We start from the raw sequence: 57,097 nt of genomic DNA, 5'->3' as shown, positions 1-57,097 counted from the left end.
GAGGGCTTGCCGTCGCAGCGCGTGTAGTCCTTCTCCGAGACGGTGATCTCGGTCGGGTCGTTGAAGCTCTGGGCGGGGCTCATCCCCTTCTCCAGGGCCGCCGCGGCGGTGATCGGCTTGAAGGTCGAGCCGACCTGGAAGCCGTACGTCGTGCCGCCCATCTTGCTGCCGACGGCGAGGTTCAGCGTCGTCTGGTGCTGCTTCTGGTCGAGGCCGTACGGGCGGGACTGGCCCATCGACACGATCTTGCCGGTGCCGGGCTGGATCTGCACGACCGACGCGGCGACCGGGTCGTCCTTGTTGATCTTGGCGACCGCGGCCTCGTTCGCCGCCGCCTGCGCCTTCGGGTCCAGCGTGGTGCGGACGGTCAGACCGCCCAGGTTCCACAGCTTCTGGCGCTCCTCGGCGGTCTTGCCGAAGACCGGGTCGTTGAGGATCGTCTTGCGGACGTAGTCGCAGAAGAAGCCGGCGCCGTCGACGGCGGTGATGCAGCCGTTCTTCGGCGACTTCACCTTCAGCTTGATCGGCTCCGCCTTGGCCTTCTCGAACTCGGCCTGGCTGATGTCGCCGACGTCCGCCATCCGCTGGAGGACGATGTTCCGCCGCTTGGTGGCTTCCTGGAGGTCGTTGATCGGGTCGAAGCGGCTCGGCGACTGCACCAGGCCGGCCATCATCGCGGCCTCGCCCAGGTTCAGCTTGGCCGCGGGCTTGGAGAAGTAGCGCTGCGAGGCGGCCTCGATGCCGTACGCCTGCTGCCCGAAGAACGTGATGTTGAGGTAGTTCTCCAGGATCTTCTTCTTGCCCAGCTCCTCCTCGACCTGGATCGCGTACTTCAGCTCGCGGACCTTGCGGCCGATCGTCTGCTGGGTGGCCTGGGCGACCTTCTCCGGGTCGTCACCGGCCTCCTCGACGAAGACGTTCTTCACGTACTGCTGGGTGAGCGTGGACGCGCCCTCGGAGACGCCGCCCGACTGCGCGTTCTTGTTGATCGCGCGGAGCACGCCCTTGAGGTCGATGGCCCCGTGCTCGTAGAAGCGCGAGTCCTCGATCGCGACGATCGCCTTCTGCATGTACGGGGAGATCTTCTCCAGCGGCACCACCTTGCGGTCCCGCGAGTAGACCGTGGCGATGAGCCCGCCCTCGGAGTCCAGGATGGTGGTGCGCTGACTGAGGGGCGGGGTCTTCAGATTCGAGGGGATCTCGTCGAATCCCTCGACCGTGCCCTTGGCCGCCAGACCCAGTGCGCCGGCCGCGGGCAGGGCGATGCCCGCCAGCACGGCTCCGGAGAGCACACTGACACCGAGGAACTTGGCGGCCTGCTGGGTCCCGGTCAGACCACCGCCCGAGCGCTTCTTTGCCATGGGGGCAGCCTACGTTCTCAATCGCCGGACACGCGTATATGCCTTGGCCTAAGCTGCTCCCAACTGTCACAGGAGTGCGGTCCCGTATCAACCCCCGTGCGTGACATTCGCCTGATTTCCGGCATGAGTTCCCGCGTCCCCGAATCCGCGGGAAGGCCGTGTCCGATTCCGGTGCGTGTGTCGCGGGGTGTCCCATAACACACGCATGTCCTGCGGTCACTCCCCTGGGTGATCTGACGCGCACGCATAGTCCGTTCGGACCATTCAAGATTGGGCCCGAAGGGGGTGTTGCGCTGTCCCCGCCTTCCGTAACGTCCCAACTGGCAGCGGTGAATATGCCGCTGCCGCCGTGGGGGAGCCTCGATTCGGGAGAGGACGGCGCCGGTATGGGCTGGGTAGCTGACTGGAGTGCGCAGGCGGCCTGCCGCACTACCGATCCGGATGAACTTTTCGTGCAGGGAGCGGCACAGAACCGGGCGAAGGCGGTGTGTACCGGCTGCCCGGTGCGCACCGAGTGCCTGGCCGACGCCCTGGACAACCGCGTGGAGTTCGGCGTGTGGGGCGGCATGACGGAGCGCGAGCGCCGTGCCCTGCTGCGCCGGCGGCCCACGGTCACCTCGTGGCGGCGGCTCCTGGAGACCGCCCGCACCGAGTACGAGCGCGGCGCGGGCCTGCTGCCCGTGGCCATGGAGGACGACGCGACGTACGAGGAGTACGCCGCGGTCGGCTAGTCCCGCTCGCCCCGTGAGGTCCCGTCAGGACCGGTCGCGCGGGGAGGAGAGGCGCTCACCGATGGCCCGCAGCCCGGCGAGGTCGTGCACATCGCCGGGCAGGGCGGCCACCTCGGTCACCGGCACCTCCGGGTGGAGGGCCGTGAAGCGGTCCCGCGTGCGCTGTTCGCGCGCGAGCACCCGCATCCGCTCGGCGTGCAGCCGGAGCAGACCCGCGGTGAGCCGCGCGATGTCCGGATCGGTGTCCTTGCTGCTGCTGGGTTCCTCGCTGCTGTGTTCCTCGGACACGTCGGCTGTGGGGGCAGCCTCGGGTGCGGCGGGGGGACGTGCGGGGGAGTCGGCGGCGGTGGCGGGGTGCGACGGCTCCGACGACGGGGCCGGGACGCCACGCAGTCCAGCATTCCCGGCGGCCTGATCCACAATGCGGCCCTGGTCAAGATTTTCCGCGGCCGCCCGCGCCCGCTCGGCCGAGAGCCGCCCGGCACCGGTGCCGTGCACCCGGTTGAGGACGAGACCGACCAGCGGCATGCCCTCGGCGGCCAGCCGCTCCACGAAGTACGCGGCCTCCCGCAGCGCGTCCCGCTCGGGCGCCGCGACCACGAGGAAGGCCGTCCCCGGCGCCTGGAGCAGCCGGTACGTGGCGTCCGCCCGCGTCCGGAAGCCGCCGAACATGGTGTCCATCGCGGCGACGAAGGTCTGGACGTCCCCCAGGAACTGACCCCCCAGCAGCTTTCCCAGGGTCCCCGTCATCATCGACATGCCGACGTTGAGGAACTTCATCCCGGCCCGGCCGCCGACCTTCGCCGGCGCCATCAGCAGCTTGATGAACTTCCCGTCCAGGAAGGACCCGAGGCGCTTCGGCGCGTCCAGGAAGTCCAGCGCCGAGCGGGACGGCGGGGTGTCGACGACGATCAGGTCCCACTCGTCCCGGGCCCGCAGCTGGCCCAGCTTCTCCATCGCCATGTACTCCTGCGTACCGGCGAAACCGGCCGACAGGGACTGGTAGAAGGGGTTCTCCAGGATCGCCCTGGCCCGCGCCGGCTCCGCGTGCGCCTCGACGATCTCGTCGAAGGTCCGCTTCATGTCCAGCATCATGGCGTGCAGTTCGCCGCCGTCGGGCCCCTTGACGCCGTCCACCTTGCGGGGCGTGTTGTCCAGTGCGTCGATGCCCATCGACTGGGCCAGCCGGCGGGCCGGGTCGATGGTGAGGACGACCACCCGCCGGCCCCGCTCCGCCGCCCGCACGCCCAGCGCCGCCGCCGTCGTCGTCTTGCCGACCCCGCCGGAACCGCAGCAGACGATGATCCTCGTCCCCCGGTCGTCCAGGATCGGGTCGATCTCCAGGACGGGCACGGCGTCCAGCCCGCCCGCGAGGACGGGCACGGCGTCGGGCCCGCCCGTGGCGGTGTCCGGGTTCTTCTCCGTCACGCCGCACCCACCCCTTGCCTCCGCAGTTCCTTCGCCAGCCGGTAGAGGCCCGCGATGTCCGCCCCGTCGCCCAGGTACGGCAGCTCGTACGCGGGCACGCCGACGCCGTCCAGGACCGCCCGCTGGGCCCGCTCCAGCTCCACCCGGCGCGCGTGCTCGGCCGCCTGGTCCAGCAGCGGCTCCACGAGCCCGGCGCCGCCCGCGACACCGGCCGAGGCCAGCGTCCGCGCGATCGCCTCGCGGCGGTCGCCGGAGGCGGCCCGTACCGCCGCCTCGTCCAGCACCTGCGGGCGGAGCATGTTCACCACCACCCGGCCCACCGGCAGCCCCGCCGCGCGCAGTTCGGCGACGCCGTCCGCCGTCTCCTGGACCGGCATCTCCTCCAGGAGCGTCACCAGGTGCACCGCCGTCTCGGGGGACTTGAGGACCCCCATCACCGCCTGCGCCTGGTTGTGTATCGGGCCGATCCTCGCCAGCCCGGCCACCTCGTCGTTCACGTTGAGGAAGCGGGTGACGCGGCCCGTCGGCGGCGCGTCCATCACCACGTGGTCGTAGACCGGACGGCCGTCCCGGTCCCGCCGGCGGACCGCCTCGCACGCCTTCCCGGTGAGCAGGACGTCCCGCACCCCCGGGGCTATCGTCGTCGCGAAGTCGATCGCGCCGAGCTTCTTCAGCGCGCGGCCCGCGCCGCCCAGTTTGTAGAACATCTGGAGGTAGTCGAGGAGCGCGCGCTCGGCGTCGATCGCCAGCGCGTACACCTCGCCGCCGCCCGGAGCCACGGCGATCTTGCGCTCCTCGTAGGGAAGCGCCTCCGTCTCGAAGAGCTGTGCGATGCCCTGTCTGCCTTCGACCTCGACGAGGAGCGTGCGCTTCCCCTCCGTCGCGAGGGCGAGGGCGAGGGCGGCGGCGACCGTCGTCTTACCGGTACCGCCCTTGCCGCTGACGACCTGGAGCCTGCTCACGCTGTCGAGCCTAACCACTGGCGGGCCCGCCCAATCAGCCGACCGCCCCGGAGAGCCCCCGGAGTCCGGACCCTAGGGGGAGCCTCGGCGGAGCACTCCGCCGCAGCGGCTACAGTCGGGCCCATGACCAAGTGGGAGTACGTCACGGTGCCGCTTCTGGTGCACGCGACCAAGCAGATTCTCGACAACTGGGGCCAGGACGGCTGGGAGCTCGTCCAGGTCGTGCCCGGGCCCAACCCGGAGCAGCTGGTGGCCTACATGAAGCGGCCGCAGTCGTGAGCGGGGCCGTCGAGGCGCGGATCGCCGAGCTGGGCCTGAAGCTGCCCGAGGTCGTCCCGCCGCTCGCCGCCTACCAGCCGGCCGTGCAGTCCGGCGTCTACGTCTACACCTCGGGCCAGCTCCCGATGGTGGAGGGCAAGCTTCCGGTGACCGGCAAGGTCGGCGCCGAGGTGACCGCCGAGGAGGCCAAGGCGCTCGCCGCCACCTGCGCGCTGAACGCGCTCGCGGCCGTGAAGTCCGTCGCCGGTGACCTCGACCGCATCAAGCGCGTCGTGAAGGTCGTCGGCTTCGTCGCCTCCGCCGCCGACTTCACCGGCCAGCCGGGCGTGATCAACGGCGCCAGCGAGCTGCTCGGCGAGATCCTCGGCGACAAGGGCGTGCACGCCCGCAGCGCCGTCGGCGTCACCGTCCTCCCGCTCGACGCCCCCGTCGAGGTCGAGGTCCAGGTCGAGCTGACCGAGGCCTGACGGAAGCCTTCCTCGCGAGAGCCGGCCGCCCCCGCCCCGGGGTGGCCGGCTCTCGTGCATTCCGTTCGTTGCGCATAGCATCCGCCCATGTCGAATGGTCAGTGGTACCCGCCGGAATGGCCCGACCGCATCCGCGCCCTCGCCGCCGGCGAGCTGGTGCCGGTGACGCCCCGGCGCGCCGCCACCGTGCTCCTGCTGCGCGACGCGGCCGACGGACCCGAGGTCCACATGCTGCGCCGCCGCGCCTCCATGGCCTTCGCGGGCGGCGCGTACGCCTACCCCGGCGGCGGCGTCGACCCGCGCGACGAGCAGCCCGTGCGCTGGGCCGGGCCGCCGCTGGAGGAGTGGGCGGACCGACTGGGGCTCGACGACCCCGCGCAGGCGCAGGCCGTGGTGTGCGCGGCCGTCCGGGAGACCTTCGAGGAGGCGGGCGTGCTGCTCGCCGGCGAGACCCCGGACAGCGTCGTCGGCGACACCACCGGCGAGGACTGGGAGCGCGACCGGGCGGCGCTGGTCGCCCGCGAGCTGGCCTTCGCCGACTTCCTCGACCGGCGCGGGCTCGCGCTCCGCTCGGACCTGCTCGGCGCGTGGGCGCGCTGGATCACCCCCGAGTTCGAGCAGCGCCGGTACGACACCTGGTTCTTCGTGGCCGTCCTCCCGGAGGGGCAGCGGACCCGGGACGTCTCCGGGGAGGCCGACCGCACGGTCTGGATCCGCCCGGCCGACGCCGCGGCCGGCTACGACCGGGGCGAGCTGACGATGATGCCGCCGACGATCGCGACCCTGCGGTCCGTCCAGCCGTGCTCCACGGCCGCGGAGGCGCTGGCGGCGGCCGGGAAGCAGTCCCTGACGCCGGTGCTGGCGCAGGCGCGCGTGGAGGGCGACCAGGTGGTGCTGACCTGGCCCGGCCACGACGAGTTCACCAAGCGGGTCGAGGGAGGCACCCCGTGACCGACGCCGCCGCCCTGCCGGGACAGCCGCGCGGGCTCGTCACCTCCGGCCCGGCGACCGAGCGGGCCGTGAACGTGCTCGCGCCCAACCCGTCCGCGATGACCCTCGACGGCACCAACACCTGGCTGCTCTCCGAGCCCGGCTCCGACCTGGCCGTCGCCGTCGACCCCGGCCCGCTCGACGAGGGCCACCTCCGGCACGTGATCGACACCGCCGAGAAGCTGGGCAAGCGGATCGCGCTGACCCTGCTGACGCACGGTCACCCGGACCACGCCGAGGGCGCGGGCCGCTTCGCCGAGCTGACCGGCACGGCCGTCCGCGCGCTCGACCCGGCGCTCCGCCTCGGCGACGAGGGCCTGGGCGAGGGCGACGTGGTCACGGTCGGCGGCCTGGAGCTGCGGGTGGTGCCGACGCCCGGCCACACCTCCGACTCGCTCTCCTTCCACCTCCCGGCCGACCGCGCGGTGCTCACCGGCGACACGATCCTGGGGCGGGGGACGACGATGGTCGCGCACCCGGACGGGCGGCTGGGCGACTACCTGGACTCGCTGCGGCGGCTGCGCTCGCTGACCGTCGACGACGGAGTCCACACCGTCCTGCCGGGCCACGGGCCGGTCCTGGAGGACGCCCAGGGGGCCGTGGACCACTACCTGGCCCACCGGGCGGCCCGGCTCGCGCAGGTGGAGTCGGCGGTCGAGGCGGGCCACCGCACGGCGCCGGAGGTCGTGGCGCACGTCTACGCGGACGTGCACCGCTCTCTGTGGCCGGCGGCGGAGCTCTCCGTACGGGCGCAGCTGGAGTATCTCCGGGAGCGCGGCCTGATCTGACCCCCCCGGGAACCCGACGGCCTCCCGGAGTGTCTTACGCTCCGCTTACATCAGGCCGCAGCTCTCGGGGGAATGCCCATGTTCGTCATAGCCATCCTGCTGGTGATCGCCGCGGTGGTGCTCTGGTTCGTCGGCCGGTCGCAGGACTCGACCGGCTGGAAGCTGGGCGCCGCCGGCGCGCTGGTCGCCGGCGTCTTCTCGGTGATCGTGAGCATGACGTACGTGATCAGCGCGTACGAGGTCGGCGTGCCGGTCGCCTTCGGCAAGGTCGGGTCGCCGATGACCTCCGGCATGCACGTGAAGTCGCCGTTCACCGACGTCACCACCTTCTCCACCCGCCCGGTCGACCTCAACCTCTCCGACAAGGACGTGGTCGAGGTCCGCTCCTCGCAGGGCGGCGTCATGTACGCCGAGGTCACGGTGAAGTGGGCCGTCGTCCCGTCGAAGGCCGTCGAGCTCTACAAGCTCGCGGGCAGCGAGGACGCCATCCAGCAGCGGCTGGTCTACCCGGACAGCCGTGAGATCGTCCGGAACGTCTTCGCCCGCTACACCAGCGAGCAGGGGTACGCCTCCGACCGCGAGAAGATCAACGCCGAGATCGCGAAGCTCATCACCGAGCGCCTGGAGCCGCGCGGCATCGTCGTCACCACGGTCAACCTGCGCAACGTGCGGCCCTCGGACGCCCTCCAGGGCCAGATCGACCGCAAGATCCAGCAGCAGCAGGCCACCGAGCGCGCCCTGGAGGCGGCCCGTACCGCCAAGGCCGAGTCGGACCGGCGCCGGATCGAGGCGGAGGGCATCGCCCGCGCCAACAAGATCCTCAACGACTCGCTGACCGACAAGGTCCTGGCGAACCAGTGCATCGACGCCTTCAAGGAGGCGGCGGCGAAGAACCCGGTCTACGCGGTGCCGTGCGGCTCCGGCGGCTCCGCCCCGGTGATCGTGGACGGCAGCAAGCGCTGACGCGCACACGGAAGGGGGCCGCCCGGTCGAACCGGGCGGCCCCCTTCGCGTACGTACGCGCGCGTACGGCCTCCGTGAGGCCTACGTGCGACTGCGTACCGCTTCGCCTACCGCGAGCGCTTCGCGAGGCGCTCCACGTCCAGCAGGATCACGGCGCGGGCCTCCAGGCGGAGCCAGCCGCGCTGGGCGAAGTCGGCGAGCGCCTTGTTCACGGTCTCGCGGGAGGCGCCGACCAGCTGGGCCAGCTCCTCCTGGGTGAGGTCGTGGACGACGTGGATGCCCTCCTCCGACTGCACGCCGAAGCGGCGCGACAGGTCGAGGAGCGCGCGGGCGACGCGGCCCGGCACGTCGGAGAAGACCAGGTCGGACATCTGGTCGTTGGTCTTGCGCAGCCGGCGGGCGACGGCCCGCAGCAGCGCGCCGGCCACCTCGGGACGGGCGTTCAGCCAGGGCTGGAGGTCGCCGTGGCCCAGGCCGAGCAGCTTGACCTCGGTCAGCGCCGTCGCGGTCGCGGTGCGCGGGCCCGGGTCGAAGAGGGACAGCTCGCCGATGAGCTCGCCGGGGCCGAGGACGGCGAGCATGTTCTCCCGCCCGTCGGGGGAGGTGCGGTGCAGCTTCACCTTGCCCTCGGTGACCACGTACAGGCGGTCGCCGGGGTCGCCCTCGTGGAAGAGCGCGTCGCCACGGGCGAGCGTCACCTCACTCATCGAGGCGCGCAGCTCGGCGGCCTGCTCGTCATCGAGCGCCGCGAAGAGCGGGGCGCGCCGCAGAACGTCGTCCACGAGTTCACTCCTACTGTCGACCTGCTCACGGGACCTGAGCTCCCATGATGCCGGACGTGCCAAACAGTGCGATCAATCACAACAAGTTTGACGCACCGGACGCCATTGCCGAACGTCAGGGGCCCGATCGGGGGCCGATCGGCGGCGAGCGGGGCGGATGTCGGCCGTGGCCCCTAGGCTGGCCGGGTGTCCAACTCGCCGGTGAGAACGCAGGCCAAGGGGGCTGAAAGAGTGTCGGCCGAAGGGAATTCCGCTGTGGGCGAACGCGGCGTGTCGAAGCGGTCGAAAGGTACGGATCGGGAGGATTCGCCCCTACGGGCGACGGCCAAGAGGACGCCGTCGGCGAACCCCGCCGAGAGCGCGGCCAAGGCCCCCGCCGAGGTCCCCGCCAAGGTCCCCGCCAAGGCGACCGGCAAGGCCGCGGGCAAGACTCCCGCCAAGGCCACGAAGGCCGCCCGGGCCGCCGAGAGCGCGGGCAGAACCCCCGCCAAGGTCCCCGCCAAGGCGACCGGCAAGGCCGGGGGCAAGGCTCCCGCCAAGGCCACGAAGGCCGCCCAGTCCGCCGAGAGCGCTGTCGCCAAGGCTCCCGCCGCCGCTAAGAGAGCCGCCGCGAAGAAGGCACCCGCGAAGAAGGCCACCGCGAAGGCCCCCGCCAAGACGGTCGCGCCCGCGAAGCCCGCCGCCTCCGCCCGGGGCTTCGCGTCCGAGTCTCGGCTCGGGATGGTGCGGCGGGCGCGGAAGATCAACCGGGAGCTCGCGGAGGTGTTCCCGTACGCCCATCCGGAGCTCGACTTCCGCAACCCCTTCGAGCTGCTGGTCGCCACCGTCCTCTCCGCGCAGACCACCGACCTGCGGGTCAACCAGACGACCCCCGCGCTCTTCGCGCAGTACCCGACCCCCGAGGACCTGGCCGCCGCCGTCCCCGAGGAGGTCGAGGAGCTCATCCGCCCCACCGGCTTCTTCCGCGCCAAGACCAAGTCGATCATGGGCCTGGCCGCGGCCCTCAGGGACGACTTCGGCGGCGAGGTCCCCGGCCGCCTGGAGGACCTGGTCAAGCTCCCCGGCGTCGGCCGCAAGACCGCCTTCGTCGTCCTCGGCAACGCCTTCGGCGTCCCCGGGATCACCGTCGACACCCACTTCATGCGGCTCGCCCGCCGCTGGCGGTGGACCGCCTCCGACGACCCGGTCAAGATCGAGGCCGAGGTCGCCGAGATCTTCCCGAAGAGCGACTGGACGATGCTCTCGCACCGGGTGATCTTCCACGGCCGCCGCATCTGCCACGCCCGCAAGCCCGCCTGCGGCGCCTGCCCCATCACCCACCTCTGCCCCGCCTACGGAGAGGGCGAGACCGACCCCGAGAAGGCCGCCAAGCTGCTCAAGTACGAGAAGGGCGGCTACCCCGGCCAGCGGCTCAACCCGCCTGCCGACTACCCCGGCCGCCCCGCCCCGCCCGCGCCCGGCGTGGCCCCGGGCGCCGTCCAGACCCCCTCCGGGGCCGAGTGAGCCGGACGGGGCCGGAACGGGCCCGCGGGAACGAAGGGACACGGCGACGGCGTTGGACGACTCGGGGGTGCCCATGACGCGCACGGACGAAGAGATCTACGGCCCCGGCACCGGCGGCCTGCTGGACCGGGACGGACTGCCCGACTGGCTGGCGCCGGTCGACCGGGCCGCGCGCTCGGTCGCGCCCGAGCAGCTGAGCCGCTTCCTGCCGCCCCCGGACGGCGCCGGCCGCCAGTCCGCCGTCCTGGTCCTCTTCGGCGAGGGCGAGCGCGGCCCCGAGCTGCTCCTCATGGAGCGGGCCGGCAGCCTCCGCTCGCACGCCGGGCAGCCCTCCTTCCCCGGCGGCGCCCTCGACCCCGAGGACGGCGACCCGGCCGACGGCGGGCTGCTGCGGGCCGCCCTGCGCGAGGCCCGGGAGGAGACCGGCCTCGACCCGGCCGGCGTCCAGCTCTTCGGCGTCCTGCCCCGGCTCTACATCCCGGTCAGCGGCTTCGTCGTCACCCCGGTCCTCGGCTGGTGGCGCGAGCCCAGCCCGGTCGGGGTCGTCGACCCCGCCGAGACCGCCCGGGTCTTCACGGTCCCCGTGGCGGATCTCACGGACCCCGCCAACCGCGCCACCGCCGTCCACCCGGCCGGCCACGCGGGCCCCGCCTTCCTCGTCTCGTCCGCTCTGGTCTGGGGTTTCACCGCCGGAGTGATCGACCGGCTGCTGCACTTCGCCGGCTGGGAGCGCCCCTGGGACACCGCCCGGAAGGTCCCGCTCGACTGGCGGTCATGACAGGCTGGGCCCCCGGGCGACCGGAGAAGAAGCGGCGACCGGAAACGACACTGCGAGGCTGACGACCGTGAACGTGCTGGACATCCTGCTGCTGCTCGCGGCCGTGTGGTTCGCGATCATCGGCTATCGCCAGGGCTTCGTGGTCGGCGTCCTCTCGGTGATCGGCTTCCTCGGCGGCGGGCTGGTCGCCATGTGGCTGCTGCCGATCCTGTGGGACCGGCTCACCGACGAGAGCGAGGTCACCACCACCGTCACGGTGATCTTCGTGATGGCGGTCATCGTCTCCGCCTCCGTCGGCCAGGCGCTCACCACCCACCTCGGCAACAAGCTCCGCCGCCACATCACCTGGTCCCCGGCCCGCGCCCTCGACGCCACCGGCGGCGCGCTGGTCAACGTGGTCGCCATGCTCCTGGTGGCCTGGCTGATCGGCTCGGCGCTGGCCGGCACCTCGCTGCCCACCCTGGGCAAGGAGGTCCGCGGCTCCAAGGTGCTCCAGGGCGTCACCCGGGTGATGCCCGACCAGGTCGGCGTCTGGTTCGCCGACTTCAGCTCCACCCTCGCCCGCAGCGGCTTCCCGCAGGTCTTCAGCCCCTTCGCCAACGAGCCCATCACCGAGGTCCTGCCCCCGGACCCGGCGCTCGCCGGCAGCCCCGTCGCGACCCTCGCCCAGCGCTCCATCGTCAAGGTCGTCGGCACCGCCCCGAGCTGCGGCAAGGTCCTGGAGGGCACCGGCTTCGTCTTCTCCGAGCGCCGGGTCATGACCAACGCGCACGTGGTCGGCGGCGTCGACGAGCCCACCGTGCAGATCGGCGGCGAGGGCCGGCTCTACGACGCCAAGGTCGTCCTCTACGACTGGGAGCGCGACATCGCCGTCCTCGACGTGCCGGACCTCCGGGCCACCCCGCTGCGCTTCACCGAGGAGGTGGCGCGCAGCGGCGACGACGCCATCGTCGCCGGCTTCCCCGAGAACGGCTCGTACGACGTCCGCTCGGCCCGCGTCCGCGGCCGGATCACCGCCGACGGCCCCGACATCTACCACCGGGGCGAGGTGCGCAGGGAGGTCTACTCGCTGTACACCACGGTCCGCCAGGGCAACTCCGGCGGACCGCTCCTCACCGAGGACGGCACCGTCTCGGGCGTGATCTTCGCCCGCTCCCGCGACGACGCCGACACGGGGTACGCGCTGACGGTCGAGGAGATCCGCGAGGACATCGAGCGCGGCCGTATCGCGAACCAGCAGGTGGACACCGACGGCTGCGCGCTCTGAGACCGCTACGCGGTGTCGCGGGGATGGCGGAGCCGGGCCGAGACCCAGCGGGCCCGCCGCCTGAGGATGCGTGAGATCCCGACCTGCCCGCCGGGAGCGCGGCCCTCGCCGGGCGGGCCTCCCCGCTCGCGGGAGCCCGGCCCGGAGGCGGAGCGGCGGTCGCGTGCCGTGTCACCGTAGTCGTGCGTCCAGCCCATACCGGGACGTCTGCCCGGGGGCCGGGCTCGGTAACCGCTCAGGGGCCCGCCAATCGGAGTATGCGTCGGGCACATGGCCGTTCGACGCACGCCCGTGCGGCACGGGGTCCGTACCCGACTCAGCGGTCGGGCTCGGGGTCCCTCAGCCAGTTCACCAGCTCCGTGGTGAAGGCGACGGGGTCCTCCTCGTGCGGGAAGTGCCCGAGGCCGTCGAAGAGCCGCCAGCGGTACGGGGCCTCCACGTACTCGCCCGAACCGGCCGCGCTGCGGGTCCGCATCACCGGGTCCAGCGAGCCGTGCAGGTGCAGCGTCGGCACCCGGACCGGCCGCTTCATGCGCCGGTTGAACTGGATGCCGTCCGGGCGGGCCAGCGAGCGGACCAGCCAGCGGTACGGCTCGATCGAGCAGTGCGCGGTCGAGGGGACGAGCATCGCCCGCCGGTACGCCTCGACCGCCTCCTCGTCGGCCGGGCGCGGGCCCGACCACTCCCGGATCAGACGCCCCACCAGCTCGGCGTCGTCGGCGACCAGCTGACGCTCCGGCAGCCACGGCCGCTGAAAGCCCCAGATGTGCGAACCGGCCCGGGACTGGGCGAAGTCGGAGAGCATCGCCGACCGCCAGCGGCGCGGGTGCGGCATCGAGGAGACCACCAGCCGGCGGACCAGCTTGGGCCGCATCACGGCGGCCGTCCAGGCGAGGTAGCCGCCCAGGTCGTGGCCGACGAGCGCGGCGTCCGGCTCGCCGAGCGAGCGGACCACCCCGGTGATGTCGAGGGCCAGGTTGGCGGGGTCGTAACCGCGCGGGGTGCGGTCGCTGCCGCCGACCCCGCGCAGGTCCATCGCGACCGCCCGGAAGCCGGCCTCGGCGAGCGCCGGCAGCTGGTGGCGCCAGGTCCACCAGAACTGCGGGAAGCCGTGCAGCAGCAGCACCAGGGGGCCGTCGCCCATCTCGGCGATGTGGAAGCGGGCGCCGTTGGCCGCGACGTCACGGTGGGTCCACGGACCGTCGAGGCGAACGGGCCCGCCGCCGGGGGTGCTGCTCTCGGGGAGGGTCATACGGACGAGCGTGCCACAGACTGCGCCTTGGCCATCGTCACCTCGGCGGCCGGGACACCCGCCGGACGGGGGTGCGGCTTCACGTTCTGCATGATCGCGGCGGTCTGCTTGGCGGAGGCGATGGACTTCTCCGGCGGCTTGACCTTCTTGAACTTCGAGACCGCGATCAGGCCGAGGAGGCCCGCGACGATCACGTTGAAGGCGAAGGACAGCAGGAAGCACCAGACGAGGTTCCAGCCGCCGTTGCCGTTGTGCCCGCCGGTCCAGGTGTTGATGGCGTACGCGAGCGCGAAGCTCAGCATCGGCAGCGAGAACAGCAGCACCACGGCGGCGGCGATGGCCGCGCCGCTGCCGATCGCGCCGCGCTTCACGTCCTGCCGGAGCTCGGCCTTGGCCAGGGCGATCTCGTCGTGCACCAGTGCGGACATCTCGGCGGTCGCCGAGGCGACCAGCTGGCCGAGGCTGCGCTCGGTTCCGTCGAACGGGTCGCTCATCGCTCTCCCTCTCCTCTTGTACGGTCCGAGACTCTTTGTACGGTCCGCCTCAGATCATGCCGGACGGTCGGCCCCGTCGCGCGGTGCCCCCGCCAGTCGGGCGCGCTCGCGGTGCTCCGCGGCCTTCCGCTCGTGGATCTCGGCCATCCGGAGGTGGTACGCCTCGGTGCCCTCCTCGTACACGTCCGGGATGCCGTCCTCGTCCTCGTCGCGCTCCTCCTCGGCCACCAGCAGCTGGTACTTCCGCACGCGCAGCTTGAGCAGGACCGAGGCGCACGCCGCGGCGATCAGCGAGCCCATGAGGACCGCCGCCTTCACCTCGTCGGTGAGGGCCGCGTCTCCCTCGAAGGCGAGTTCGCCGATGAGGAGGGAGACGGTGAAGCCGATCCCGGCGAGGGTGGCGACGGCGAAGACGTCCGGCCAGGACAGCTGGGGGTTGAGCTCCGCCCTGGTGAAGCGGGCGGCCAGCCAGGTGCCGCCGAAGATGCCGAGGGCCTTGCCGACGACCAGGCCGAGGACCACGCCGAGGGTGACGGGCTGGGTGAAGACGTCCCGGAGCGCCTCGCTGGACATGGTGACGCCGGCCGAGAAGAGCGCGAAGAGCGGGACGGCGAGGCCCGCGGAGAGGGGCCGGACCAGGTGCTCGACGTGCTCGCCGGGGGAGTGCTCCTCGCCGTCACGGGTGGTGCAGCGGAGCATCAGACCCATCGCCACGCCCGCGATGGTGGCGTGGACGCCGCTGTTGTACATCAGGGCCCAGATCACCAGCGCCAGCGGGACGTACACGTACCAGCCGCGGACCTCCTTGCGGAGCAGGAACCAGAAGAGGGCGAGGCCGGCGAAGGCGCCGCCGAGGGCGGCGAAGTTCAGGTCGCTGGTGAAGAAGACCGCGATGATCAGGATGGCGAAGAGGTCGTCGACGACGGCGAGGGTGAGGAGGAAGGCGCGCAGCGCGGAGGGGAGCGAGGTGCCGATGACGGCGAGGACCGCGAGCGCGAAGGCGATGTCGGTGGCCGTGGGCACGGCCCAGCCGTCCATGGAGCCGCTGCCGACGGCGTTGACCAGCACGTAGACGAGGGCCGGGGTGGCCATGCCGCAGATCGCCGCGACGACGGGGAGGGCGGCGGCCTTGGGGTCGCGCAGTTCGCCGGCGACCAGTTCGCGCTTGAGCTCGATGCCGGCGACGAAGAAGAAGATCGCGAGGAGGCCGTCGGCGGCCCAGTGCTCGATCGAGAGGTCGAGGCCGAGCGAGGCGGGGCCGATGTGGAAGCCGGAGACCGTCTCGTAGCCGGCGGGGAAGGTGTTGGCCCAGACGAGCGCGCTGACGGCGGCGACGAGCAGCAGGACACCGCCGACCGTCTCCGTGCGCAGGGCATCGGTGAGGTGACGGCGCTCCGGGAGGGAGAGCCGGCCGAGGAACGTGCGGTCGGTGGACACGGGGAGCCTCCGGTCGGGTGGGCAGCACACAGCACATGCCGACCAGACTTCCCGGCGCACCTAGGTCTTCCTGTCGCGTCCCTGACGCTTTCTTTACTTTACCTAACGAGCCCGAGACGTGTCCGGCGAGGATCACTTTAGGAAGGTACGCGGCTTTCTGCGCGGCGGCGGGGAGACGCGGAAAGGCCCGCCCCGGGGTGGCGGGGCGGGCCTTTCCGTGCCGTCGTGGTGCCGTCAGTCCTCGCTGGGCGCGGCCGGCAGCTTGGTCTGGATGAGCGACATCACGGACGAGTCGGTGAGCGTGGTGACATCGCCCAGCTCGCGGTTCTCGGCCACGTCGCGCAGCAGCCGTCGCATGATCTTGCCGGAGCGGGTCTTCGGCAGCTCGGCCACCGGGAGGATCCGCTTGGGCTTGGCGATCGGGCCGAGGGTGGCGCCGACGTGGTTGCGCAGCTCGGCGACGAGGGCCTCGTCCTCGCTGGCGGTGCCGCGCAGGATCACGAAGGCGACGATCGCCTGGCCGGTGGTCTCGTCGGCGGCGCCGACGACGGCCGCCTCGGCCACCGACGGGTGGGAGACGAGCGCCGACTCGACCTCGGTGGTCGAGATGTTGTGGCCGGAGACCAGCATGACGTCGTCGACGCGGCCGAGCAGCCAGATGTCGCCGTCGTCGTCCTTCTTGGCGCCGTCGCCGGCGAAGTACTTGCCTTCGAAGCGGGACCAGTAGGTGTCGATGAAGCGCTGGTCGTCGCCCCAGATGGTGCGGAGCATCGACGGCCACGGCTCGGTGAGCACCAGGTAGCCGCCGCCGCCGTTCGGCACCTCGTTGGCCTCGTCGTCCACGACGGTGGCGGAGATGCCGGGCAGCGGGCGCTGGGCGGAGCCCGGCTTGGCCTCGGTGACGCCGGGCAGCGGGCTGATCATCATCGCGCCCGTCTCGGTCTGCCACCAGGTGTCCACGATCGGGCAGCGGTCGGCGCCGATGTGCTTGCGGTACCAGATCCACGCCTCGGGGTTGATCGGCTCGCCGACCGAACCCAGCACCCGGAGGCTGGAGAGGTCGAACTTCGCGGGGATGTCGTCGCCCCACTTCATGAACGTGCGGATCGCGGTCGGCGCCGTGTAGAGGATGGTGACGCCGTACTTCTGCACGATCTCCCAGAACCTGCCCTGGTGCGGGGTGTCCGGGGTGCCCTCGTACATGACCTGCGTGGCGCCGTTGGCCAGCGGGCCGTAGACGATGTACGAGTGGCCGGTGACCCAGCCGATGTCGGCGGTGCACCAGTAGACGTCGGTCTCCGGCTTGAGGTCGAAGACGGCGTGGTGGGTGTACGCGGCCTGGGTGAGGTAGCCGCCGGAGGTGTGCAGGATGCCCTTCGGCTTCCCCGTGGTGCCCGAGGTGTAGAGGATGAAGAGCGGGTGCTCGGCCGGGAACGCCTCGGGGGTGTGCTCGGCGGACTGGCGCTCGACGAGCTCGTGCCACCACACGTCCCGGCCCTCGGTGAAGGCGGTGTCCTGGCCGGTGCGGCGGACCACCAGGACGTGCTCGACGGTCGGGCACTTGGCCACGGCCTCGTCGATGGCGGGCTTGAGCGCGGACGGCTTGCCGCGGCGGTAGCCGCCGTCGGCGGTCACGACCACCTTGGCGTCGGCGTCCTGGATGCGGGAGGCCACGGCGTCGGCGGAGAAGCCGCCGAAGACGACCGAGTGGGCGGCGCCGACGCGGGCGCAGGCCAGCATCGTGATCGCGGCCTCGGGGATCATCGGCAGGTAGACGGCGACCCGGTCGCCCTTGCGGACGCCCAGCTCGGTCAGGGCGTTGGCGGCCTTGGAGACCTCGTCCTTGAGCTCGGCGTAGGTGATCGCGCGGCTGTCGCCCGGCTCGCCCTCGAAGTGGATGGCGACCCGGTCGCCGTGGCCGGCCTCGACGTGCCGGTCGACGCAGTTGTACGCCACGTTGAGCTCGCCGTCGGCGAACCACTTGGCGAACGGCGGGTTCGACCAGTCGAGGGTCTCGGTCGGCTCGGTGGCCCAGGTCAGGCGCTTGGCCTGCCCGGCCCAGAAGCCCAGCCTGTCCGCCTCGGCCTGCTCGTACGCCTCCGCCGTCACGTTGGCGTGCGCGGCCAGCTCGGCGGGCGGCGCGAAGCGGCGCTCTTCCCGGAGCAGATTGGCCAGGCTCTCGTTGCTCACGACATCTCCCTTTCCCAGGGCGTCCTCTGTGCGTATGTGTCCCGCGTCATAGCTCATCAGCCCGATGCCCGGGTGACAAGAGCCTCCGGGGAATTGGTTTAGACCTGTGAGCGTCTTGACGGCGGTGGCCCCTTCGTCCCGAGCGGAGGGAGAAGGGGCCACACACTCTCACGGAGCCGCGGCGGGAAAGGTTCAGGACGCGCGGGCGGCCAGGACCGTCGGCGGGACGCCGTGGAAGACGTCGTCGTAGCCGCGCCCCTCGTCCGCGTCGGAGAGCAGGTACGCCTGCGCCTCGCCCACGTGGAAGTACATCCCGTGCAGGGTGAGGCTGCCGTCCGCGAGCCGCCGCGCCACCGACTCGTACGCCCGCAGGTGCTCCAGCTGCTGGACGACGTTGGTGAGGCACAGCTGCTCCACCGCGTCCGCCGGCAGCCGACCGGCGATCCGCGCCCACGCGTGACGGCGGCTCGCCATCCGCTCCAGGCTCGGTCTGCCGTGCCGCAGCCAGCGGCGCAGCGGGGTCGCCGGCTCGTCGGGACCGGCACCGAGCAGGGCCTGCATGGCGCCGCAGCCGGAGTGGCCGCACACGGTGATCGACTGCACCCGCAGCACGTCCACCGCGTACTCGATCGCCGCCGCGACCGAGTCGTCCCCGCTCTCCTCGCCGGGCAGCGGCACCAGATTGCCGACGTTGCGCACGGTGAAGAGGTCGCCCGGACCGCTGGACGTGATCATGCTGGTGACCAGCCGGGAGTCGGCGCAGGTGAGGAAGAGCTGGGAGGGGCTCTGGCCCTCCCGGGCCAGCCGGGCCAGCTCCTCCCGGACCAGCGGTGCGGTGTTCCGCTGGAACTTGCCGATCCCGTGCGCCAGCTGATGGGCCGTCGGGCGGGGCGGCTCCTCGGCCGCGGGGGCGGGCGGCGGCGCGGGCCGCTCGGCGCACTGGTGGTTGTGCCAGGGCGTCCAGGGCCGGCAGCAGACGTCCTCGGCGCCGGGGCGCGGGGCCGGGCCCGTACCGTCCTCCGCGTCGGCGTCGCCGCCCGGCTCGGAGGCGGCGGGAGAGCCGGTGATACGGCCTCCGGTGGGGCCCGTCAGCTCGACCGCGCCGCCGTGGGCCAGATGGCCGGCGGTCCAGTCGTTCAGCGTCTCGTACGCGGCGTGGTCCATGAACGAGCCGTCCAGCTCCACGATCACGTCCGCGCCCGCGGGGATCTGGTGCAGCGCCCGGCTCAGCCGCGGCACCGCGAGGAAGGTCAGCTGGCCGCGCACGCGCAGCAGGTGGCGCCCGTCGCGCTCCTCCCGGGTGATCCGGGTCCGGGCCAGCCGCTGCATCGCGACGGCGACGGCGACGGCGATGCCGAGGGCCACGCCCTCCAGGACGCCGACCAGGACGACCCCGGTCAGCGTCACCGCGTACACCACGACCTCGCGGTGCCGGGTGACCGTACGGATGTGAGTGATGCTCACCATCTGGATGCCGACCACCATCACCAGCGCGGCGAGCGCGGCCAGCGGGATCAGGTCGATGGCGGACACCAGGAACAGCGAGGCCAGCACGATCCACAGGCCGTGCAGCATGGTGGAGGCGCGGCTGACCGCGCCCGCCGACACGTTGGCCACGCTGCGGACCGCGACCCCGGCGACCGGGAGGCCGCCGAGCGCGCCGGAGACCACGTTGGCCGCGCCCTGGCCGGCCAGTTCGCGGTCGAGGTCGGCGCGCGGGATGCCCCGGCCCCGGTCCGGCCGGGCGGCGACGAGCTTGTCGACGGCGACGGCGGAGAGCAGCGACTGCACGCTGGTGACCAGGGTGATGGTCAGCACGCCGGCGGCGATGCCGAGGACCGGTCCTTCGGGCAGCCCCGGCAGCGCGTGGCTGCTCCAGGACGGCAGGTCGACCCGGGGCAGGCTGAGCCCGGCGGCCACCGCGAGCACCGTGGCGCCGCCGACACCGACCAGCGCGGCCGGGGCCTTGCGGGCCCACGCGCCCGCTCTGCCCGGCAGCCGGGGCCAGCCGAGCAGGACGGCGACGGTCAGCGCGCTGATCGCGAGCGAGGCAGGGGCCACGTCCGCCAACTGGGCGGGCAGACCGAGGGCGTTGTCCACCGCGGAGCTCTGCGGGGTGCCGCCGAGGACGATGTGGAGCTGGGCCAGGGCGATGGTGACGCCGATGCCGGCCACCATGCCGTGCACGATGGCGGGCGAGACCATGAGCGCCGAGCGGGCCACCTTCAGCGCGGCCAGGCCGAGTTGGGCGAGGCCGGCGAGGACCGTGATGGCGCAGGTGGTGCGCCAGCCGTACCGCTGGATCAGCTCGGCGGTGACGACGGTGAGGCCGGCGGCGGGTCCGCTCACCTGGAGCGGGGAGCCGCCGAGGCGGCCGGCGACCAGACCGCCGACGGCGGCGGCGACCAGTCCGGCCTGGAGCGGGGCTCCGGTGGCGAGGGCGATGCCGAGCGACAGCGGCAGCGCGATCAGGAAGACGGCGATCGACGCGGAGACGTCCGCGCCGGCGGGGCGGAAGCGGCGGCCGCCTCCGGGTGGGCTGTGGGGCCGCTGGACGCGGGGCCGGTTGGGCGTGCGGGCAGGGGTGCAGAGGGTCATCCGGTCTCCTCGGGGCCGAACGGGTACCTCAACTCTGAGTAAACGAATCGTAATGGAGAGTAAAGTCTCCGGCATTATTTTCGGCGCAAACAGGGCAATGGTTCACCGGTTCCGGTGAATGGAGGGCGCTTCGCCGCTTGTCGTTTCATCGTTCCGGCGGCCCGGGTGCGAGGTTGACGCCGCTCGGCCCTCAGGCGGAGCAGCCCCGTCGGAGACAGAGAGGTGGCGGATGTCAGCCGCTGTGCGTGGAAGTACGTTCCGGAGGAAGGCGCTGGCCGCCGGCGCCCTCACCGTCGCCCTGATCGGCGGGCTGGCCGGCTGCTCGGAGCCGTCCGCCTCCGGCCCCGGCACCCAGGGCGCCCCGGGCTCCGGCTCCGGCGCCGCCGCCAAGAAGGGCCCCGCCGCCGCTCCGGAGAACCCGGTCCGGCTGATCGGCGACGGCTCCACCGCCTACACCGGCGCCCAGCCGAACCAGCCGACGTGGAAGAAGCTCAAGCCGGGCGAGGCCCCGCCGCAGTTCGTCGTCTTCTCCTGGGACGGCGCCGGCGAGGACAGCCAGAAGCTCTTCTCGCACTTCCGGAAGGTCGGCAAGAAGTACGACGCGACGATGACGTACTTCCTCAGCGGCGTGTACCTCCTCCCGGAGGAGAAGCGGGAGATGTACGACCCGCCGAAGCACTCCGCGGGCCGCTCCGACATCGGCTTCAACGACACCGAGGGCATCCGCGACACCGTCCGCGAACTGCGCGGCGCGTGGCTGGAGGGCAACGAGATCGGCACCCACTTCAACGGGCACTTCTGCGGCGCCGAGGGCGGCGTCGGCACCTGGTCCGTGGAGGAGTGGAAGAGCGAGATCCGGCAGGCCAAGTCCTTCGTCAAGAACTGGAAGACCAACGCGGGGCTGCGCGCCGAACAGCCGCTCCCCTTCGACTACGACAAGGAGCTGGTCGGCGCCCGCACGCCCTGCCTGGAAGGGCGCGCGAACTTCGTGAAGGCGGCCTCCGAACTCGGCTTCCGCTACGACACCAGCGGTGTCAACGACCAGATCTGGCCGAAGAAGGACCAGGGCGTCTGGGACCTGTCCATGCACCTCGTCCCGGTCCCGGGCCGCGCCTTCCAGACGCTGTCCATGGACTACAACTTCATGGTCAACCAGTCCCCCGGCACGACGCAGGGCGACCCCGGCATGCACCGCTACTGGGGCGACCAGATGCGGGACGGCCTGGTCCAGGCGTTCGAGCGCTCGTACCGGGGCAACCGGGCGCCGGTCATCATCGGCAACCACTTCGAGTCCTGGAACGGCGGCACCTACATGCGCGCCATCGAGGAGACCATCGCCACGGTCTGCGTCCAGAAGGACGTCGAGTGCGTCTCCTTCCGCCAGCTCGCGGACTGGCTCGACGCCCAGGACCCCGCCGTCATCGCCAAGATGCGCACCCTGAAGGTCGGCGAAGCCCCCGCCGGCGGCTGGCCCGCCTTCCTGGCCCCGGAGCCGGCCGCGCCGGCCGCCCCGGCGGTCAAGCCGGCCGCCCGGAGCTGACCGCCCCCTGGAACACGGCCGCCGCCGGAGTGACGCCAGCGGCGGCCCACCGGGCCGACAGCCCGGTGGTGCCGCGGCGGCCGTCAGCGGACGGTCGCCGTGGTGGGCTCGCCGAGGACGAAGTCGGGGTCGACCTGCGCCGCCAGGTCGGCCCCGGTCTTGGCGTTGCCCCAGCTCTCCGCGTTGCGGAGGTGGAAGTGGACCATCTGGCTCGTGTAGCGCTGCCAGTCGCGGCGCTCGTACGTGTCGTCCGCCGCCTCCCGCAGGGTCCGCAGGGCGCGGTGGTTCTCCGGCTCCAGCTCCTCGAAGCGCGGCGGCCGGCCCTTCTCCATCGCGCGGACCCAGTCCGAGTGGCCGACCGTGACGAGCAGGTCCTCGCCGACCTCCTGGCGCAGGAAGTCCAGGTCGTCCGGGCCCTGCACCTTGTTGCCGACGACCTTCAGCGCCACGCCGAAGTCCCGCGCGTACTCCTTGTACTGGCGGTACACCGACACGCCCTTGCGGGTCGGCTCGGCCACCAGGAAGGTCATGTCGAAACGGGTGAACATGCCCGACGCGAACGAGTCCGAGCCCGCCGTCATGTCGACGACCACGTACTCCCCGGCCCCGTCCACCAGGTGGTTGAGGCACAGCTCCACCGCGCCGACCTTCGAGTGGTAGCAGGCCACGCCGAGGTCCGCCTCGGTGAACGGCCCCGTCGCCATCAGCCGCACCTCGCCCGGGTCCAGCCGGACCGGCCGCGCGCACGCCTCGTACACCGGGTTGTCCTCCCGGACCCGCAGCAGCCGCGAACCCGCCCCGGGCGGCGTCGTCTTGATCATCGTCTCGGCCGAGACGATCCGCGGATTGGCGCCGCGCAGGTACTCCTTGATGAGCGGCAGATGCGCCCCCATCGCGGGCAGCGCGGCCGCCTCCGCCTCGGAGAGACCGAGCGCGGCCCCGAGGTGCTGGTTGATGTCCGCGTCGACGGCGACGACGGGCGACTCGATGGCGGCGAGGTGGCGGACGAAGAGCGAGGACAGCGTCGTCTTGCCGCTGCCGCCCTTCCCGACGAAAGCGATCTTCATGTTCACCTAGCGTAGTGGCATGAACGCACTTAGTGGTCAAGCTCTATGAAGAAGACCACTCCTTCGTGGGGCGGGCCCCCGGGGCGCGTAGCCTCCTTACCTATGAGTACGCACGCCTCTGACCCCTTGGCCGCTCTCGGCACCCTGCCGGGCGTCGCCGACGCGGTGGACTCCGTACGCAAGGCCGTCGACCGGGTCTACGGCCACCGTGTGATGCGCCGCCGCAGCAACGAGATCGCCCACGAGGCTGCGCTCCGCGGCGCCCGCGGCTCGGCCGCGCTGGCCGGGGCCGACTGGGCCCTGGAGGAGGTCCGCCGCCGGACAGACTTCAGCGCCGACCCCGAGGCCCGCACCGTCGGCGCCGCCCTCCGGCTGAGCGCCGAGGCGGGCGAACTCCTCTCCATCTGGCGCCAGTCGCCGCTCCGGGTGCTGGCCCGGCTGCACCTGGTTGCCGCGGGCGAGCACGAGGATTCGACGGGTCGCCCCCGGCAGGCCGGCGAGACCGTGACCGAGCCGCTGATCGAGGCTCCGCTGCCGAGCCCCGACGAGGTCGCCGCCCGCCTCGACGGCCTCGCGGAACTCGTCGTCGCGGGCAGCGAGGCCCCGGCGCTGGTCGTCGCCGCCGTCGTCCACGGCGAACTGCTCGCCCTGCGCCCCTTCACCTCGCACAACGGCCTGGTCGCCCGGACCGCGGAGCGGATCGTGCTGGAGGGCAGCGGCCTCGACCCGAAGGGCATCTGCCCCGCCGAGGTCGGCCACGCGGAGCAGGGTCGGGCCGCCTACGCGGCCGCCTTCGAGGGGTATCTGACCGGCACCCCGGAGGGCGTCGGCGCGTGGATCACGCACTGCGGGCGCGCGGTGGAACTCGGCGTCCGGGAGTCGACGGCGGTCTGCGAGGCGCTGCAGCGCGGCGCGGCCTGAAACACCCCCGGACATGGGTTGCGGCGGTACCGGAAATCAGTACCGCCGCTGGCACGTCCACCCAGTTACCAAGCGTCCTCGATATGTGCCCATCAGGCGGGGTGCTTTGCCCTTCGCCTGGTGCGGCTGGCCCGTAATCGACGGGTCGACGTCGCGTGGGTGCCAGGTTTTTGTGCGTCAGGTCCGTGGGGCCTTGATGCTCAACAGGTGATCCTCTCGGATGTCCCAGGTCTCGCGGGCCTGATTCCTTTCTACTCCTGTCCGCCGGTAAGCGAAAGTGGTGGATCCGCTTCTTTCCGCTCTTTCCGGACCGGGTGGGACCGGGGCGGGCGGTCAGTGCCCGGCGAGCGCGGCCGCGGTCGCGGCCCGGTGACGCCGGCGGGTGGCGTACCAGACCAGTCCCGCGGTGGCCGCCGCCGCACCCACCGCCGCCACGGCCATGAGAGCCGGACGGGGCGGCATCCGGAACTCCGGCAGCCGCTGCTTGAGCCGCACCGGACGCTCGAAGCCCAGCACCGGCCACTCCCGGGCGACCGCCTCGCGGCGCAGCGTCCGGTCCGGGTTGACCGCGTACGGGTGCCCGACCGCCTCCAGCATGGGGATGTCGGTCGCCGAGTCGCTGTAGGCGTAGCAGCGGGACAGGTCGTACCCCTCCGACTTCGCCAGCTCGCGGACCGCCTCGGCCTTCGTCGGGCCGTAGGCGTAGTACTCCACCTCCCCGGTGAAGCACCCGTCGTCGCCGACCACCATCCGGGTGGCGACGACCCGGTCCGCCCCGAGCATCTCCCCGATCGGCTCGACCACCTCGGCACCGGAGGTGGACACGATCACGACGTCGCGGCCGGCGGCGTGATGCTCCTCGATGAGGGAGGCGGCCTCGTCGTAGATGATCGGGTCGATCAGGTCGTGCAGGGTCTCGGCGACGAGTTCCCTGACCTGGGCCACGTTCCAGCCTTTGCAGAGCGCGGAAAGATATTCGCGCATCCGCTCCATCTGGTCGTGATCGGCCCCGCCGACCAGGAACACGAACTGGATGTAGGCCGTCCGCAGGGCGGCGCGGCGGCTGATCAGTCCGCCCCGGTAGAAGGACTTGCTGAAGGTCAGCGTCGATGACTTCGCAATGACCGTCTTGTCCAGGTCAAAGAAGGCGGCTGTGCGCGGCAAGGAGTGGTTTTCCACAACGCTGAGCATAGGTGCCCGCCATTCGGCGTACGCTGGGGCGCGTGGGTTTGCCTGAGAAGGCTCTCGGGTACACCATGGAAGTCACGGATCGTTCGCGACCGTGCTAACCCGGACCGGCTCCTCCCCCCCCGAGTCGGCCGGAGAGACGACCCCCGCTCTCCCCCCCGGCGGGGGTCGTCGCATGTCCGGACCCGTTTTCGGCCGCTGAGCCATCGCTCGCTCCTCTCTCTCATGTCGTCGTGCGGTCGGCCGCCCCCGGACCGCCGAGCCCTCCATTCGTCACTCACCGTAACCGGCGGGCTGCGTTCCGGGCAGTCCCCGGACGGGTGGTCGAGATATTCACAGGCGGTGGATTGTCCACAGTTTTTCGATGGGCTCCGCACGATTTCCCTGGCGGCCTCACCGTGATTCCCGTCGCGAAGTTCGCGGCAGGCCGGAATCACGAGAGGGGTGTGCGATGCAGGAGCCGATGGCTTCCCGTCCGGGCGGAGCGGAGTACGAGGACGTGGCGCGGGACGAGGAAGGGGTGCGCGGACCGGGTCCGCTGATCGTCACCGAGGACGTCGTCCTCCTCGACGATCTGCTGCGGCTGTGCGCCGCGGCCGGCGTCGAGCCCGAGGTGCACCACCGGGTGCCCGAGCGGCGGGCGAGCTGGACCGACCCCCCGCTCGTCCTGGTCGGGGAGGACGCGGCGGCCCGCTGCCGGGGCGCCACGCGCCGCCCCGGAGTCGTCCTCGTCGGGCGGGCCCAGGACGATCCGGCGGTGTGGCGGCTCGCCGTCGAGGTCGGCGCCGACAGCGTCCTGCGGCTGCCCGGCGCCGAGTCCCTGCTGGTCGACCGGATCGCGGACGCCGCCGAGGGCGTCGGCCGGACGGCGCTGACCGTCGGCGTCGTCGGCGGGCGGGGCGGGGCCGGTGCCTCCACTCTCGCGTGCGGGCTCGCGCTCGCCGCCGCCCGCACCGGCCGGCGGACCCTGCTTGTCGACGGCGACCCGCTCGGCGGCGGGCTCGACGTGCTCCTCGGCGCCGAGCGCGAGCAGGGACGCCGCTGGGGCGACTTCGCCGCCTCGAAGGGCAGGCTGGCCGGCGGCGCCCTGGAGGAGTCGCTGCCCGCCGCCCGGGGAGTGCGGGTGCTCAGCTGGGGCCGGGAGCCCACCGGCGCGGTGCCGCCCGACGCGGTCCGGTCCGTGCTCGCGGCGGCCCGCCGCCGGGGCGGGGTCGTCGTGGTCGATCTGCCGCGCGCCGTCGACGAGGCCGGGACCGAGTTCCTGGCCCAGCTCGACCTCGGCCTCCTCGTCGTCCCCGGCGAACTGCGGGCGGTCGCGGCCGCCCACCGGATCACCGGCACCCTCTCCCTGCTCGTGCGCGACCTCCGGGCCGTGGTCCGGGGGCCGTACGCGGAGGGACTCGACGACCGCTGGGTCGCCGACGCGCTGCGGCTGCCGCTCGCGGGCGAACTCCCCTACGACCCCGGCATCGTGACGGACCAGGACGCGGACGCCCCGCCGGGCGCCCAGTCCCGCGGACCGCTCGGCCGCTTCTGCACCGCCTTCTGGGAGCGCGCGCTGCCCGCCGGAGGTGCGGCATGACGGGGACGGGAGCGGTGGAGACCGGGACGGCGACCGTCCCGCGCGGCGCGGGGCCGGAGGCGCGGGCGGGCGGCGCCGGACTGCTCGACGCCGTGCGGCAGCGGCTCGCGGCGAGCGGCGCCGAGCCGACCCCGGCCCGGGTGGCGGCCGCCCTGCGGGCCCAGGGCCGGCTGCTCGGGGACGCCGAGGTGCTGGGCGCCGCCGAGGAGCTGCGCTGCGAACTGACCGGAGCGGGACCGCTGGAGGCCCTGCTCGCCGACCCCGACGTCACCGACGTGCTCGTCTCGGCGCCCGACCGGGTGTGGGTCGACCGGGGCGCCGGTCTGGAGCGGGCGCCCGTCGTCTTCGCCGACGCCGCCGCCGTCCGCAGGCTCGCCCAGCGGCTGGCGGCGGTGGCCGGGCGGCGCCTCGACGACGCCCGGCCGTGGGTGGACGCCCGGCTGCCGGACGGCACCCGCATGCACGCGGTCCTCCCGCCCGTCGCCGTCGGCTCCACCTGCCTCTCGCTGCGCGTGATGCGCCCCCGGGCCTTCACCCTGGAGGAGTTGACCGCGGCCGGCACCGTGCCGCCGGGCGGTGACCGGGTGCTGCGCGCGCTGATCGAGGCCCGGGTGTCCTACCTGGTCAGCGGGGGTACCGGCACCGGCAAGACGACGCTCCTCGCGGCCCTGCTCGGACTGGTCGGGGAGCGGGAGCGGATCGTCCTCGCCGAGGACTCGGCCGAACTCCGCCCGGACCACCCCCACGTGGTGCGTCTGGAGGCCCGGCCGCCGAACCAGGAGGGCGCCGGGCTGGTCACCCTCCGGGACCTGGTCCGCCAGGCGCTGCGGATGCGCCCCGACCGGCTGGTGGTCGGCGAGGTCCGCGGCGGCGAGGCCGTCGATCTCCTGGCGGCCCTCAACACCGGTCACGAGGGCGGCTCGGGGACTCTCCACGCCAACACCGCGACCGATGTGCCCGCCCGGCTGGAGGCGCTCGGCACGGCCGCCGGGCTCGACCGGGCCGCCCTGCACAGCCAGTTGGGCGCCGGACTGTCCGCCGTGCTGCACCTGGTGCGGGACCGGGACGGGCGGCGCCGGATCGCCGAGATCCATGTGCTGGAGCGGGACCGGGCCGGTCTGGTGCGGACGGTGCCGGCGCTCCGCTGGGCCCCGGACGGGTTCGGGCGGGAGCGGGGCTGGCCCCGGCTGCGCGCCCTGGTCGGAGGTGCCCCGTGACGGCCGCGTGGTGCTCCGCGCTCTGTCTCTTCGCGGGCGGCCTGCTCGTCCTGCGGCAGGAGGCCGGGCGCCGCCGGGCCGTGCGGCGGGCGGGAGTCCTGCTCCTCGGGCCGGGCGGGGCGGACGGGGGTGTCGGCCGGGAGGCCGTGGCGCGCTGGTGGGCGGCGGCCCGGGGGCGGCCGGAGTGGCTGTGCCTGCCCGCCGCCGGGCTGGTCGCGCTGCTGGGGGAGTCGCCGCTGCCGCTGGCCGCCGGGGCGCTGGCCGTCCCGCTGGTGCGGCGCCGGCTGAGGGCCACCCGCCGGCGCGCGGAGCGCGAGGCCCTGGCCGGGCGGGTGGTGGCGCTGTGCGAGGCCGCCGGCGGTGAGCTGAGGGCCGGCCGGCAGCCGGGCCCGGCCCTCGCCTACGCGGCCCGCCGCTCCGGCGCCCTCGGCCCGGAGGAGGCGCGGGTGCTCGCCGCGGTCGGCTTCGGCGGTGACGTGCCGGAGGCCCTGCGGGCGGCCGCCCGCAGGGACGGCGCCGAGGGACTCGCGGGCCTGGCGGCCTGCTGGCAGGTGGCCGTCGACAGCGGGGCGGGGCTCGCCGCCGGGCTGGACCGGCTGGAGGCGGCCCTGCGCGAGCGGCACGACCGGCGTGAGGGCCTGCGGGCCGAACTGGCCGGTGCCTGGGCGACGGTGGCCGTGCTCGCGGCCCTCCCGCTGGCCGGGCTCGGCATGGGCGCCGCCCTCGGCGCCGAACCGTTGCGGGTCCTGCTCCACACCCCCGCCGGGGGGATCTGTCTTCTCCTGGGCTGCGGACTGGAGGCGGCCGGGTTGTGGTGGGCCGCGCGGATCGTGCGGGGAGGAGGCGGCGATGCGGAGTGAACTGGTGCGATCCGCGACGCTGTTGCTCCTGGGGTGCTGGCTTCTCGGCCGGGCCTGGCACCGGCTGGAGCGGGCCCGGCGGGCGTGCGGCAGCCGACGGCGCCTCGACGCCCTGTCGTCGGCCGGGTCGGCAGGACGGGGCGGGCCGCTCGGGAGGTCGTCCGTCTCGCGGAAAGCGCGGGGGGCTTGGGCGCGGCTGACGGGCGGGCTGGGGGAGGTGACGGGGCCGGTGCGGGCCGCGGTCGTCGGAGGCGTGCTCGCCGCGGGGCTGTTCCTCGGCTGGCCGGCGGCGCTCGCGGCGGGCGCGGGCGGTGTGCTCGGCGCCCGGTGGTGGACGCGGCGGACAGGAGCCTCCCGGGTGACTCCCGACGAACGGGAGGCGGTGCGCCGACTGCCCGAGGCGGCCGATCTGCTGGCGGCCTGCGCGTCGGCGGGGGCCGGGCCGGGGGAGGCCGCGGAGGCCGTGGGCCGGTCGATGGGCGGGCCGCTCGGCGAGCGGTTGCTGCGGACCGCCGCCGAACTGCGCCTCGGCGGCGAACCGGCCGAGGTGTGGGGGAGGTTCGGTGCGATACCGGGGGCCGAGGGGCTCGCCCGCTGCATGGAGCGGGCCGGCGCCTCCGGGGCGCCCGCCGCGGACGCGGTCGCCCGGCACGCGGCCGGGCTGCGGGCGGCGAGCGCCCGCACCGCCGCCGCGCGGGCCCGCAGGGCCCAGGTCCTGATCAGCGCGCCCGTGGGGCTGTGCTTCCTGCCCGCGTTCCTCGCGGTCGGGGTGGCCCCGGTGGTGATCGGCCTGGCGTCGGGCCTGCTCGGCGACTGACGGACGACACAGACGACACAGACGACACGGAAGGGAAGAACGACATGGGGAAGACGTACGAGCGGGCGCGGAAGGTGCTGGGGGCGTTCTGGGCCACCCGGCGGGCGGCGCTGCGGACCGACACCGGGATGAGCACCGTCGAGTACGCGCTGGGCCTGCTCACGGCGGCGGGCATCGCGGTGATGTTCTACAAGGTCATGACGGGCGGCAGCGTCTCGGGCGCCCTGGAGTCGCTGGTCACCAAGGCTCTCGATGCGCCGTTCTGACCCGGACCGGGCGCGGGACCGGGGGTCGGTGACCGTGGAGGCGGCGATCGTGCTGCCGGTGCTCGCGCTCTTCGCGATGGCGCTGCTGTGGGCGCTGGCGGCGTCCGCCGCGCAGATCCGGTGCGTGGACGCGGCCAGGGCAGGGGCGCGGGCGGCGGCCCGTTCGGAGCCCGCGGCGGCCGTGACGGCCGCCGCCCGGGCCGCCGCGCCTGCGGGCGCCCGGGTGGCGGTGGCGCGGGAGGGGGACCTGTGGCGGGTGACGGTGGAGGCGGCAGCGCCGGGACCGGGCGGCCTGGGCGTGACCCTGCGGGCCGGAGCGGCGGCGCTCGCCGAGGACGCGGTGGGAGGAGGCGGTCCGGCGTGAGCCGTGGACAGGAGGAGGGCGACCCGGGCGCGCGGACCGCCGGCAGGGGTCGGGCCGGCAGGAGGCACCCTGACGGCGATCGGGGGGCGGCGACCGTGTGGACGGCGCTGGCAGCCTGCGCGCTGTGCGCGGTCTTCGGGGCGGTGCTGGCCCTCGGGCAGGTGGTGTCCGTCCGGCACCGGGCGGGCGGCGCGGCCGATCTCGCGGCCCTCGCCGCCGCCGACCGGGCGCTGTGGGGGGAGGAGGTGGCGTGCGCGGCGGCCGTCCGGGTCGCCGCCGCGCAGGGGGCCGAGCTCGTGCGGTGCGGGGTGACCGGCGCGGAGGCGGAGGTGACGGCACGGGTGGTCCGGGGGCCCTGGGCCCCGACGGTCAGGGCGCGGGCGGGGCCTGCGTCGGCGGCGCCTCCTCCGCCGGGGACTCCTTCTCCTCCTCGGGCGCCTCTCGGAGGAGTTCGGTGAGGAGGCGGACGGCGCCTCGCTTGTGGAGGGGGTCGTTGCCGTTGCCGCACTTGGGGGACTGGATGCAGGAAGGGCATCCGGTCTCGCACTCGCAGGACGCGATCGCCTCGCGGGTGGCGGCGAGCCACTCCCGGGCGGTGTGGAAGGCGCGCTCGGCGAACCCGGCGCCGCCCGGGTGCCCGTCGTACACGAAGACCGTGGGGAGCAGGGTGTCCGGGTGGAGGGGGACGGAGACGCCGCCGATGTCCCAGCGGTCGCAGGTGGCGAAGAGCGGCAGCATGCCGATGGACGCGTGCTCGGCGGCGTGCAGGGCGCCGCCGAGGATCTCCGGGTCGATCCGGGCGGCGTCGAGCTGGTCCTCGGTGACCGTCCACCACACGGCCCGGGTGCGCAGGACGCGGGGCGGCAGGTCGAGCTTGGTCTCGCCCAGGACCTCGCCCGTGATCAGGCGGCGGCGCAGGAAGGAGACGACCTGGTTGGTGACCTCGACGGAGCCGTAGCAGAGGCGGCCCGAGCCCCAGGGGATCTCGGTGTCGGTGTCCAGGACGCGGATGGAGGTGGTGTCGCGGGCGGTGGTGGAGTACGGCGGGACGGCCTCCTCGACGAGGGCGACGGAGTCCTCCAGGTCCAGCTTCCGGACCAGATAGGTGCGGCCCTGGTGGAGGTGGACGGCGCCTTCGTGGACGGCGGTGTGGGAGGCGGCCTCGTCGACCGTGCCGAGGAGCCGGCCGGTGCCCTCCTCGACGATCCGGATGGGGCTGCCGCCCCCGCCCCGGATGTCGGCGAGGTCGGCGGCCCGCTCGCGGCGGGTCCAGTACCAGCCGCCGGCGCGGCGGCGCAGCAGCCCGGCCGCCTCCAGCTGGGGCATCAGGCCGGGGGCGGCGGGGCCGAAGAGGGCGAGGTCGGTCTCGGTGAGGGGGAGTTCGGAGGCGGCGGCGCAGAGATGGGGGGCGAGGACGTAGGGGTTGTCGGGGTCAAGGACGGTCGACTCGACCGGCTGGTCGAAGATCGCCTCGGGGTGGTGGACGAGGAAGGTGTCCAGGGGGTCGTCGCGGGCGACCAGGACGGCGAGGGCGCCCTCGCCGGAGCGGCCCGCCCGGCCCGCCTGCTGCCACAGCGAGGCCCGGGTGCCGGGGTAGCCGGCGATGAGGACGGCGTCGAGGCCGGAGACGTCCACGCCCAGTTCCAGGGCGGTGGTGGCGGCGAGGCCGAGGAGTTCCCCGGAGTGCAGGGCCCGTTCCAGGGCGCGCCGTTCCTCGGGGAGGTAGCCGCCGCGGTAGGCGGCGACCCGCCGGGCGAGGGCCCGGTCGGTCTCGGCGAGCCGTTCCTGGGCGATCACCGAGATCAGTTCGGCGCCGCGCCGGGAGCGGACGAAGGCGACCGAGCGGACGCCCTGCCGGGTGAGGTCGGTGAGCAGGTCGGCGGTCTCGGCGGTGGCGGTGCGGCGGACCGGCGCGCCGCGCTCGCCGTGCAGCTCGGTGAGGGGCGGCTCCCACAGGGCGAAGAGCAGTTCGCCGCGGGGGGAGGCGTCGTCGGAGACCTCGGTGACGGGCAGGCCGGTGAGGCGGCCGGCGGCGCGGGCCGGGTCGGCCGAGGTGGCGGAGGCGAGGAGGAAGACGGGCTCGGAGCCGTACCGGGCGCAGATCCGGCGCAGCCGGCGCAGGACCTGGGCGACGTGGGAGCCGAAGACGCCCCGGTAGGTGTGGCACTCGTCGATGACGACATAGCGCAGCGAGCGCAGGAAGGAGGACCACCGGGGGTGGGAGGGGAGGAGGCCCCGGTGCAGCATGTCGGGGTTGGTGAGGACGTAGTTCGCGTACTGGCGGACCCATTCGCGTTCCTCGACCGGGGTGTCGCCGTCATAGACGGCGGGCCGGATCCGGTTGCCGAGCGGGGCGGCGAGCTCGCGGACGGCGCGCCGCTGGTCGGCGGCGAGGGCCTTGGTGGGGGAGAGGTAGAGGGCGGTGGCCCCGCGGCCGTTCGCGGCCTCCGCGCCGTCGAGGAGGGTGGAGAGGACGGGGGTGAGGTAGGCGAGGGACTTGCCCGAGGCGGTTCCTGTGGCGATCACCACGGACTCGCCGTCGAGGGCGTGCTCGGCGGCCTCGGCCTGGTGGGCCCAGGGGTGCTCGATGCCGGCGGCCTGGACGGCGGCGATCACCTCGGGGCGGATGCGGTCCGGCCAGACGGCATGACGGCCCGCCCGGGCGGGCATGTGCTCCATATGAGTGATGCGCGCGGCCCGGCTCTCGCCGGAGGTGAGCCGTTCGAGGACCCGGTGCGGGGAAGGGCGGCTGCCCGTGTCCCCGGCGGGTCGAGAGGTGCGGTGATTCGTGGCCATCGGCACCGAGTGTGTCACCGGCGTGACGGACAATGCTTCCAAGGCGTCGTGCATGGCTGCTGGTAAGTGATTGAATGCCATCGCGGCTGGCGATTCGTTCTCCGACTCCGCCCGGGAGATCCGAGGGGGCGAACGCCCGATAGCAAGGTGCTGGAGGATCCGTGGACCTGTCCCTGTCGACTCGCACTGTGCCCGGAGCTGGCGGCGACCGTACGGTCGTCGAGGTCGGTGGCGAGATTGATGTTTATACCGCGCCCAAGCTGCGCGAGCAGTTGGTCGAGTTGGTGAACGACGGCAGTTACCACCTGGTCGTCGACATGGAGGGGGTGGACTTCCTCGACTCCACCGGTCTCGGCGTGCTCGTGGGCGGCCTGAAGCGGGTGCGTGCCCACGAGGGCTCGCTGCGCCTGGTCTGCAACCAGGAGCGCATTCTCAAGATCTTCCGGATCACGGGCCTCACCAAGGTCTTCCCGATCCACACCTCGGTCGACGAGGCCGTCAACGCGGTCGACTGACCGGGGGGATCCCATGGCCACCGTTGAACTCCGCTTCAGTGCCCAGCCCGAGCACGTCCGCACGGCCCGCCTGGTGGCGGCCGCGGTCGCCCGCCGGGCCGGGGTGGACGAGGCGGTCCTCGACGAGGTGCGGCTCGCCGTCGGCGAGGCGTGTTCCCGTGCGGTCGGGCTGCACCGCGGCAACGGTCTCACGACGCCCATCCGGGTCGTGCTGACCGAGGAGGAGAAGACGTTCTCCATCGAGGTCGGCGACGAGGTGCCCGGTGCGGGCGCGGCGGCCGCCGCCGGTGTCCCCGGCGCGCGCGCCGAGGCCCCGTCCGAGGAGCTCGACGACGCCGGTGCCGAGGACGAGATGGGTCTCGCGGTGATCCGCGGGCTCGTCGACGACGTCGAGGTGACCGCCGGCGAGGACGGCGGCACCATCCGGATGAGCTGGCCCACCACCCCGGCGGAGGCGGACGTGGACGTCCTGTCCTGACGCCGCGTCCCTGGAGACGTACGCGAAGAGGCCCTGCCGCACACGGCAGGGCCTCTTCGCGCGTTCGGGCCCGCGCGCCCGAGGGCCCGCGCGCCCCAGGGCCCGCGTGTTCCCGGGCCCGCGCGCCCGAGGGCCCGCGCGCCCCAGGGCCCGCGTGTTCCCGGGCCCCCGGCCGCTCCCGTCCGCTGTCTGCCGGGCGCGTGCGGGCGGGGACGGACGGCAGGGGCAATCGATGGATTCCGCCGGGGTGCCGCCCCGGGGATCCGGTTTGGCATGCTTCGGGTGCCTATGATCCGTGCCCATGCACCCGGAACCGGAATTGGCCCAGGCCCCCGCCGCCCTCGCTGCGGCGGTGCTCACCAGCGGCAACCGGACGATCGTCGCCGTCGTCGCCGGTGTCGCCCTCGCCGCGCTGGTCACCGCCCGGCTCTTCGGCCGCCAGGTACTCAAGGCCGACGAGGGCACCCCGGTGATGCGGCGGATCGCCGCCGCCGTCCAGGAGGGCGCCAACGCCTACCTCGCCCGCCAGCTGCGCACCATCGCCCTCTTCGCCGTCGTCGTCTTCCTCCTCCTCATGGCGCTGCCCGCCGACTCGTGGTCGCAGCGGGCCGGCCGCTCGCTCTTCTTCCTGGTCGGGGCGTTGTTCTCGGCGGTCACCGGATACGTGGGGATGCGGCTGGCCGTACGGGCCAACGTCCGGGTCGCGGCGGCCGCCCGGGAGGCCGCCCCGTCCCCCGGCGAACCCGGCCGGGACCCCGCGGACGCCGCCCACCGGGCCATGCGGATCGCGTTCCGCACCGGTGGCGTCGTCGGCATGTGCACGGTCGGTCTCGGGCTGCTCGGCGCCGCCTGCGTCGTCCTCGTCTACGCCGCCGACGCGCCCAAGGTCCTGGAGGGCTTCGGCCTCGGCGCCGCGCTCATCGCCATGTTCATGCGGGTGGGCGGCGGCATCTTCACCAAGGCCGCCGACGTCGGCGCCGACCTGGTCGGCAAGGTCGAGAAGGGCATCCCCGAGGACGACCCGCGCAACGCCGCCACCATCGCCGACAACGTGGGCGACAACGTCGGCGACTGCGCGGGCATGGCCGCCGACCTCTTCGAGTCGTACGCCGTCACGCTCGTCGCCGCGCTCATCCTCGGTAAGGCCGCCTTCGGCGACCACGGCCTGGTCTTTCCGCTGATCGTGCCCGCGATCGGGGTCCTCACCGCCGTCATCGGCATCCTCTCCGTCGCCCCCCGGCGCACCGACCAGGGCGGGATGCGGGCCGTCGACCGCGGCTTCTTCGTCTCCGCCGTCGTCTCCCTCGTGCTCGTCGCGGTCGCCGCCTTCGTCTACCTGCCGTCGTCCTACGCCGAACTGGCCGGCGTCACCGAACCGGGACTGGCCCGGCACGACGGCGACCCGCGGGTCCTCGCCCTCGTCGCCGTCGCCGTCGGGATCCTGCTCGCCGCGCTCATCCAGCGGCTCACCGGCTACTTCACCGAGACCACCCGCCGGCCCGTCCAGGACATCGGCAGGTCCGCGCTCACCGGCCCCGCCACCGTCGTGCTCGCCGGCGTCGCCATCGGCCTGGAGTCCGCCGTGTACGCGGCGCTGCTCATCGCCCTCTCCGTCTACGGGGCCTTCCTGCTCGGCGGCACCTCCGTGATGCTGGCGCTCTTCGCGGTCGCGCTCGCCGGGACCGGCCTGCTCACCACGGTCGGCGTGATCGTCGCCATGGACACCTTCGGCCCGGTCGCCGACAACGCGCAGGGCATCGCGGAGATGTCCGGGGAGGTCAGGGGCGCCGGCGCGCAGGTCCTCACCGAGCTCGACGCGGTCGGCAACACCACGAAGGCGATCACCAAGGGCATCGCGATCGCGACCGCCGTCCTCGCCGCCGCCGCGCTCTTCGGCTCGTACCGGGACGCCATCGCCACCTCGGTCGCCGAGGTCGGCGCCAGGGCCGGCGAACTGACCCTCTCCATGGACATCTCCCAGCCCAACAACCTCGTCGGGCTGATCCTCGGCGCCTCGGTCGTCTTCCTCTTCTCCGGACTGGCCGTCAACGCGGTCTCCCGGTCCGCCGGTTCGGTGGTGTACGAGGTGCGGCGGCAGTTCCGCGAGCATCCCGGGATCATGGACGGCAGTGAACTCCCCGAGTACGGGCGGGTCGTCGACATCTGCACCAGGGACGCGCTGCGCGAACTCGCCACGCCCGGACTGCTCGCCGTCACCGCGCCCGTCGCCGTCGGCTTCGCGCTCGGCGTCGGCCCGCTCGGCGCCTATCTCGCCGGGGCGATCGGCACCGGCGCGCTGATGGCGGTCTTCCTCGCCAACTCCGGCGGCGCCTGGGACAATGCCAAGAAGCTGGTCGAGGACGGCAACCACGGCGGCAAGGGCAGCCCGGCGCACGAGGCGACGGTGATCGGCGACACCGTGGGCGACCCCTTCAAGGACACCGCGGGGCCGGCGATCAACCCGCTCCTCAAGGTGATGAACCTGGTGGCGCTGCTGATCGCTCCGGCGGTGGTGCGGTTCGGCTACGGCGACGACGCCAACGTCTGGGCGCGCACCGGAATCGCCGTCCTGGCGCTGCTCGTGGTGGCGGCCGCCGTCCGCGCCTCCAAACGGCGTCCGGTGGCCGTCGCCTGACGTGGCGTCCGTCTCATTTCCCGGGCGCGTCGGCTGCCCGGAGGCCCGGCGCCGCTTGGGTCAAACGGATTCAACACGGGAGGAATCCGTCGTACGAAAGGTGGAAGTCGTCCGCGCGGCGTGTATGTTCCGGGGCCGAGAGTCTTGGAAGGGACCGATCCGGTGAACAAGAAGCTTGCGGCAGCGCTGTCCGGCGGTGCGGTACTGGTGCTCCTGCTGTCCGGCTGCAGCGAGGACGAGGGCGACAAGGTCAACGACTGGGCCAAGTCGTTCTGCGACCAGGCGAAGCCGCAGATCCAGAAGCGGGCCGACGCCCACCAGATCATCATCTCGACCGCGGCCGACAGCCGTCCGGCGGAGATCCAGGCCGCCGACTCCAAGGCGTTCAAGGACATCGCGGACGCCGACCGGGCGCTCGCCAAGGCCGTGGAGACGGCCGGAGTCCCGCCGATCGAGAACGGCGAGAAGGTCCAGAAGGACGTCATCGCGGAGCTCGAAGCGACCGCGCGCGCCTACGACGGGCTGAAGAAGCAGGTCGACGCGCTCGACCCGACGAACCAGCAGAAGTTCGCCGAGGGGCTGAAGGACGTCGCCGACGGCCTCACCAAGATCGAGAAGATGGACCAGAACGCGCTGGCCAACCTGGAGAACGGCGAGCTGGGCCAGGCCATGGCCAAGCAGCCGGGCTGTCAGAAGCCGACCCCGTCGGTGCCGAAGACGCCGTCCGGCTCCGCCTCCCCGAAGGCGGGCGCCACGGCCACGCCCGCCACCTCGGCCTCGCCGAAGGCGAAGGCGTCGGCCTCCGCGGAGTCGTAGACCCCGCCCGCACGTTCGCACGGCCGGCACCGGACACCCGGGGCCGGCCGTCGCCCTGCCCGCCCAGCCCGGACTGCCGTGCCGACCGTGCCGCCGTGCCGGCCGGACCCGCCGTGCCGACCGGGCCCGCTGCGCCTGCCGGACCGCCGGACCGCCGTGCCGCCGGACACCCGGGGCCGGCCGTCGCCCTGCCCGCCCAGCCCGGACTGCCGTGCCGGCCGTGCCGGCCGTGCCGGCCGGGCCCGCCGTGCCGGCCGGGCCCGCCGTGCCGGCCGTGCCGGCCGTGCCGGCCGGGCCCGCCGTGCCGGCCGGGCCCGCCGTGCCGGCCGGGCCCGCCGTGCCGGCCGGGCCCGCCGTGCCGGCCGGGCCCGCCGTGCCGGCCGGGCCCGCTGCGCCTGCCGGACTGCCGGACTGCCGGACTGCCGGACTGCCGCGCCAGCCGCGCCGCGCCGGCCGCCGGGCCGCCGCGCCAGCCGCGCCGCGCCGGCCGCCGGGCCGCCGCGCCGGCCGCCGTGCCGGCCGTGTCGCCGGAGTGATGGACCGCCGGGCTGTCGGTGGCCGGGTTGTCGGTGGCGGCCGTCACAATGGAGACCGTGAGTACGACCAGCCTGACCACCAGCCTTCCGGTGCCCGCGCACGCCGACCGACTCCGCGAGGCCCTGCTCGCCGCGGACTTCACCGCCGACGGTCTGCTCGACCGGCTCGGCGCCGCCGCCTACGCGGCCCTCGCCCGCAGCGAGACCGTGCCCGCCCTGCGCGCCACCCGCGGCGACTCCCCGCTGGAGACCCTCGTCCGGCTCTTCCTGCTCCAGCGGGCCGTCGAGCCCGCCCGGGCCGCCGCCGCCCTCCCGCTGAAGGAGGCCCTGGCCGACGGCTGGGTGGTCGAGGAGGACGGCGCCGTGCGCGCCACCGTCGACGTCCGGCCGTACGGCGGCCCGGACGGCGAGGACTGGTTCATCGTCTCCGACCTGGGCTGCGCCGTCGGCGGCGCCGGCGGCATCGGCTCCAAGGAGGAGGGCGTCGTCCTCGGCGTCGGCGGCGCCTCCACCACGCTCGCCGGCATCACCGTCCGCACCCCCGTCGCCGCCGCGCTCGACCTCGGCACCGGCTCCGGCATCCAGGCCCTGCACGCCGCCCAGCACAGCACCCTGGTCACCGCCACCGACCTCAACCCGCGGGCGCTGGAGTTCACGCGGCTGACCCTCGCCCTCTCCGGGGCCCGCGAGGCCGAGCTGCTGGAGGGCTCGCTGTACGAGCCGGTCGACGGCGACACGTACGACCTGATCGTCTCCAACCCGCCGTTCGTGATCTCCCCCGGCTCCGGCCTCACCTACCGGGACGGCGGGATGAGCGGCGACGACCTGTGCCGCACCCTCGTCCAGCAGGCCGGCGAGCGGCTGAACGACGGCGGGTACGCCCAGTTCCTCGCCAACTGGCAGCACGTCGACGGCGAGGAGTGGCAGGACCGGCTCCGCTCCTGGGTGCCGCGCGGCTGCGACGCCTGGATCGTGCAGCGCGAGGTGCAGGACGTCACCCAGTACACCGAGCTGTGGCTGCGCGACAGCGGCGACCACCGCGGCGACCCCGAGGCGTACCGGGCGGCGTACGACCGCTGGCTGGACGCGTTCGAGGCGAGCGGCACCCGGTCGATCGGCTTCGGCTGGATCACCCTGCGCCGCGACCCGGCGGTGGCCGCCGGGAAGGCCGAGCCGTCGATCGTGATCGAGGAGTGGCCGCACCCGGTGGAGCAGCCGCTCGGCCCGACCGTCCGCGCCCACTTCGAGCGCCAGGACTACCTGCGCACCCACGACGACGCCGCTCTGCTCGCCGACAGCTTCACGCTCGCCCCCGAGGTGGTCCAGGAGCAGGTCGGGCTGCCCGGCGCCGAGGACCCCGAGCACGTCGTCCTCCGGCAGAACCGGGGCATGCGCCGCGCCACCCGGGTCGACCACGTGGGCGCCGGTTTCGCGGGCGTCTGCGACGGCACGCTCAGCGCCGGCCGGATCCTCGACGCGATCGCCCAGCTCATGGGCGAGGACCCGGTGCTGCTGCGGGACCGCACGCCGCAGTCCATCCGCCTCCTCGTGGAGGAGGGCTTCCTCACGCCGGAGTCCCTGCTTCCGGAGCGGGACGGCCTCCCGGAGCAGCCCGGAGCGGCCCCGGAGTAGTGGGGCACTACCGGCCATCTTCGTGAAACCGTACGGCCCGGCCCGCGTCGTTCACCCGGAATTCGCGTCCCTGACGCCGGGGGGTGTCAGCCTCCCTTACGGGAGACACACAGCACGCGCGGGACGGCGCCGGGACGGAAGCGGGTACGGGCATGGAGAGCGGGCCGGCGATCTTCGCGGGGGCGGCGTTCACGCTGTTCGGAGGCGCGCTGCTGCTGTGGACGACCGTCCGGGTGCGGCAGGGCGAGCCGGTCGCGCTCGGCGTCGCGCCCCGCGCCGCCGCCGCCCTCACGGGCCTCGCCGGGACCCTCTTCCTGGGCCTCGGGCTCTGGTGCTTCGCCCGCCTCTGAGCCGCCGCCCGGGCCACCCGCTGAGACCCGCCCCACATCGAACCGCCCCGCCGGTCCGGCAGTCCGGGCGGCAGGAAGGGCAGGAGTCGGGTTACCGTTCGAGTGGCCGTTGCGGGCTTTCCCTGTTTGACACGGGGGCGGGTTGTACCGTCACACTCCGCAGCGACGCCAGCGTCACCGTGCGTGTCGCTGACGTGCGTGCCAGCGCAGACCGCGTCGACCGGAGAGAAGAGCGAAGTTGTCCCCGACCAGCGAGACCGCACACGGCGGCCGCCGACTCGTCATCGTCGAGTCGCCTGCCAAGGCGAAGACGATCAAGGGCTACCTCGGCCCCGGCTACGTCGTCGAGGCGAGCGTCGGGCACATCCGTGACCTCCCCAGCGGCGCCGCCGAGGTACCGGAGAAGTACACCGGCGAGGTGCGCCGCCTCGGCGTCGACGTCGAGCACGACTTCCAGCCCATCTACGTCGTCAACGCGGACAAGAAGGCGCAGGTCAAGAAGCTCAAGGAGCTGCTGGCCGAGTCCGACGAGCTCTTCCTCGCCACCGATGAGGACCGCGAGGGCGAGGCCATCGCGTGGCACCTCCAGGAAGTCCTCAAGCCCAAGGTCCCGGTCCACCGGATGGTCTTCCACGAGATCACCAAGGACGCGATCCAGGCCGCCGTCGCCAACCCGCGCGAGCTGAACAAGCGGATGGTCGACGCCCAGGAGACCCGCCGCATCCTCGACCGCCTCTACGGCTACGAGGTCTCCCCGGTGCTGTGGAAGAAGGTCATGCGCGGCCTCTCCGCCGGCCGCGTGCAGTCCGTCGCCACCCGGCTCGTCGTCGAGCGCGAGCGCGAGCGCATCGCCTTCCGCTCCGCCGAGTACTGGGACCTCACCGGCACCTTCTCCACCGGCCGCGCCGGCGACCCCTCCGACCCGTCGTCGCTGGTCGCGCGGCTCGCCGCGGTCGACGGCAAGCGCGTCGCGCAGGGCCGCGACTTCGGCGCCGACGGCCGGCTGAAGAGCGACAGCGTGCTCCACCTCGACGAGGAGAAGGCCCGCGCGCTCGCCGCCTCCCTCGCCGACACCCGCTTCACCGTCCGCTCGGTCGAGTCGAAGCCGTACCGCCGCTCCCCGTACGCGCCCTTCCGCACCACCACCCTCCAGCAGGAGGCCAGCCGCAAGCTCGGCTTCGGTGCCAAGGCGACCATGCAGGTGGCGCAGAAGCTGTACGAGAACGGCTTCATCACCTACATGCGTACGGACTCCACCGTGCTCTCCGACACGGCCGTCGCCGCGGCCCGCGCCCAGGTGACGCAGCTGTACGGCGCCGACTACCTGCCGGAGAAGCCGCGCGTCTACGCCGGCAAGGTCAAGAACGCGCAGGAGGCGCACGAGGCGATCCGGCCTTCGGGTGATCGTTTCCGCACCCCCGCCGAGACCGGTCTGACCGGCGACCAGTTCAAGCTGTACGAGCTCATCTGGAAGCGGACCGTCGCCTCCCAGATGAAGGACGCCACCGGCAACTCGGTCACCGTCAAGATCGGCGGCACCTCCGCCGACGGCCGCGACGCCGAGTTCTCGGCCTCCGGCAAGACGATCACCTTCCACGGCTTCATGAAGGCGTACGTCGAGGGCGCCGACGACCCGAACGCGGAGCTCGACGACCGTGAGCGGCGCCTGCCGCAGGTCGCCGAGGGCGACGCGCTCGCCGCCGAGGAGATCACCGCCGACGGCCACGCCACCAAGCCGCCCGCCCGCTACACCGAGGCCACCCTGGTCAAGGAGCTGGAAGAGCGCGAGATCGGCCGCCCGTCGACGTACGCCTCGATCATCGGCACCATCCTCGACCGCGGCTACGTCTTCAAGAAGGGCACGGCCCTCGTGCCGTCCTTCCTGTCCTTCGCCGTGGTCAACCTGCTGGAGAAGCACTTCGGCCGGCTCGTCGACTACGACTTCACCGCGAAGATGGAGGACGACCTCGACCGCATCGCCCGCGGCGAGGCCCAGTCCGTGCCGTGGCTGAAGCGCTTCTACTTCGGCGAGGGCGAGGGGGCGACCGGCGGTGCCGCCGACGCGGGCAACGGCGACGGCGACCACCTCGGCGGCCTCAAGGAGCTGGTCACCGACCTCGGCGCCATCGACGCCCGTGAGATCTCGTCCTTCCCGGTCGGCAACGACATCGTGCTGCGCGTCGGCCGCTACGGCCCGTACGTCGAGCGCGGCGAGAAGGACCAGGAGGGCCACCAGCGCGCCGACGTGCCCGACGACCTCGCGCCCGACGAGCTCACCGTCGAGTACGCCGAGGAGCTGCTCGCCAAGCCGAGCGGCGACTTCGAGCTGGGCACCGACCCGGTCAGCGGCCACCAGATCGTCGCCAAGGCCGGCCGGTACGGCCCGTACGTCACCGAGATCCTTCCCGACGACGTCCCGAAGACCGGCAAGAACGCGGTCAAGCCGCGCACCGCCTCCCTCTTCAAGACCATGTCCCTGGACACGGTCACCCTGGAGGAGGCCCTCCAGCTCATGTCGCTGCCGCGGGTGGTCGGCGCCGACGCCGAGGGCGTCGAGATCACCGCGCAGAACGGCCGGTACGGCCCGTACCTGAAGAAGGGCACCGACTCGCGGTCGCTGACCAGCGAGGACCAGCTCTTCACCATCACGCTGGAGGAGGCGCTGGCGATCTACGCCCAGCCCAAGCAGCGTGGCCGGGCCGCCGCCAAGCCGCCGCTGAAGGAGCTCGGCACCGACCCGGTCAGCGAGCGGCCGGTGGTCGTCAAGGACGGCCGCTTCGGCCCGTACGTCACCGACGGCGAGACCAACGCGACCCTGCGCACCGGCGACAGCGTCGAGACGATCACGCCCGAGCGCGGCTACGAGCTGCTCGCCGAGAAGCGCGCCAAGGGACCGGCGAAGAAGACCGCCAAGAAGGCCCCGGCGAAGAAGACCGCGGCCAAGAAGACGGCCGCCAAGAAGACGACCACGGCGAAGAAGACCGCGGCGAAGAAGACGACCACCGCCAAGAAGACGACGGCGGCCGCCAAGAAGGCCGCGGCGGCCAAGCCGGAGTAGTCCTCCGGGCGGGCACGGTCCACGGGGAAGGGCGGGAGCGAGGCTCCCGCCCTTCCGCGTCCGCTCCCGCCTTCCCGTCCGCCCCGCCCTTCCCCGTCCGCCCTGCCCTTCCCCGTCCGCCCTGCCCTTCCCGTCCGCCCTGCCCTTCCCACGTTTGTTCGGCCGTGGCCCCGGTGAGCAGGGCCGTCCGGATAGGGTGGACGGATGACGCGAGCAGAGCAGCCAGAGCTTCTGGGCGACTCCCCCGCCGCACCCGCCACCGGCGCCGCCCCCGTCTCCGACGCGGCGCTCGTCGCGGACTCCCGGGAGCGTGCCGTACGGGCCCTCGTCCGCCATCAGCCGCTGCGCAGGCTGTGGAGCGCCCAGGTCGTCGGCGGGGTCGGCGACGCCCTCGCCCTCCTCGTCCTGGTCCTCCTCGGCCTCCAGGCCGCGCTGACCCAGGGCGCGCTCGGCGGCGGCTACCGGGGCGCCGCCTTCACGGTCGCCGCCGTCGTCGGCGCCCGGCTGCTCGCCACCGTCCTCTTCGGTGCCGTCCTGCTCGGCCCGCTCACCGCGCTGACCGCTCCGGGCGCCGCCCTCGACCGGCGGTGGACCATGATCGGCGCCGACGGGCTGCGGATCGCGCTGCTCGTCGTCGCGCCCCTGTGGATCGACTGGACCCCCGGCAGCGCCCTGTGGTTCGTGCTCGGCACGGTCTTCCTCACCGGCGCCGCCGAGCGCCTGTGGGCCGTCTGCCGGGACGGCGCCGCGCCCGCGCTGCTGCCCGCCGCGCCCGTCGAGGGCGACGCCGTCCGGCCGCTCCCCGACCACCTCGGCGCCCTGCGCACCCTCACCCAGCGCACCGCCTTCCTCGCCGTCCCGGCCGCCGCCGCCGTGCTGCTCGGCGCCACCCTCGTCTCCAACCTGCTGGGCTCCGGCGTCGACTGGTTCTCGCTCCACCAGGCCGCCCTCGGCGGCTACGTGGCCGCCGGCCTCTTCGCCGCCTCCGTCAGCGTCCTCGCCGCGATCACCCTGCCCGGCGGCCAGACCCCGCGCCCCCGCTCGCCGCTGGAGGGGCTGCGCCGCCCCGCCGCCGAGAAGGGCCGTACCGGAGCCGTACCGCTGCTCGTCCTGGCCTGCGCCACCGTCGCCGGCGCCATCGGCGCCGCCGCCTCGCTCTCCGCGCTGCACGCCGCCGACCTCGACGGCGGCCCCGTCACCTACGCCCTGCTGGTCCTCGCGCTCAGCGGCGCCACCGCCGTCGGCATCCGCACCGCCCGCTCCGTGCTGCCGGTGCTCTCCCGGCGCCGGCTGCTCGCCCTCGCGATCACGGTCACCGGCGTCGCCCTGATCGCCGTCGGCCTGGTGCCCGACACCGCGACCGTGCTCTTCCTCGCCGTCCTCGCCGGCTACGCGGCCGGCGTCGCCGCCAACACCGGGCACACCCTCATCGACCAGGAGACCGAGGAGCCGCGCCGGGAGCGCACCACCGCGCACCTCCAGGCCACCGCGCGCGTCGGCATCGCCGTCGGCGCGCTCGCCGCGCCGCTGCTCGCCGCCGCGATCGGCCCGCACCGCTTCGTCTCCGACTCCGGGAAGTTCGTCTTCGACCACGGCGGCGCCGCCTTCACCCTCGCCCTCGTCGGTGCCCTGCTGCTGCCCGTCGCCGCGCTCGTCCTCGCCAAGACCGACGACCGCGCGGGCGTGCCGCTCCGCCGAGACCTGCGCGACGCCCTGCGCGGCGCCGACCCGGCGCAGGCCCCGTCGGCCACCGGCTTCTTCATCGCCCTGGAGGGCGGCGACGGCGCCGGCAAGTCCACCCAGGTGCAGGCGCTCGCCGACTGGATCCGCGCCAAGGGCCACGAGGTCGTCGTCACCCGCGAGCCCGGCGCCACCCCCATCGGCAAGCGGCTCCGCTCGATCCTGCTCGACGTCTCCTCGGCCGGCCTGTCGAACCGCGCCGAGGCGCTGCTGTACGCCGCCGACCGCGCCGAGCACGTCGACTCGCTGGTCCGGCCCGCCCTGGAGCGCGGCGCCGTCGTCATCTCCGACCGGTACATCGACTCGTCCGTCGCCTACCAGGGCGCGGGCCGGGACCTCTCGCCGACCGAGATCGCCCGCATCTCCCGCTGGGCGACCGGCGGCCTGGTGCCGAACCTGACCGTCCTCCTCGACGTCTCCCCGGAGACCGCGCGGGAGCGGTTCACCGAGGCGCCGGACCGGCTGGAGTCGGAGCCGCCCGAGTTCCACGCGCGCGTGCGGGCCGGTTTCCTCGCCCTCGCCGCCGCCGACCCGAGCCGCTACCTCGTCGTCGACGCCGGTCAGGAGCCCGAGGCCGTCACCACCGTCGTACGCCACCGGCTCGACCGGATGCTGCCCCTCTCCGAGGCCGAGGTGAAGGCCGCCGAGGAGGCCCGGCGGAAGGCCGAGGAGGAGGCCCGGCGCAAGGCCGAGGAAGAGGCGGCCCGCAAGGCCGAGGAGGAGCGCCTGGAGCGCGAGCGCCAGGAGCAGCTCGCCAAGCTGCGCGCCGAGGAGGAGGAGCGCAAGCGGCGCGAGGAGGAGGAGGCGCGCCGGCTGGAGGCCGAGCGGCAGGCGGAGGAGGCCCGGCGGAAGGCCGAGGAGGCCCGGATCGCCGCCGAGGAGGAGGCCCGCCGGCGCGCGGCCGAGGAGAAGGCCCGCCGCGAGGAGGAGGAACGACTCCGCAAGCAGGCCGAGGAGGAGGCCCGGCTCCGGGCCGAGGCCGAGGCGCTCCGCCTGGAGAAGCAGCGCAAGGCCGAGGAGGCCCTGCTCCGCGCGGAGGAGGCCCGCCGGCTCGCCGCCGCGGCCACCGCCGCCAAGGCCGCCGAGGAGGCCGCCGCGGCGCAGCGGCGGGCCGCCGAGCAGGCCGCGAAGGCCGCGGCGCAGCGGGCGGCCGCGGAGGCGGCGGCGAAGGCCGCCGAGGAGAAGGCCGCGGCCGAGCGTGAGCGGGCCGCCGCCGAGCGGAGGGCCGCCGAGGAGTCGGCCAACGAGGTCACCGTCCAGACGCCGGTCGTGAACCTCGGCAAGGACGCCGGTACGGCTCCGGCGGCGGGCGACGCCCCGACCGTCGCGCCGAACGAGGTCACCGTGCCGACGCCCGTCGTCCGCCCGGAGGACCGCCCCGAGGACCCGCGCCGCCCCGAGGCCGAGACCGCGGTCCTGCCGCAGGTCCGCGACCGCGCGGCGGACGAGACCGCCGTGCTGCGGCCCGTGCGGGACACCGCCCCGGACGAGACGGCCGTGCTCCCGCCCGTGCGGGACGAGCGGCGGCCCGACCCGGCGGACCGGGTGCCGCGGGACTTCTTCCGGGACGAGCCCGAGGCCGGCCGGGCGGGGGCGAACGACGTCACCCGCGAGCTGCCCCAGCTCGACGAGACGGGCCGGCCGCGCCGCCGCTCGGACTGGGCCGAGGAGACCCCGCTCGACGACCTGCCGACGCTCGCGGACGAGCTGTTCGGCGGCTACGACGGCGACGACGACGAGCAGGACCCCCGCCGCCGCTGAGCCCGGCACCCGGGGGTGGAGCCCGCTCCACCCCCGGTCGGGCAGCCTCCACCCTGCCGCCGCGCACCGCGGATTCCTAGCGTGGAGGCCATGACGAGAGGCACAGCCACAAGGCGGCGGACGGCCGCGCGGACGGAACCGGCGGTCGGGACGACGGCGGTCGCGCTCGACCGGGTCGTACGGAGGTACGGCGGCCCGGCCGGCGGACGGGCCGCCCTCGACGGAGTGAGCCTCACCGTGCCGCGCGGCGCGTTCCTCGCGGTCATGGGCGGCTCCGGCTCCGGCAAGTCCACCCTGCTGCGCTGCGCCGCCGGCCTCGAACGGCCGACCTCCGGGACCGTGCGCATCGGGGACGCCGACCTGGACCGGCTGCGGCCGGCCGCCCTGACCCGGCTGCGCCGGGACCGGATCGGCTTCGTCTTCCAGTCACTGAACCTGGTCACCGCGCTGACCGTGCGCGAGAACGTCGCCCTGCCGCTGCTCCTCGCCGGCACCTCCGGCGGGGACGCCCGCGCCCTCGCCGGCCTCGCCGCCGTGGGCCTCGCCGACCGGGCGGACGACCTGCCCGGGACGCTCTCCGGCGGACAGCGGCAGCGGGTCGCGATCGCCCGGGCCCTCGTCACCGAACCCGAGGTCGTCTTCGCCGACGAGCCGACCGCCGCCCTCGACCCGGTCACCGCCGCCGAGGTCCTCGCGCTGCTGCGGCACGCCGTCGACGCGTACGGCCGCACCGTCGTCCTGGTCACCCACGACCCGGTCGCCGCCGCCTGGGCGGACGAGGCGGTGTTCCTCGCGCACGGGCGGATCGTCGACCGTCTGGAGCGGCCCGACGCGGCCGGCGCCAGGGCCGTCCTCGGCCGCCACGCGCGCGCGGGCCACGCCCGGAGTGCGACCGGTGCGACCGACGGGACCGGAGTGACCGCCGTGGCGGGCGCGGACTTTCCGGGGGAGCGGTGAACGACGGGGTCGCGCTGCTCGCCGCGCGTTCGCTGCGGGCCCACCGGCGGGCCTGGACGGCCGTCTTCGCCGCCGTCGCCCTCGTCTCCGCGCTGCTCGGAGCGCTCGCGCTCACCGCCGGGTCCCTCGGCCTGGCCCACGCGCGCGTGGAGCGGTACGCGGCGGCGCCGGTCGTGGTCACCGGCGACCAGGAGGCCCGCTTCACGGCCACCCCCTGGGGCGGCGAACCGCAGACCGCCTCGGCCGGCCTCACCGAACGCGTCCGGGTGCCCGCGGCCGCAGCCGACGCGCTCCGGGCTCTGCCCGGCGTGCGCGCCGTCGTGCCGGACGACGTCTTCCGGGTACGGGAGCACACCGGCCGCCCCTGGGACGCGGCCCGCCTCGGCGGCCTCCGGCTCACCGCCGGACGCGCCCCCGCCGCCCCGGGCGAGACCGTCGCGGGCGGCGCGCCCGACCGTCTCGGGCGGCTCGTCGCCGGGTACCGGGTCGTCGGCGTCGCGGACGGGCCCCGCGCGCTCTACTTCGGCGCGGCGGACGCCCGGCGGCTCGCGGGCCACCCCGGGACGCACGACGCCCTCGGCGTCCTCGGCGAGCCCGGCGTCCCCGTCGACACCCTCCACGCGCGCGTGCGGCACGCCCTCGACACCGCGCCCGGCACCGGCGGGAAGGGGCTGCGGGCCCTCACCGGCGACGGCCGGGGCGCCGCCGAGGACCTGCGGGCGCTGCCCGCGCGCGACGGCCTGCTCCAGCTCCTCGCCGCCGTCGCCGGCACCGTCGTGCTGGTCACCGTCCTCGTCCTGACCTCCCTCGTCGCCCAGGCCCTCGCCGAACGCGCTCCCGAGCGCGCCCTCCTGCACGCCGTCGGCGCCGCGCCGCGCCAGATCCGGGCCGCCGTCGGCCGCGAGGTCACGCGTGTGGCGGGCACGGCGGCGCTGCTCGGCGCGCTCGGAGCCGTACCGGCCTTCCTGCTGCTCCGGTCGACGCTCGCCATCCGGGGCGCCCTGCCGCCCGCCCTCGAACTGCCGGCCCCGCCGTGGCTGTACGCGGCCCTCCTCGTGACCGCCGGGCTGACGCTGGGGCTGGCCCGTCTCGTGGTGCCGCTCGCGACGTCCGACGGGCGCCGCGCGGGGCGGGCCGGGCGGCACTCCGGGGCGGGGCGGCGCGGGGCCGGGCTGGTCATGCTGGTGCTCGGGGCCGGCGCGGCCGGCACGGCCACCCTCCAGTCCGGCGAGGCCGCGGGCGCCGCGGCCGGCGCGGCCACCGTCACGCTGGTCGCCGGCTGCGCCCTGCTCGGCCCGTGGATCGCCGCCGCGGCGATGCGGGTGGCGGGGCCGGTGCTGCGCCGGTCCGGCGGGGCGGCCGGTCATCTCGTGGCGGCCGGGACGGCGGCCCGCTCCCGGGCCCTCGGCGCCGCGCTCACCCCCGTCGTCCTCGTCACCGCCTTCGCCGGCGTCCAGCTCGCCGCAGGCAGCACCGCCGACCGCGAGGCCGCCGCCCAGGCGCGGGCGGCGACCGTCGCCGGCCACGAGCTCGTCCCCCGCGCCGGGGACGCGCCGACCACGGCCGAGCTGCGGCGGCTGCCGGGGGTGACGTCGGCCACCGGCGTCCTCCGGTCCACGGTCGTGCTGGCCGGCACCGAGGCGGGCTCGCCGCGGCTCGACCGGCTGCCGGTGCTCGGGGTGGACCCCGAGGGCCTGGCCGGGACGCTCGACCCGGGCGTCGTCGCCGGGGACCTCGCGGGGCTGGCCCGGCCCGGGACGGTCGCCGTGGGCGCCGACCGCGCGGACGCGCTCGGCGTGCGGCCCGGCTCCACCGTCGAGCTGCGGATGGGCGACGGCACCCCGCGCCGGCTGACCGTCGTCGCGGTGTACGCGCGCTCCCTCGCGCTCGGCGAGTTCCTGTTCCCCCGGGACGGGCTCGCCCCGCACATGACCGACCCGGTCCCCGCGCGCGTGCTGCTGGCCGGGCCGGGGGCCGCCCGGGTCCCGGGGGCCCGTCCGGCGGCCGGGCCGGAGCGGGTGGAGGCGGACGAGGCGGCGGCCGGGGCCGTCCTGTCGGTCGCCGCCGTCGCCGCGATCGGGGTGCTCACCGTCCTGTCCGTGCTGAGCACGCTCCGGCTCCTCGCGGCCGGCCGGCGCGCCGAGCTCGCCCTGCTGGCCCAGGTCGGCGCCTCGCGCCGCCAGCTGCGGTCGACGCTGCTGCTGGAGGCCGGGTTCCTGGCCGGCACCGGGCTGCTGCTGGGCGCGGTGGTCGCCGCCCTGCCGCTGGCCGCGTTCGCGTGGGCGCTGACCGGCGGCCCCCCGTACCTGCCGCCCGCGCAGGCCGCGCTGATCGCGGGGACGGTCCTCGTCACGACGTACGCGGGCGTCCTCGGCGGCGCGGGCCGCGGCGCGGCGGCCGGGCCGGTCAGGCGTTGAGGTAGGCCAGGACGGCGAGGACCCGGCGGTGTCCGCTGTCGCTCGGCGGCAGCTCCAGCTTGGCGAAGACGTTGCCGACGTGCTTGTGGACCGACCGCTCGGTGACCACCATCGTGCGGGCGATCGTCGCGTTGTCGTGGCCCTGGGCCATCAGCTCCAGGCACTCGCGCTCCCGGGGCGTCAGCGAGTCGAGCGGGTCGTCGCGCCGGCGGGCCATCAGCTCGGTGACGACCTCGGGGTCGAGGGCCGTCCCGCCGGCCGCGACCCGCTCCAGGGCGTCCAGGAACTCGTCCACCCGCCCCACCCGGTCCTTCAGCAGATAGCCGACGCCCCGGGCGCCGCCGCCGAGCAGTTCGGCGGCGTAGGTCTCCTCCACGTACTGGGAGAGCACGAGGACCGGCAGCCCCGGCAGCTCGGCGCGGGCCGCGAGCGCCGCCCGCAGCCCCTCGTCGCGGAAGCCGGGCGGCAGGCGCACGTCGAGGACGGCGACGTCCGGCCGGTGCTCCAGGAGGAGCGGCAGGATCTCGGGCCCGGTCGTCGCCACCCCGGCGACCTCATGGCCGGCCGAGGTCAGCAGCAGGACCAGGCCTTCCCTGAGGAGGGCGTTGTCCTCGGCGATCACCACACGCACGGAAGCTCCACTTCGATCACGGTCGGGCCCCCTGCGGGGCTGGTCAGGCGTACGGTGCCGTCGAGCGCGGCGACCCGGCGGCGCATCCCGGTCAGGCCGGAGCCGCCGGTCCCGGCGGCGGTGCCGGGGTCACCGGCGTCCCGGGCGCCGCCGCGGCCCTCGTCCCGGACCACGACGCGGACGCCGCCGCGGGTCCGGGCCAGCTCGACGGAGGCCCGGTCGGCGCCGCTGTGTTTGGCGGCGTTGGTCAGCGCCTCGGCGACGGCGAAGTACGCGGCGGCCTCGACGGCGGCGGGCGCGCGGGGCGCGTCGGCCGCAGGCGCCGCCGGCGCTCCCGGCACCGGGCCCTCCAGGCCGTCCACGGCGACCGTCACGTCCAGGGCGCTGCCGGCCGCCAGCGCGCGGACCGCCCCGGCGAGTCCGCGGTCGGTGAGGATCGGCGGGTGGATGCCCCGGACGACGTGGCGGAGTTCGGCCAGTGCCTGTTCGGCCTGGTCCTGGGCGTCGTCGAACAGCTTGCGGGCGGTCGCCGGATCGGAGTCGTACGCGCGGCGGGCGAGGCCGATCCGCATCGAGAGCGCCACCAGGCGGGCCTGGGCGCCGTCGTGCAGGTCGCGCTCGATCCTGCGCAGCTCCGCGCCGTGCGCGGCGACGGCACCGGCCCGGGTCGTGGTCAGCTGCTCGATCCGGGCGGCGAGCGCGGCGTCCCGCGCGGCGGACGGCGTCGGCGTCAGCAGCGTCCGCGCCCAGTCCGCCTCCAGGGCGGCGAGCCGCCGGAAGAGAGGCAGGGCGACGGGCTCCCGGCCGGCGAACCCGCTCCACACGCCGTCGACGAGCGGCGCGACCACCCACAGCGGCAGGGAGACGCACCACAGGACCATGCCGTAGAGGGAGTGGGCGGCGAGCCAGAGCAGGTCCCGGCGGGTGCCGGGGTCTTCGAGCGCGGTGCGCACGCGCGTGGGGAGGGGGCCTTCGAGCGGCGCGTACGCCTCGGGGACGGCGGTCCCGGTCAGCGCGGCGGTCCGCCGCCGCTCCCAGCCGGCGAGCCGGCGCAGCAGCAGCACGCTCTCCGGGAGGACGCCCGCGCCGAGGACGGTGAGGGTGAGGAGGGCGGTGAAGAGGACGACACCGGCCATGAGGTAGCCGAGCAGCGCGATGCCGGCCCCGACCAGGAGGTGGTGCCACGCGCCGGCCGCGTCCTTGATCGAGTCGCGCATGCGTTCAGGCTAGGCGACCGGCGGCCCGGCGGCGGTGGAGCGGGCTCCACCATGGACAGGGGGGTGCGTACCGCTGACCGGGGGGTGCGGGGGGCGAGAGGATCGAAGGGCCGGGGCGGAGGAGCGGGTCCCGGCGCCCGTCCGACCGCTCCGCCCGTTCCTTCCGGAGGTCCCCGTGCGTTTCCTGGCCTGGCTGCTGCTCGCCGTGTCCGTCGTCGCCAACGTCTATGCCAACACCTTCGCCGGCTACACCGGCGCCACCCATGTCGTCGCCAGTGTCGTCACCGGCGCCGTCGTCCTCGGCTCGGCCGCCGTCCTGTGGTTCACGCGGCGCCGCGCCGCCTGAGGCCGGGGCCCGGTGCCGGCGGTCGTTGTCGGAGGGCTGCCCCACAATGGAGGGCGTACCTTCAGGAGGGGCAGACATGGCCGTATGGGACGACCTGGTCGGACAGGAGCGGGTCGAGGAGCAGCTCGCCGCCGCCGCGCGGGACGCCGACGCGCTGGTCACCGCCCAGGCCGCGGGCGAGCCCGCCCCCGAGGCGTCGAAGATGACGCACGCCTGGCTGTTCACCGGCCCGCCGGGCGCGGGCCGGGTCGACGCGGCGCGGGCGTTCGCGGCGGCCCTCCAGTGTGTGAGCCCCGACCGGGCGCTCGGCGGGACGCCGGGCTGCGGCTTCTGCACCGGCTGCCACACGGTGCTGGTCGGCACCCACGCCGACGTGACGACGGTCTCCGCCGTCGGCACGGAGATCCTCGTCAAGGACATGCGGGACACCGTCCGCAAGTCCTTCACCTCGCCGGCCAACGGCCGCTGGCAGGTCATCCTCGTCACCGACGCCGAGCGGCTCAACGAGAAGTCGGCCAACGCCGTCCTGAAGGCCGTCGAGGAACCCGCCCCGCGCACGGTCTGGCTGCTCTGCGCCCCCTCGGTCGAGGACGTGCTGCCCACGATCCGCTCCCGCTGCCGCCACCTGACCCTGCGGACGCCGCCGGTCGCGGCCGTCGCCGACGTGCTGATCCGGCGGGACGGCATCGAGCCGGAGATCGCCCACGCGGCGGCCCGGGCCACCCAGGGGCACGTCGACCGGGCCCGGCGGCTCGCCACCGACGAGCGGGCCCGCGCGCGCCGTGCCGTCGTCCTGAAGCTGCCGCTGCGGGTGGCGGACATCGGCGGCTGCCTCAAGGCCGCGCAGGAGCTGGTGGACGCGGCGGCGGAGGACGCGAAGCAGGTCGCCGAGGAGATCGACACCAAGGAGACCGAGGAGCTGAAGGCGGCGCTCGGCGCCGCGCAGGGCGGGCGGATGCCGCGCGGCACCGCCGGGATGATGAAGGAGCTGGAGGAGAAGCAGAAGCGGCGGGGCCGGCGCACCCAGCTCGACAGCCTGGACCTCGCGCTCACCGACCTCACCGGCTTCTACCGGGACGTCCTGACGCTCCAGCTCGGCACCGGCTCGGCGCTGGCCAACGAGGACGTGCGGGACGCGGTGGAGCGGATCGCCCGGGACTCCACCCCGGAGCGGACCCTGCGCCGTGTGGAGGCCGTCCTCGCCTGCCGCGAGGCCCTGGAGCGGAACGTGGCGCCGCTGCTGGCGGTCGAGGCGATGACGATGGCGCTCCGCGGCTGAGCCCCCGGCCGGGTCCGGCGAGCGGCCACGGCACGATTGGACACGGTGCGTACCCGTCCGGATACGCTCCGGGCATGGACTCCAGGCGTCTCCTCCGTACCTCCGCCACGGCGCTCGCCGCCGCCGGACTGATCCTCTCCGGCTGTACGGGAGGGAGCGACGCGGCCGCTCCGGCGGGGCCGGGCTCCGCGTCCGCGCGCCAGGCAGCCTCGGCGTCGGCGTCGCCCGAGGCGCTGAGGAAGTACTACGGCCAGAAGCTCGCCTGGCGGGACTGCGGCGTCGAGGGCTTCCAGTGCGCGACGCTCCGCGCCCCGCTCGACTACGCGCGCCCGGACGGCCCGGAGATCAAGCTGGCCGTCTCCCGGGTGCGGGCGAGCGGCCCGGGGCAGCGGATCGGCTCCCTGCTGGTGAACCCGGGCGGGCCCGGCGGCTCCGCCGTCGACTACCTCCAGGGGTACGCGGGCATCGGCTACCCCGAGCCGGTGCGGGCCCGCTACGACATGGTGGCCGTCGACCCGCGCGGGGTCGGCCGCAGCGAGCCGGTCGACTGCCTGACGGGCCCCGAGATGGACACGTACACCCAGGTCGACCAGACGCCGGACGACACGGCGGAGGTCGACGCGCTGGCCGCCTCGTTCCGGCGGTTCGCGGCCGGGTGCGAGAAGCGCAGCGGAGCGGTCCTGCCGCACGTCTCCACCGTGGAGACGGCCCGGGACATGGACATCCTGCGGGCGGTGCTGGGCGACGAGCGGCTGCACTACGTCGGCGCCTCGTACGGCACCTTCCTCGGCGCCACCTACGCCGAGCTGTTCCCCGGGCGGGTCGGCCGGCTCGTCCTCGACGGGGCGATGGACCCGTCCCTCTCGGCGCTCGACCTCAACCGGGACCAGACGGCCGGCTTCGAGACCGCGTTCACGGCGTTCGCCGCCGACTGCGTCACCCGGCCCGACTGCCCCCTCGGCACCGGCTCGGTCGCGGAGGCCGGCGAGGCCCTCCGGACGTTCTTCCGCACCACGGACGCCGCCCCCGTCCCCACCGGCGAGGACCGGGAGCTCGGCGAGTCCCTGGCCACCACCGGCGTCATCGCCGCCATGTACGACGAGGGCGCCTGGCCGCAGCTCCGGGAGGCGCTGACCCGGGCGATCGGCGGCGAGGGCTCGGCGCTGCTCGCGCTGGCCGACAGCTACTACGAGCGGGAGCCGGACGGCTCGTACGCGAACCTCATGTTCGCCAACGCCGCCGTGAACTGCCTCGACCTGCCCCCCGCCTACCAGGACCCGGCCGCCGCCCGGCGGGCCGTCCCGTCCTTCGACAAGGCGTCCCCGGTCTTCGGCACGGGCCTCGCCTGGGCCGCCCTGAACTGCACCTACTGGCCGTCCCCGGCCACCGGCCGCCCGCACCGCATCACCGCCGAGGGCGCCGCCCCGATCCTCGTCGTCGGCACCACCCGCGACCCGGCCACCCCCTACAAGTGGGCCCGGTCCCTCGCGGACCAGCTCTCCTCCGGCACCCTCCTCACCTACGAGGGCGACGGTCACACGGCCTACGGCCGGGGCAGCGACTGCGTCGACACCGCGATCAACACCTACCTCCTGGAGGGCACCCCGCCCGCCGAGGGAAAGCGCTGCTCATGACCCCCGGACCCCGCGGCTCCGACCGTGGTCGGAGCACCCCCGGAAACTGTGTAGACTTGGCGACGCTGCTGCACCGACCATGGTGACGCGCAGCACGCCGCCTTAGCTCAGTTGGCCAGAGCAACGCACTCGTAATGCGTAGGTCTCGGGTTCGAATCCCGAAGGCGGCTCAGAGAAAGGCCAGGTCAGATACCAGCTGACCTGGCCTTTTCTGTTGCTCGGGGCATGGCGAGTCACACGGTCGGAGTGCCGTGACTTTGCTTGCGTGAGCGATGCGTGAGCGGAGGGGCCGTCAGCCCTTCTTCGCGGCCTTCTTGGCCTTGGCCTTCTTCTTCCGCTTAGCCTTCGCCTTGGCGGCCTTCTTCGCTTCCTCGGCGGCCTGGCGGACCTGCGCTTCTTGCTCGGCCTTGCGCTGGAGGGGGACGAGCTTCGCGGTGGCCTCGGCGGCGCTCTTGCCGACGTGGGGGAGCACGCTCTGGTAGATGTCGCGCGTGATCCGGGTGTCGCTGTGCCCGAGCGTGTCCGACACGATCTTGATGTCGATGTCGGCCGCCAGCATGAGCGTGGCCGCGCCGTGCCGGAGATCGTGCAGCCGGATCGGCGGGAGGCCGGAGGCGGCGACTAGGCGCTCGAAGAGGTCGGTGACCTTGCCCGGGTGGAGCCAGGAACCGTCCTCCTGGGTGAAGACGAGCCCGGTGTTCACCCAGGCCGAGCCCCACTCGGCATGGTCGGCCTCCTGCTGCTCGCGGTGCCGCTTCAGGACGTGGACGGTGTCGTCGTCCAGGGCCACGACGCGGAAGCCGCTGTCCGTCTTCGGCTCGGACGCCTCGACCTCCCAACCGTCCTGAACGAGCTGGCCGGTCACGGTGAGGGAGTGCCGGTCGAGGTTGGTCTCCGACCACGACTGCCCGCACGCCTCGCCACGACGCAGGCCGCGGAAGGCGATCAGGTGCCACATCGCGTACAGCCGGTCCTCGGCGACGAAGTCGAGGAAGGCGCCGGTGTGTTCCGGCGTCCAGACCATCACGGGGGACGGCTTCTCGCCGGTCTGCTCCCACTTGGCGACCCGCTCGTCCGTCCACACGAGCGCCTTCGGCTTGCGCACCGGGTCGATCTCGACATGGGCCGCCGGGTTGAACGTGATGATCTGCTGCCCGATCGCGTCGTTGAGAGACGCGCGGAGCGTGGCCTTGATGTGCTGGCGCGTGGCGGGGCCGGTGACGCGGCGGAAGGGCGGCATCGCGTCGATCGCGGCCTTCATCGCCTTGCGGCGGGCGCGGTTCGCCACACCTTTCCACGGGACGGTCGCCAACTCCTCGACCGCCGCACGTCGCTGGGCGTTCTGCTCCAGGATCTCGGCGTTGGCGTCGGTTATGGCGGTGAACATGTCGCTCAGGTGGCTGACGCGCAGCCGGTCGAGACGCCGGTGGCCGATGTGCGGCTTGAGGTGCACGCGGACATCGGTCTCGTACCGGCTGATGCCCGACTTCCGGATGCGCTTGCTGGCGAGCCACCGGTCCAGCCACTCGGCCACGGTCAGGCTGCCGATGAGATCCTGGCCGGCCCTGAGCCGGCGCCGGGTCTCCTCCACCTCCGGCAGGGGCAGCTTCTCGCCGCTGACCTCGGCCAGCATCGCGGCGACCAGTTGGACGCCCTCGGGGTCGTCGACCTCGGCGAGCCCCAGGAGGGCCCGCACGTGGTCGAGATCGACCTGGGCGGCCTTGAGACTGCCGTATCCGCCTCGTGCGAAGGACCGTCGGCTGCCGTCCTCACGGGGCGGCAGCTCCTGGCGTATGGAGTACGTGCAGTGATTCCTGCTATTGCGCTTGGGGCAGGAAGCGCCGAGCTCCTTGCCGGTCTTGGGGTCACGGCAGGAACAGCGGCGGTAGGTCGAGCCCTTCAATCGTCTTCCTCCTGGTCGGGGTCAGGCTGCGGCTCGATGTCTTCGAGCCATGGGGACAGTTCAGGTGGGATGGCGCCCTCCTCTCGGATGTCGTCACGGAGGTTGAGGAGTCGGTGCTTGGCTTCCTCGGCGCGCTGGGCGTACTCGGCGGCCTTCCGCTCGGCCTCCTCGCGCTGGCCGGAGGTTGTCGCGGTCTCGGCGTCGAAGGCGGCGCTTTCGGCCTCGCGTCGGGCGGCGATGACGGTTCGGGTCAGGCTGGCGTGCAGGTTGAACTCGGACATGAGGCCACTGTCGGTCTCGTAGT

The 57,097-nt window shown here is 74.2% G+C and carries 48 protein-coding genes and 1 tRNA gene (2 of these 49 only partly in view); 32 read left to right on the top strand and 17 right to left on the bottom strand.

What is annotated here, in order from left to right; translation table 11 throughout:
* Window positions 1-1,361, bottom strand: the 5' portion of a protein-coding gene (locus ABFY03_RS17615) for a transglycosylase domain-containing protein (RefSeq protein WP_319009091.1). Its footprint begins 871 nt before the window's first position; only the first 1,361 of its 2,232 coding nucleotides appear in the window; the start codon lies at window positions 1,359-1,361; its stop codon lies beyond the left edge, outside the window.
* A gap of 386 nt (window positions 1,362-1,747) precedes the next feature.
* Between ABFY03_RS17615 and ABFY03_RS17610 the strand changes: the two genes are divergently transcribed.
* Window positions 1,748-2,092: a WhiB family transcriptional regulator gene (locus ABFY03_RS17610; RefSeq protein ID WP_030495795.1), complete on the top strand. Its 345-nt coding sequence runs from the start codon at window positions 1,748-1,750 to the stop codon at window positions 2,090-2,092.
* 24 nt (window positions 2,093-2,116) lie between these two features.
* Here ABFY03_RS17610 and bagB read toward each other — a convergent pair whose 3' ends face one another.
* Window positions 2,117-3,475, bottom strand: a complete 1,359-nt coding sequence (bagB, locus tag ABFY03_RS17605; RefSeq protein ID WP_386723691.1) for an ATPase BagB — start codon at window positions 3,473-3,475, stop codon at window positions 2,117-2,119.
* A 41-nt stretch (window positions 3,476-3,516) separates the two neighbouring features.
* On the bottom strand, window positions 3,517-4,482 hold the full coding sequence (gene bagA / locus ABFY03_RS17600; RefSeq protein WP_319009090.1) for an ATPase BagA: 966 nt from the start codon (window positions 4,480-4,482) through the stop codon (window positions 3,517-3,519).
* A 123-nt stretch (window positions 4,483-4,605) separates the two neighbouring features.
* Between bagA and sp36 the strand changes: the two genes are divergently transcribed.
* The 5 genes from sp36 to ABFY03_RS17575 all read left to right on the top strand — a co-directional run bounded on the left by sp36 (window position 4,606) and on the right by ABFY03_RS17575 (window position 7,969).
* Entirely contained in the window at window positions 4,606-4,761 is a 156-nt protein-coding gene (gene sp36, locus ABFY03_RS17595; RefSeq protein ID WP_158821993.1) for a Sp36 family protein, read from the top strand.
* The gene (locus tag ABFY03_RS17590; RefSeq protein WP_346170327.1) at window positions 4,758-5,228 is read left to right on the top strand and encodes a RidA family protein; all 471 of its coding nucleotides are present in this window, start codon (window positions 4,758-4,760) and stop codon (window positions 5,226-5,228) included. The genes sp36 and ABFY03_RS17590 overlap by 4 nt, the downstream gene beginning before the upstream one ends.
* An 87-nt stretch (window positions 5,229-5,315) precedes the next feature.
* Window positions 5,316-6,179 (top strand): NUDIX hydrolase, encoded by an 864-nt coding sequence (locus ABFY03_RS17585; RefSeq protein WP_346170326.1) that lies wholly within the window; start codon window positions 5,316-5,318, stop codon window positions 6,177-6,179.
* On the top strand, window positions 6,176-7,006 hold the full coding sequence (locus tag ABFY03_RS17580; RefSeq protein ID WP_346170325.1) for an MBL fold metallo-hydrolase: 831 nt from the start codon (window positions 6,176-6,178) through the stop codon (window positions 7,004-7,006). The genes ABFY03_RS17585 and ABFY03_RS17580 overlap by 4 nt, the downstream gene beginning before the upstream one ends.
* Before the next feature lie 78 nt (window positions 7,007-7,084).
* Window positions 7,085-7,969 (top strand): prohibitin family protein, encoded by an 885-nt coding sequence (locus ABFY03_RS17575; protein ID WP_319009086.1) that lies wholly within the window; start codon window positions 7,085-7,087, stop codon window positions 7,967-7,969.
* Between the two features lie 107 nt (window positions 7,970-8,076).
* Here ABFY03_RS17575 and ABFY03_RS17570 read toward each other — a convergent pair whose 3' ends face one another.
* Window positions 8,077-8,751 carry a Crp/Fnr family transcriptional regulator gene (locus tag ABFY03_RS17570; protein ID WP_030495802.1) on the bottom strand — a complete coding sequence of 225 codons (675 nt, stop codon included), beginning with the start codon at window positions 8,749-8,751 and terminating at the stop codon, window positions 8,077-8,079.
* 255 nt (window positions 8,752-9,006) lie between these two features.
* Between ABFY03_RS17570 and nth the strand changes: the two genes are divergently transcribed.
* From nth to ABFY03_RS17555, 3 genes are all read left to right on the top strand, one after another.
* Complete coding sequence (nth, locus tag ABFY03_RS17565) at window positions 9,007-10,254, top strand: endonuclease III (protein ID WP_346170324.1); 1,248 nt, start codon at window positions 9,007-9,009, stop codon at window positions 10,252-10,254.
* A 73-nt stretch (window positions 10,255-10,327) separates the two neighbouring features.
* On the top strand, window positions 10,328-11,032 hold the full coding sequence (locus ABFY03_RS17560; protein ID WP_346170323.1) for an NUDIX hydrolase: 705 nt from the start codon (window positions 10,328-10,330) through the stop codon (window positions 11,030-11,032).
* Between the two features lie 67 nt (window positions 11,033-11,099).
* Window positions 11,100-12,299 (top strand): MarP family serine protease, encoded by a 1,200-nt coding sequence (locus ABFY03_RS17555; RefSeq protein ID WP_346170322.1) that lies wholly within the window; start codon window positions 11,100-11,102, stop codon window positions 12,297-12,299.
* Window positions 12,300-12,304: 5 nt separating this feature from the next.
* On the opposite strand, the gene ABFY03_RS17550 is transcribed toward ABFY03_RS17555, so the two are convergent.
* The 6 genes from ABFY03_RS17550 to ABFY03_RS17525 form a co-directional block, all read right to left on the bottom strand.
* Entirely contained in the window at window positions 12,305-12,496 is a 192-nt protein-coding gene (locus tag ABFY03_RS17550; RefSeq protein WP_031006600.1) for a hypothetical protein, read from the bottom strand.
* Between the two features lie 119 nt (window positions 12,497-12,615).
* Complete coding sequence (locus tag ABFY03_RS17545) at window positions 12,616-13,551, bottom strand: alpha/beta fold hydrolase (RefSeq protein WP_319009082.1); 936 nt, start codon at window positions 13,549-13,551, stop codon at window positions 12,616-12,618.
* Window positions 13,548-14,045 carry a phage holin family protein gene (locus ABFY03_RS17540; protein WP_319009081.1) on the bottom strand — a complete coding sequence of 166 codons (498 nt, stop codon included), beginning with the start codon at window positions 14,043-14,045 and terminating at the stop codon, window positions 13,548-13,550. Before ABFY03_RS17540 ends, ABFY03_RS17545 begins: the two co-directional genes overlap by 4 nt.
* A gap of 54 nt (window positions 14,046-14,099) precedes the next feature.
* On the bottom strand, window positions 14,100-15,482 hold the full coding sequence (gene nhaA, locus ABFY03_RS17535) for a Na+/H+ antiporter NhaA (RefSeq protein WP_346170321.1): 1,383 nt from the start codon (window positions 15,480-15,482) through the stop codon (window positions 14,100-14,102).
* Window positions 15,483-15,716: 234 nt separating this feature from the next.
* Window positions 15,717-17,729 (bottom strand): acetate--CoA ligase, encoded by a 2,013-nt coding sequence (gene acs, locus ABFY03_RS17530; RefSeq protein WP_346170320.1) that lies wholly within the window; start codon window positions 17,727-17,729, stop codon window positions 15,717-15,719.
* A gap of 135 nt (window positions 17,730-17,864) precedes the next feature.
* Entirely contained in the window at window positions 17,865-20,270 is a 2,406-nt protein-coding gene (locus ABFY03_RS17525; RefSeq protein ID WP_319009078.1) for a SulP family inorganic anion transporter, read from the bottom strand.
* A gap of 229 nt (window positions 20,271-20,499) precedes the next feature.
* Between ABFY03_RS17525 and ABFY03_RS17520 the strand changes: the two genes are divergently transcribed.
* The gene (locus tag ABFY03_RS17520) at window positions 20,500-21,810 is read left to right on the top strand and encodes a polysaccharide deacetylase family protein (RefSeq protein ID WP_319009077.1); all 1,311 of its coding nucleotides are present in this window, start codon (window positions 20,500-20,502) and stop codon (window positions 21,808-21,810) included.
* 83 nt (window positions 21,811-21,893) lie between these two features.
* Here the strand turns inward: ABFY03_RS17520 and ABFY03_RS17515 are convergent, their stop codons facing one another.
* A complete protein-coding gene (locus ABFY03_RS17515) occupies window positions 21,894-22,877 on the bottom strand; it encodes an ATP-binding protein (RefSeq protein ID WP_319009076.1) in 984 nt (327 codons plus the stop codon).
* Window positions 22,878-22,979: 102 nt separating this feature from the next.
* Here ABFY03_RS17515 and ABFY03_RS17510 point away from each other — a divergent pair, with 102 nt between their 5' ends.
* A complete protein-coding gene (locus ABFY03_RS17510; RefSeq protein ID WP_319009075.1) occupies window positions 22,980-23,798 on the top strand; it encodes a Fic family protein in 819 nt (272 codons plus the stop codon).
* A 333-nt stretch (window positions 23,799-24,131) separates the two neighbouring features.
* Here ABFY03_RS17510 and ABFY03_RS17505 read toward each other — a convergent pair whose 3' ends face one another.
* Window positions 24,132-24,989 (bottom strand): HAD family hydrolase, encoded by an 858-nt coding sequence (locus ABFY03_RS17505; RefSeq protein ID WP_319009074.1) that lies wholly within the window; start codon window positions 24,987-24,989, stop codon window positions 24,132-24,134.
* Window positions 24,990-25,449: 460 nt separating this feature from the next.
* On the opposite strand from ABFY03_RS17505, the gene ssd reads away from it, so the two are divergent.
* From ssd to ABFY03_RS17470, 7 genes are all read left to right on the top strand, one after another.
* Entirely contained in the window at window positions 25,450-26,568 is a 1,119-nt protein-coding gene (ssd, locus tag ABFY03_RS17500) for a septum site-determining protein Ssd (RefSeq protein WP_346170319.1), read from the top strand.
* The gene (locus ABFY03_RS17495) at window positions 26,565-27,785 is read left to right on the top strand and encodes a TadA family conjugal transfer-associated ATPase (protein WP_319009072.1); all 1,221 of its coding nucleotides are present in this window, start codon (window positions 26,565-26,567) and stop codon (window positions 27,783-27,785) included. The genes ssd and ABFY03_RS17495 overlap by 4 nt, the downstream gene beginning before the upstream one ends.
* Window positions 27,782-28,645: a type II secretion system F family protein gene (locus ABFY03_RS17490; protein WP_346170318.1), complete on the top strand. Its 864-nt coding sequence runs from the start codon at window positions 27,782-27,784 to the stop codon at window positions 28,643-28,645. Before ABFY03_RS17495 ends, ABFY03_RS17490 begins: the two co-directional genes overlap by 4 nt.
* A 229-nt stretch (window positions 28,646-28,874) precedes the next feature.
* Window positions 28,875-29,462: a type II secretion system F family protein gene (locus tag ABFY03_RS17485; RefSeq protein WP_386723686.1), complete on the top strand. Its 588-nt coding sequence runs from the start codon at window positions 28,875-28,877 to the stop codon at window positions 29,460-29,462.
* A gap of 44 nt (window positions 29,463-29,506) precedes the next feature.
* A complete protein-coding gene (locus ABFY03_RS17480; RefSeq protein ID WP_346170316.1) occupies window positions 29,507-29,728 on the top strand; it encodes a DUF4244 domain-containing protein in 222 nt (73 codons plus the stop codon).
* Window positions 29,715-30,092: a TadE family type IV pilus minor pilin gene (locus tag ABFY03_RS17475; RefSeq protein WP_319009068.1), complete on the top strand. Its 378-nt coding sequence runs from the start codon at window positions 29,715-29,717 to the stop codon at window positions 30,090-30,092. Before ABFY03_RS17480 ends, ABFY03_RS17475 begins: the two co-directional genes overlap by 14 nt.
* A 95-nt stretch (window positions 30,093-30,187) precedes the next feature.
* Entirely contained in the window at window positions 30,188-30,550 is a 363-nt protein-coding gene (locus tag ABFY03_RS17470; protein WP_346172263.1) for an Rv3654c family TadE-like protein, read from the top strand.
* Here the strand turns inward: ABFY03_RS17470 and ABFY03_RS17465 are convergent.
* Window positions 30,462-32,969, bottom strand: a complete 2,508-nt coding sequence (locus ABFY03_RS17465) for a DEAD/DEAH box helicase (RefSeq protein ID WP_346170315.1) — start codon at window positions 32,967-32,969, stop codon at window positions 30,462-30,464. The two genes, ABFY03_RS17470 and ABFY03_RS17465, sit on opposite strands and share 89 nt — an antisense overlap.
* 80 nt (window positions 32,970-33,049) lie before the next feature.
* Here ABFY03_RS17465 and ABFY03_RS17460 point away from each other — a divergent pair, with 80 nt between their 5' ends.
* The 10 genes from ABFY03_RS17460 to ABFY03_RS17415 all read left to right on the top strand — a co-directional run bounded on the left by ABFY03_RS17460 (window position 33,050) and on the right by ABFY03_RS17415 (window position 49,783).
* A complete protein-coding gene (locus ABFY03_RS17460) occupies window positions 33,050-33,403 on the top strand; it encodes an STAS domain-containing protein (RefSeq protein WP_030749286.1) in 354 nt (117 codons plus the stop codon).
* A gap of 13 nt (window positions 33,404-33,416) precedes the next feature.
* Window positions 33,417-33,881, top strand: coding sequence for an ATP-binding protein (locus ABFY03_RS17455; protein ID WP_319009066.1), 465 nt, complete (start codon window positions 33,417-33,419; stop codon window positions 33,879-33,881).
* 301 nt (window positions 33,882-34,182) lie between these two features.
* Window positions 34,183-36,516: a sodium-translocating pyrophosphatase gene (locus tag ABFY03_RS17450; protein WP_346170314.1), complete on the top strand. Its 2,334-nt coding sequence runs from the start codon at window positions 34,183-34,185 to the stop codon at window positions 36,514-36,516.
* A 162-nt stretch (window positions 36,517-36,678) separates the two neighbouring features.
* On the top strand, window positions 36,679-37,332 hold the full coding sequence (locus ABFY03_RS17445) for a small secreted protein (protein ID WP_319009064.1): 654 nt from the start codon (window positions 36,679-36,681) through the stop codon (window positions 37,330-37,332).
* A 584-nt stretch (window positions 37,333-37,916) separates the two neighbouring features.
* Window positions 37,917-39,500, top strand: a complete 1,584-nt coding sequence (locus ABFY03_RS17440; protein WP_319009063.1) for a DUF7059 domain-containing protein — start codon at window positions 37,917-37,919, stop codon at window positions 39,498-39,500.
* A gap of 152 nt (window positions 39,501-39,652) precedes the next feature.
* Entirely contained in the window at window positions 39,653-39,850 is a 198-nt protein-coding gene (locus ABFY03_RS17435; RefSeq protein WP_319009062.1) for a hypothetical protein, read from the top strand.
* Window positions 39,851-40,088: 238 nt separating this feature from the next.
* Entirely contained in the window at window positions 40,089-42,908 is a 2,820-nt protein-coding gene (topA, locus tag ABFY03_RS17430) for a type I DNA topoisomerase (protein WP_319009061.1), read from the top strand.
* Window positions 42,909-43,112: 204 nt separating this feature from the next.
* Entirely contained in the window at window positions 43,113-46,409 is a 3,297-nt protein-coding gene (tmk, locus tag ABFY03_RS17425; protein ID WP_346170313.1) for a dTMP kinase, read from the top strand.
* Window positions 46,410-46,499: 90 nt separating this feature from the next.
* Window positions 46,500-47,366 carry an ABC transporter ATP-binding protein gene (locus ABFY03_RS17420; RefSeq protein WP_346170312.1) on the top strand — a complete coding sequence of 289 codons (867 nt, stop codon included), beginning with the start codon at window positions 46,500-46,502 and terminating at the stop codon, window positions 47,364-47,366.
* Entirely contained in the window at window positions 47,363-49,783 is a 2,421-nt protein-coding gene (locus ABFY03_RS17415; protein ID WP_346170311.1) for an FtsX-like permease family protein, read from the top strand. Before ABFY03_RS17420 ends, ABFY03_RS17415 begins: the two co-directional genes overlap by 4 nt.
* Here the strand turns inward: ABFY03_RS17415 and ABFY03_RS17410 are convergent.
* Together ABFY03_RS17410 and ABFY03_RS17405 are read right to left on the bottom strand one after the other, a co-directional pair.
* The gene (locus ABFY03_RS17410; protein WP_319009057.1) at window positions 49,773-50,414 is read right to left on the bottom strand and encodes a response regulator transcription factor; all 642 of its coding nucleotides are present in this window, start codon (window positions 50,412-50,414) and stop codon (window positions 49,773-49,775) included. The two genes, ABFY03_RS17415 and ABFY03_RS17410, sit on opposite strands and share 11 nt — an antisense overlap.
* Window positions 50,402-51,631, bottom strand: coding sequence for a sensor histidine kinase (locus ABFY03_RS17405; protein ID WP_346170310.1), 1,230 nt, complete (start codon window positions 51,629-51,631; stop codon window positions 50,402-50,404). The genes ABFY03_RS17410 and ABFY03_RS17405 overlap by 13 nt, the downstream gene beginning before the upstream one ends.
* Window positions 51,632-51,806: 175 nt before the next feature.
* Between ABFY03_RS17405 and ABFY03_RS17400 the strand changes: the two genes are divergently transcribed.
* From ABFY03_RS17400 to ABFY03_RS17385, 4 genes are all read left to right on the top strand, one after another.
* Complete coding sequence (locus ABFY03_RS17400) at window positions 51,807-51,977, top strand: hypothetical protein (protein ID WP_319009055.1); 171 nt, start codon at window positions 51,807-51,809, stop codon at window positions 51,975-51,977.
* A gap of 76 nt (window positions 51,978-52,053) precedes the next feature.
* The gene (locus ABFY03_RS17395; protein ID WP_319009054.1) at window positions 52,054-53,256 is read left to right on the top strand and encodes a DNA polymerase III subunit delta'; all 1,203 of its coding nucleotides are present in this window, start codon (window positions 52,054-52,056) and stop codon (window positions 53,254-53,256) included.
* Between the two features lie 74 nt (window positions 53,257-53,330).
* Window positions 53,331-54,890: an alpha/beta hydrolase gene (locus ABFY03_RS17390; RefSeq protein WP_319009053.1), complete on the top strand. Its 1,560-nt coding sequence runs from the start codon at window positions 53,331-53,333 to the stop codon at window positions 54,888-54,890.
* A 96-nt stretch (window positions 54,891-54,986) separates the two neighbouring features.
* Window positions 54,987-55,060 (top strand) — tRNA-Thr (locus ABFY03_RS17385).
* A gap of 122 nt (window positions 55,061-55,182) precedes the next feature.
* Here ABFY03_RS17385 and ABFY03_RS17380 read toward each other — a convergent pair.
* Both ABFY03_RS17380 and ABFY03_RS17375 read right to left on the bottom strand, forming a co-directional pair.
* Complete coding sequence (locus tag ABFY03_RS17380) at window positions 55,183-56,793, bottom strand: tyrosine-type recombinase/integrase (protein WP_346170309.1); 1,611 nt, start codon at window positions 56,791-56,793, stop codon at window positions 55,183-55,185.
* On the bottom strand, window positions 56,790-57,097 hold the 3' end of the coding sequence (locus ABFY03_RS17375) for a transcriptional regulator (RefSeq protein ID WP_346170308.1). It continues 367 nt past the right edge of the window; the window shows 308 of its 675 coding nt (coding positions 368-675); its start codon lies beyond the right edge, outside the window; it ends in the stop codon at window positions 56,790-56,792. The genes ABFY03_RS17380 and ABFY03_RS17375 overlap by 4 nt, the downstream gene beginning before the upstream one ends.

Origin of the sequence: Streptomyces roseofulvus, assembly GCF_039534915.1 — a bacterium.
Taxonomy (GTDB): domain Bacteria; phylum Actinomycetota; class Actinomycetes; order Streptomycetales; family Streptomycetaceae; genus Streptomyces; species Streptomyces roseofulvus.
The sequence above is the reverse complement of the archived record's forward strand: the minus strand, read 5'-3'. Positions and strand labels throughout refer to the sequence as shown.

What these genes read in the sequence shown, in the direction of transcription:
- ABFY03_RS17495 (WP_319009072.1), top strand. Translation starts at nt 26,565, where the DNA reads ATGACGGGGACGGGAGCGGTGGAGACCGGGACGGCGACCGTCCCGCGC.
- ABFY03_RS17560 (WP_346170323.1), top strand. Translation starts at nt 10,328, where the DNA reads ATGACGCGCACGGACGAAGAGATCTACGGCCCCGGCACCGGCGGCCTG.
- ABFY03_RS17405 (WP_346170310.1), bottom strand. Translation starts at nt 51,631, where the DNA reads ATGCGCGACTCGATCAAGGACGCGGCCGGCGCGTGGCACCACCTCCTG.
- ABFY03_RS17450 (WP_346170314.1), top strand. Translation starts at nt 34,183, where the DNA reads ATGCACCCGGAACCGGAATTGGCCCAGGCCCCCGCCGCCCTCGCTGCG.
- ABFY03_RS17455 (WP_319009066.1), top strand. Translation starts at nt 33,417, where the DNA reads ATGGCCACCGTTGAACTCCGCTTCAGTGCCCAGCCCGAGCACGTCCGC.
- ABFY03_RS17550 (WP_031006600.1), bottom strand. Translation starts at nt 12,496, where the DNA reads ATGGGCTGGACGCACGACTACGGTGACACGGCACGCGACCGCCGCTCC.
- ABFY03_RS17610 (WP_030495795.1), top strand. Translation starts at nt 1,748, where the DNA reads ATGGGCTGGGTAGCTGACTGGAGTGCGCAGGCGGCCTGCCGCACTACC.
- ABFY03_RS17440 (WP_319009063.1), top strand. Translation starts at nt 37,917, where the DNA reads ATGGAGACCGTGAGTACGACCAGCCTGACCACCAGCCTTCCGGTGCCC.
- ABFY03_RS17475 (WP_319009068.1), top strand. Translation starts at nt 29,715, where the DNA reads ATGCGCCGTTCTGACCCGGACCGGGCGCGGGACCGGGGGTCGGTGACC.
- acs (WP_346170320.1), bottom strand. Translation starts at nt 17,729, where the DNA reads ATGAGCTATGACGCGGGACACATACGCACAGAGGACGCCCTGGGAAAG.
- ABFY03_RS17395 (WP_319009054.1), top strand. Translation starts at nt 52,054, where the DNA reads ATGGCCGTATGGGACGACCTGGTCGGACAGGAGCGGGTCGAGGAGCAG.
- tmk (WP_346170313.1), top strand. Translation starts at nt 43,113, where the DNA reads ATGACGCGAGCAGAGCAGCCAGAGCTTCTGGGCGACTCCCCCGCCGCA.
- ABFY03_RS17390 (WP_319009053.1), top strand. Translation starts at nt 53,331, where the DNA reads ATGGACTCCAGGCGTCTCCTCCGTACCTCCGCCACGGCGCTCGCCGCC.
- ABFY03_RS17545 (WP_319009082.1), bottom strand. Translation starts at nt 13,551, where the DNA reads ATGACCCTCCCCGAGAGCAGCACCCCCGGCGGCGGGCCCGTTCGCCTC.
- ABFY03_RS17585 (WP_346170326.1), top strand. Translation starts at nt 5,316, where the DNA reads ATGTCGAATGGTCAGTGGTACCCGCCGGAATGGCCCGACCGCATCCGC.
- sp36 (WP_158821993.1), top strand. Translation starts at nt 4,606, where the DNA reads ATGACCAAGTGGGAGTACGTCACGGTGCCGCTTCTGGTGCACGCGACC.
- ssd (WP_346170319.1), top strand. Translation starts at nt 25,450, where the DNA reads ATGGCTTCCCGTCCGGGCGGAGCGGAGTACGAGGACGTGGCGCGGGAC.
- ABFY03_RS17480 (WP_346170316.1), top strand. Translation starts at nt 29,507, where the DNA reads ATGGGGAAGACGTACGAGCGGGCGCGGAAGGTGCTGGGGGCGTTCTGG.
- ABFY03_RS17525 (WP_319009078.1), bottom strand. Translation starts at nt 20,270, where the DNA reads ATGACCCTCTGCACCCCTGCCCGCACGCCCAACCGGCCCCGCGTCCAG.
- ABFY03_RS17465 (WP_346170315.1), bottom strand. Translation starts at nt 32,969, where the DNA reads ATGGCATTCAATCACTTACCAGCAGCCATGCACGACGCCTTGGAAGCA.
- ABFY03_RS17510 (WP_319009075.1), top strand. Translation starts at nt 22,980, where the DNA reads ATGAGTACGCACGCCTCTGACCCCTTGGCCGCTCTCGGCACCCTGCCG.
- ABFY03_RS17540 (WP_319009081.1), bottom strand. Translation starts at nt 14,045, where the DNA reads ATGAGCGACCCGTTCGACGGAACCGAGCGCAGCCTCGGCCAGCTGGTC.
- ABFY03_RS17575 (WP_319009086.1), top strand. Translation starts at nt 7,085, where the DNA reads ATGTTCGTCATAGCCATCCTGCTGGTGATCGCCGCGGTGGTGCTCTGG.
- ABFY03_RS17435 (WP_319009062.1), top strand. Translation starts at nt 39,653, where the DNA reads ATGGAGAGCGGGCCGGCGATCTTCGCGGGGGCGGCGTTCACGCTGTTC.
- ABFY03_RS17515 (WP_319009076.1), bottom strand. Translation starts at nt 22,877, where the DNA reads ATGAAGATCGCTTTCGTCGGGAAGGGCGGCAGCGGCAAGACGACGCTG.
- ABFY03_RS17505 (WP_319009074.1), bottom strand. Translation starts at nt 24,989, where the DNA reads ATGCTCAGCGTTGTGGAAAACCACTCCTTGCCGCGCACAGCCGCCTTC.
- ABFY03_RS17520 (WP_319009077.1), top strand. Translation starts at nt 20,500, where the DNA reads ATGTCAGCCGCTGTGCGTGGAAGTACGTTCCGGAGGAAGGCGCTGGCC.
- ABFY03_RS17420 (WP_346170312.1), top strand. Translation starts at nt 46,500, where the DNA reads ATGACGAGAGGCACAGCCACAAGGCGGCGGACGGCCGCGCGGACGGAA.